The sequence below is a fragment of the Ihubacter massiliensis genome (genome assembly GCF_024125305.1).
Classification (GTDB): Bacteria; Bacillota; Clostridia; order Peptostreptococcales; family Anaerovoracaceae; genus Hominibacterium; species Hominibacterium faecale.
The window spans coordinates 1210321-1267991 of sequence record NZ_JAMXVH010000001.1; the positions used below are offsets into that span (position 1 = coordinate 1210321).

The 57671-nt window shown below is 47.8% G+C and carries 55 protein-coding genes, 1 pseudogene and 1 riboswitch (2 of these 57 only partly in view); of the genes and pseudogenes, 7 read left to right on the forward strand and 49 right to left on the reverse strand.

The window, feature by feature from the left end; all coding sequences use genetic code 11:
- Positions 1-62, reverse strand: partial view of a TRAP transporter substrate-binding protein gene (locus NIA71_RS05600; protein WP_148396546.1) — the beginning only. Its footprint begins 952 nt before the window's first position; the window shows 62 of its 1014 coding nt (coding positions 1-62); it begins with the start codon at positions 60-62; the stop codon falls past the left edge of the window.
- A gap of 484 nt (positions 63-546) precedes the next feature.
- On the opposite strand from NIA71_RS05600, the gene NIA71_RS05605 reads away from it, so the two are divergent.
- Positions 547-1449 (forward strand): 3-hydroxyacyl-CoA dehydrogenase family protein, encoded by a 903-nt coding sequence (locus NIA71_RS05605; RefSeq protein WP_148396544.1) that lies wholly within the window; start codon positions 547-549, stop codon positions 1447-1449.
- Between the two features lie 8 nt (positions 1450-1457).
- Entirely contained in the window at positions 1458-2402 is a 945-nt protein-coding gene (locus tag NIA71_RS05610; RefSeq protein WP_148396542.1) for a 3-hydroxyacyl-CoA dehydrogenase NAD-binding domain-containing protein, read from the forward strand.
- Positions 2403-2472: 70 nt separating this feature from the next.
- Here NIA71_RS05610 and NIA71_RS05615 read toward each other — a convergent pair whose 3' ends face one another.
- The 8 genes and pseudogenes from NIA71_RS05615 to NIA71_RS05645 form a co-directional block, all read right to left on the reverse strand.
- Positions 2473-2895, reverse strand: a complete 423-nt coding sequence (locus NIA71_RS05615) for a hypothetical protein (RefSeq protein WP_253019867.1) — start codon at positions 2893-2895, stop codon at positions 2473-2475.
- A gap of 70 nt (positions 2896-2965) precedes the next feature.
- Entirely contained in the window at positions 2966-4162 is a 1197-nt protein-coding gene (locus tag NIA71_RS05620) for an MFS transporter (protein WP_148396538.1), read from the reverse strand.
- A 92-nt stretch (positions 4163-4254) separates the two neighbouring features.
- Positions 4255-4362: riboswitch (FMN riboswitch) on the reverse strand.
- A gap of 147 nt (positions 4363-4509) precedes the next feature.
- On the reverse strand, positions 4510-5277 hold the full coding sequence (locus tag NIA71_RS05625; RefSeq protein ID WP_253019868.1) for a Uma2 family endonuclease: 768 nt from the start codon (positions 5275-5277) through the stop codon (positions 4510-4512).
- 70 nt (positions 5278-5347) lie between these two features.
- Positions 5348-6100 carry a GNAT family N-acetyltransferase gene (locus NIA71_RS05630; RefSeq protein WP_148396535.1) on the reverse strand — a complete coding sequence of 251 codons (753 nt, stop codon included), beginning with the start codon at positions 6098-6100 and terminating at the stop codon, positions 5348-5350.
- Positions 6100-6702: a GyrI-like domain-containing protein gene (locus NIA71_RS05635; protein ID WP_253021277.1), complete on the reverse strand. Its 603-nt coding sequence runs from the start codon at positions 6700-6702 to the stop codon at positions 6100-6102. Before NIA71_RS05635 ends, NIA71_RS05630 begins: the two co-directional genes overlap by 1 nt.
- 180 nt (positions 6703-6882) lie before the next feature.
- A pseudogene (locus tag NIA71_RS19890) lies at positions 6883-7041 on the reverse strand (TfoX/Sxy family protein); the annotation flags it as partial.
- A gap of 55 nt (positions 7042-7096) precedes the next feature.
- A complete protein-coding gene (locus NIA71_RS05640) occupies positions 7097-8011 on the reverse strand; it encodes a helix-turn-helix transcriptional regulator (RefSeq protein ID WP_253019869.1) in 915 nt (304 codons plus the stop codon).
- Positions 8012-8475: 464 nt separating this feature from the next.
- Positions 8476-9174, reverse strand: coding sequence for a metallophosphoesterase family protein (locus NIA71_RS05645; protein ID WP_253019870.1), 699 nt, complete (start codon positions 9172-9174; stop codon positions 8476-8478).
- An 88-nt stretch (positions 9175-9262) separates the two neighbouring features.
- On the opposite strand from NIA71_RS05645, the gene NIA71_RS05650 reads away from it, so the two are divergent.
- Positions 9263-9646 carry a BlaI/MecI/CopY family transcriptional regulator gene (locus tag NIA71_RS05650; RefSeq protein ID WP_253019871.1) on the forward strand — a complete coding sequence of 128 codons (384 nt, stop codon included), beginning with the start codon at positions 9263-9265 and terminating at the stop codon, positions 9644-9646.
- Entirely contained in the window at positions 9639-11366 is a 1728-nt protein-coding gene (locus NIA71_RS05655) for a BlaR1 family beta-lactam sensor/signal transducer (protein ID WP_253019872.1), read from the forward strand. Before NIA71_RS05650 ends, NIA71_RS05655 begins: the two co-directional genes overlap by 8 nt.
- A 10-nt stretch (positions 11367-11376) precedes the next feature.
- Here NIA71_RS05655 and NIA71_RS05660 read toward each other — a convergent pair whose 3' ends face one another.
- The 4 genes from NIA71_RS05660 to NIA71_RS05675 all read right to left on the reverse strand — a co-directional run bounded on the left by NIA71_RS05660 (position 11377) and on the right by NIA71_RS05675 (position 18187).
- Positions 11377-12900 (reverse strand): BCCT family transporter, encoded by a 1524-nt coding sequence (locus NIA71_RS05660; RefSeq protein WP_253019873.1) that lies wholly within the window; start codon positions 12898-12900, stop codon positions 11377-11379.
- 1 nt (position 12901) lies between these two features.
- On the reverse strand, positions 12902-14488 hold the full coding sequence (locus tag NIA71_RS05665) for a hypothetical protein (RefSeq protein ID WP_253019874.1): 1587 nt from the start codon (positions 14486-14488) through the stop codon (positions 12902-12904).
- A 216-nt stretch (positions 14489-14704) separates the two neighbouring features.
- The gene (locus tag NIA71_RS05670; RefSeq protein ID WP_148396521.1) at positions 14705-16108 is read right to left on the reverse strand and encodes a sigma-54 interaction domain-containing protein; all 1404 of its coding nucleotides are present in this window, start codon (positions 16106-16108) and stop codon (positions 14705-14707) included.
- A 21-nt stretch (positions 16109-16129) separates the two neighbouring features.
- Positions 16130-18187, reverse strand: coding sequence for a penicillin-binding transpeptidase domain-containing protein (locus tag NIA71_RS05675; protein WP_253019875.1), 2058 nt, complete (start codon positions 18185-18187; stop codon positions 16130-16132).
- A 246-nt stretch (positions 18188-18433) separates the two neighbouring features.
- On the opposite strand from NIA71_RS05675, the gene NIA71_RS05680 reads away from it, so the two are divergent.
- Positions 18434-18985, forward strand: coding sequence for a PD-(D/E)XK nuclease family transposase (locus NIA71_RS05680; RefSeq protein ID WP_253019876.1), 552 nt, complete (start codon positions 18434-18436; stop codon positions 18983-18985).
- An 82-nt stretch (positions 18986-19067) separates the two neighbouring features.
- Here the strand turns inward: NIA71_RS05680 and NIA71_RS05685 are convergent, their stop codons facing one another.
- The 14 genes from NIA71_RS05685 to NIA71_RS05750 form a co-directional block, all read right to left on the reverse strand.
- On the reverse strand, positions 19068-19613 hold the full coding sequence (locus NIA71_RS05685) for a nitroreductase family protein (protein WP_148396515.1): 546 nt from the start codon (positions 19611-19613) through the stop codon (positions 19068-19070).
- Between the two features lie 105 nt (positions 19614-19718).
- Complete coding sequence (locus NIA71_RS05690; protein WP_148396514.1) at positions 19719-20630, reverse strand: DUF445 domain-containing protein; 912 nt, start codon at positions 20628-20630, stop codon at positions 19719-19721.
- A 20-nt stretch (positions 20631-20650) separates the two neighbouring features.
- On the reverse strand, positions 20651-22057 hold the full coding sequence (locus NIA71_RS05695; RefSeq protein ID WP_148396512.1) for a deoxyguanosinetriphosphate triphosphohydrolase: 1407 nt from the start codon (positions 22055-22057) through the stop codon (positions 20651-20653).
- Between the two features lie 50 nt (positions 22058-22107).
- Complete coding sequence (locus NIA71_RS05700) at positions 22108-22893, reverse strand: arylamine N-acetyltransferase family protein (RefSeq protein WP_148396510.1); 786 nt, start codon at positions 22891-22893, stop codon at positions 22108-22110.
- Positions 22894-22985: 92 nt separating this feature from the next.
- A complete protein-coding gene (locus NIA71_RS05705; RefSeq protein WP_253019877.1) occupies positions 22986-23909 on the reverse strand; it encodes a DUF1848 domain-containing protein in 924 nt (307 codons plus the stop codon).
- Between the two features lie 378 nt (positions 23910-24287).
- Positions 24288-25541: an MFS transporter gene (locus NIA71_RS05710; RefSeq protein WP_253019878.1), complete on the reverse strand. Its 1254-nt coding sequence runs from the start codon at positions 25539-25541 to the stop codon at positions 24288-24290.
- 72 nt (positions 25542-25613) lie between these two features.
- Entirely contained in the window at positions 25614-26549 is a 936-nt protein-coding gene (locus tag NIA71_RS05715; RefSeq protein WP_148396504.1) for an amidohydrolase family protein, read from the reverse strand.
- Entirely contained in the window at positions 26549-27808 is a 1260-nt protein-coding gene (locus NIA71_RS05720) for an MFS transporter (RefSeq protein WP_253019879.1), read from the reverse strand. Before NIA71_RS05720 ends, NIA71_RS05715 begins: the two co-directional genes overlap by 1 nt.
- 28 nt (positions 27809-27836) lie before the next feature.
- Positions 27837-28775, reverse strand: coding sequence for an amidohydrolase family protein (locus NIA71_RS05725; protein ID WP_148396500.1), 939 nt, complete (start codon positions 28773-28775; stop codon positions 27837-27839).
- A 244-nt stretch (positions 28776-29019) separates the two neighbouring features.
- Complete coding sequence (locus NIA71_RS05730; RefSeq protein WP_253019880.1) at positions 29020-30537, reverse strand: PucR family transcriptional regulator; 1518 nt, start codon at positions 30535-30537, stop codon at positions 29020-29022.
- 10 nt (positions 30538-30547) lie between these two features.
- Positions 30548-31627, reverse strand: coding sequence for an MFS transporter (locus NIA71_RS05735; protein ID WP_367177874.1), 1080 nt, complete (start codon positions 31625-31627; stop codon positions 30548-30550).
- A 110-nt stretch (positions 31628-31737) separates the two neighbouring features.
- On the reverse strand, positions 31738-32817 hold the full coding sequence (gene buk, locus NIA71_RS05740) for a butyrate kinase (protein WP_148396494.1): 1080 nt from the start codon (positions 32815-32817) through the stop codon (positions 31738-31740).
- Between the two features lie 13 nt (positions 32818-32830).
- Positions 32831-33739 (reverse strand): phosphate acyltransferase, encoded by a 909-nt coding sequence (locus tag NIA71_RS05745; RefSeq protein ID WP_148396492.1) that lies wholly within the window; start codon positions 33737-33739, stop codon positions 32831-32833.
- Positions 33740-33765: 26 nt separating this feature from the next.
- Positions 33766-35145 carry an aldehyde dehydrogenase family protein gene (locus tag NIA71_RS05750; RefSeq protein ID WP_148396490.1) on the reverse strand — a complete coding sequence of 460 codons (1380 nt, stop codon included), beginning with the start codon at positions 35143-35145 and terminating at the stop codon, positions 33766-33768.
- Positions 35146-35424: 279 nt separating this feature from the next.
- On the opposite strand from NIA71_RS05750, the gene NIA71_RS05755 reads away from it, so the two are divergent.
- Entirely contained in the window at positions 35425-36771 is a 1347-nt protein-coding gene (locus NIA71_RS05755) for an MATE family efflux transporter (protein ID WP_148396488.1), read from the forward strand.
- On the opposite strand, the gene NIA71_RS05760 is transcribed toward NIA71_RS05755, so the two are convergent.
- Entirely contained in the window at positions 36768-37685 is a 918-nt protein-coding gene (locus NIA71_RS05760) for a cation diffusion facilitator family transporter (protein WP_415270812.1), read from the reverse strand. The genes NIA71_RS05755 and NIA71_RS05760 overlap by 4 nt on opposite strands.
- A gap of 140 nt (positions 37686-37825) precedes the next feature.
- On the opposite strand from NIA71_RS05760, the gene NIA71_RS05765 reads away from it, so the two are divergent.
- Positions 37826-38350: a DUF6512 family protein gene (locus tag NIA71_RS05765; protein ID WP_148396484.1), complete on the forward strand. Its 525-nt coding sequence runs from the start codon at positions 37826-37828 to the stop codon at positions 38348-38350.
- A 64-nt stretch (positions 38351-38414) separates the two neighbouring features.
- On the opposite strand, the gene NIA71_RS05770 is transcribed toward NIA71_RS05765, so the two are convergent.
- From NIA71_RS05770 to NIA71_RS05870, 21 genes are all read right to left on the reverse strand, one after another.
- On the reverse strand, positions 38415-39785 hold the full coding sequence (locus tag NIA71_RS05770; protein ID WP_253019882.1) for an FAD-dependent oxidoreductase: 1371 nt from the start codon (positions 39783-39785) through the stop codon (positions 38415-38417).
- 12 nt (positions 39786-39797) lie between these two features.
- Positions 39798-40211: an RrF2 family transcriptional regulator gene (locus NIA71_RS05775; protein WP_148396480.1), complete on the reverse strand. Its 414-nt coding sequence runs from the start codon at positions 40209-40211 to the stop codon at positions 39798-39800.
- A 154-nt stretch (positions 40212-40365) separates the two neighbouring features.
- The gene (locus tag NIA71_RS05780; protein WP_148396478.1) at positions 40366-40587 is read right to left on the reverse strand and encodes a hypothetical protein; all 222 of its coding nucleotides are present in this window, start codon (positions 40585-40587) and stop codon (positions 40366-40368) included.
- 10 nt (positions 40588-40597) lie between these two features.
- Positions 40598-41251, reverse strand: a complete 654-nt coding sequence (locus NIA71_RS05785; RefSeq protein WP_148396476.1) for a hypothetical protein — start codon at positions 41249-41251, stop codon at positions 40598-40600.
- A 102-nt stretch (positions 41252-41353) separates the two neighbouring features.
- On the reverse strand, positions 41354-42430 hold the full coding sequence (locus NIA71_RS05790; RefSeq protein ID WP_148396474.1) for an FUSC family protein: 1077 nt from the start codon (positions 42428-42430) through the stop codon (positions 41354-41356).
- Between the two features lie 9 nt (positions 42431-42439).
- On the reverse strand, positions 42440-42871 hold the full coding sequence (locus NIA71_RS05795) for a MarR family winged helix-turn-helix transcriptional regulator (RefSeq protein ID WP_148396472.1): 432 nt from the start codon (positions 42869-42871) through the stop codon (positions 42440-42442).
- 103 nt (positions 42872-42974) lie between these two features.
- The gene (locus NIA71_RS05800) at positions 42975-44612 is read right to left on the reverse strand and encodes an ABC transporter ATP-binding protein (RefSeq protein WP_253019883.1); all 1638 of its coding nucleotides are present in this window, start codon (positions 44610-44612) and stop codon (positions 42975-42977) included.
- Positions 44613-44873: 261 nt separating this feature from the next.
- A complete protein-coding gene (locus NIA71_RS05805) occupies positions 44874-45908 on the reverse strand; it encodes an ArsR/SmtB family transcription factor (RefSeq protein WP_253019884.1) in 1035 nt (344 codons plus the stop codon).
- Positions 45905-46576 (reverse strand): endonuclease III domain-containing protein, encoded by a 672-nt coding sequence (locus NIA71_RS05810; protein WP_253019885.1) that lies wholly within the window; start codon positions 46574-46576, stop codon positions 45905-45907. The genes NIA71_RS05805 and NIA71_RS05810 overlap by 4 nt, the downstream gene beginning before the upstream one ends.
- 53 nt (positions 46577-46629) lie before the next feature.
- Positions 46630-47073 carry a chemotaxis protein CheW gene (locus NIA71_RS05815; RefSeq protein ID WP_253019886.1) on the reverse strand — a complete coding sequence of 148 codons (444 nt, stop codon included), beginning with the start codon at positions 47071-47073 and terminating at the stop codon, positions 46630-46632.
- Positions 47060-49066 (reverse strand): chemotaxis protein CheA, encoded by a 2007-nt coding sequence (locus NIA71_RS05820; RefSeq protein ID WP_253019887.1) that lies wholly within the window; start codon positions 49064-49066, stop codon positions 47060-47062. The genes NIA71_RS05815 and NIA71_RS05820 overlap by 14 nt, the downstream gene beginning before the upstream one ends.
- Positions 49067-49078: 12 nt before the next feature.
- Positions 49079-50020, reverse strand: coding sequence for a diguanylate cyclase (locus NIA71_RS05825; protein WP_148396461.1), 942 nt, complete (start codon positions 50018-50020; stop codon positions 49079-49081).
- Between the two features lie 21 nt (positions 50021-50041).
- A complete protein-coding gene (locus tag NIA71_RS05830) occupies positions 50042-50518 on the reverse strand; it encodes a chemotaxis protein CheD (protein WP_148396459.1) in 477 nt (158 codons plus the stop codon).
- Positions 50519-50523: 5 nt separating this feature from the next.
- The gene (locus tag NIA71_RS05835; RefSeq protein ID WP_148396457.1) at positions 50524-51135 is read right to left on the reverse strand and encodes a chemotaxis protein CheC; all 612 of its coding nucleotides are present in this window, start codon (positions 51133-51135) and stop codon (positions 50524-50526) included.
- A gap of 21 nt (positions 51136-51156) precedes the next feature.
- The gene (locus tag NIA71_RS05840) at positions 51157-52833 is read right to left on the reverse strand and encodes a methyl-accepting chemotaxis protein (protein ID WP_148396455.1); all 1677 of its coding nucleotides are present in this window, start codon (positions 52831-52833) and stop codon (positions 51157-51159) included.
- A 27-nt stretch (positions 52834-52860) separates the two neighbouring features.
- Positions 52861-53220, reverse strand: coding sequence for a response regulator (locus NIA71_RS05845; RefSeq protein WP_148396453.1), 360 nt, complete (start codon positions 53218-53220; stop codon positions 52861-52863).
- Positions 53217-54050: a CheR family methyltransferase gene (locus NIA71_RS05850; protein ID WP_253019888.1), complete on the reverse strand. Its 834-nt coding sequence runs from the start codon at positions 54048-54050 to the stop codon at positions 53217-53219. The genes NIA71_RS05845 and NIA71_RS05850 overlap by 4 nt, the downstream gene beginning before the upstream one ends.
- Positions 54043-54363 (reverse strand): hypothetical protein, encoded by a 321-nt coding sequence (locus NIA71_RS05855; RefSeq protein WP_253019889.1) that lies wholly within the window; start codon positions 54361-54363, stop codon positions 54043-54045. The genes NIA71_RS05850 and NIA71_RS05855 overlap by 8 nt, the downstream gene beginning before the upstream one ends.
- Positions 54364-54368: 5 nt before the next feature.
- Positions 54369-54791, reverse strand: a complete 423-nt coding sequence (locus tag NIA71_RS05860; RefSeq protein WP_253019890.1) for a hypothetical protein — start codon at positions 54789-54791, stop codon at positions 54369-54371.
- A gap of 62 nt (positions 54792-54853) precedes the next feature.
- Positions 54854-57460 (reverse strand): translation factor GTPase family protein, encoded by a 2607-nt coding sequence (locus tag NIA71_RS05865; RefSeq protein ID WP_253019891.1) that lies wholly within the window; start codon positions 57458-57460, stop codon positions 54854-54856.
- 46 nt (positions 57461-57506) lie between these two features.
- Positions 57507-57671: the 3' end of a hybrid sensor histidine kinase/response regulator gene (locus NIA71_RS05870; RefSeq protein WP_253019892.1), read on the reverse strand. 2664 nt of this gene lie beyond the right edge of the window; only the last 165 of its 2829 coding nucleotides appear in the window; the start codon falls outside the window, past its right edge; its stop codon occupies positions 57507-57509.

A 57671-nucleotide genomic window follows, 5' to 3' on the forward strand; every position in this document is an offset into this window, starting at 1 on the left:
CAGCCTGTCATCAGCCCAAGACATAATATGAGACATAACATTGCAATTAAAACTTTTTTCATTTTATCCTCCTCTCGTAAATTAAATAATTAACACCAGGATAAAAAGCAATATTTATGCCATTTACCGTTTTATGGCATAAAGGGCTGCCTGGCCGCACACCTTCTTTCCTGAAAATTCAACAAAGAGAACAGGCAGAATTCCTGCAGAAAGAATCTGACTTCCTTTGAAAAAGCACCTGCTTTTCCTGCCTGGCGCCCTCCATTTCTAATCAAATCTGACTAATTCGCCCAGCTGTCACCCCGGCCCGCTTTTTTTCAAGGGCTGGTGCTTCTAATCACTTTTAACTAAATAGCGAAAAATGATTAAACCCTGCGATTCCGCTCTCCTTTTACGTGGAAGGCTTTCCTTGACCAGCCTGAAATTGCTTTTGTTTGCCCGCCTTCTTTCTTTAGTCCGACTCCGGTCTTTCTGGCATTGTTTTTGCATCTTTAATTAATTGGTTATAAAACGCTATTAATCAAATTTTACTAAGGAGGATTGAATATGTCGAAATTACCGCAAAATGTCACCATCGTCGGTTCCGGAACCCAAGGCTCCATGCTTGCATTTCGCAGCGCCGCCTTTGGAAGAAAGGTTTGTCTTTATGATTTATCGGAAGAACAGCTCTCAAATGCAATGGCAAAGATCAAGGGCTGGTTTGGAGACTGGGTGGATGAAGAACGGCTGTCGCCGGACATGGCTGCCACAGCTTTCAGCAGTATGCGCACAACTTCCAATCTCGAGGAAGCGCTCAGGGACTGCGACATTATCATAGAAAACGTCCCAGAAGTTTTGTCCTTAAAGCAGAAGGTATGGAAGGAACTGGACCAGGCCGCACCTGCCGCAACGCTCCTGACCACCAACAGCTCCTCTCTCAAAGCGTCTGATATCGGCTCCTTTGTCGCCCGCAAGGACAAGACCTTTAATATCAATTTTATGACGCCTACCACGGATGATCTGGTGGAAGTTATGTGGAATGACAATACTTCCGAAGAAACCAGGGAAGCGGCCATTGCTTTTCTCACCGCCCAGGAGAATGTTCCCATCATTACCAAGAAGGAGATCAAAGGCTTTTCCCTCAACCGGGTCTGGAGGGCCATCAAAAAAGAGAGCCTGAAGCTTTGGTCTGAAGGATATATCACACCTGAAGATTTTGACAGGGCCTGGATGCTGGAATGGGGCACGCCCCACGGACCTTTCGGCCTCATGGATAAGGTGGGACTTGACATCGTGGAACAGATCGAGCTAACATATTATGACGAAAGTAAAGATCCCGACGATCTGCCGCCCCGCGCTCTCCGTGAGATGATCGAGCAGGGAAGGCTCGGCGAAAAGACAGGCAGAGGATTTTATGAATATCCGGATCCGGCATACAGCCGTCCCGGATGGTTAAAAGGAACAAAATGAGGTGAAGTATGAAGAAAAAAACATTTAAAAAGGTGGCTGTCATCGGCTGCGGATTTATCGGCTACAGCTGGGGTGTGGTATTTGCCAGAAATGGCTTGGAAACTTATATGTACAACCGCAAATCCCCTACTCTGGACAGCGTAAAAGAACGAATGGGCCAAGCGCTGAAATTCCTTGCAGATGAAGGTATGATCGAAGAACGGGAGATTGAAGAATCCCTCAATCGGATCCACACCACCGATTCGCTGGAAGAGGCAGTCGCTTCCGCAGACTATATTCAGGAATGCATGTGGGAGGACCTTCCCTTAAAGCAGGATATCTTTGTCAAACTGACCGAGCTGGCCCCTGCCGATGTGGCCATCGGTTCCAGCTGTTCGGGTCTGAAAATATCCGACATCGCCGCCAATGTGAAAAACCACAAAGAGCGGTGCATCGTCGCCCATCCCACCAATCCGCCTCACCTGATTCCTTTTATGGAAATCTCCGGCGATGCGGCTTCTCAGGAGATCAAAGATCAGGTCTTTGCTTTCATGGAGTCCATCGGCCAAAAGCCGATTCAATGTAAAGAAGTTTACGGTTATGTGCTCAACCGCATCCAGCTGTCCCTGATTCAGGAAGCTTTATATCTGGTAAAAGAAGATATCTGCAATGTGGAAGCTGTTGAACGTGCTCTGACGGACGGCTTGGGCCTGCGGTGGGCGTTCACCGGTCCTTATGGGGTGGAAGAATTGAATTCGGCCAATTTGCGGGAAGGCCTGGAAAAGTATAAAGACTATATGATCCATTTCTTTACCGAAGAGCAGGAGAAAGTCTGCGATTACGATCAAGCGTTCATCGACAAGTGCGTCTCCGGCTTTACTCCGATTATGGAAGGAAAGAGCCACGAAGAGTACCTCAAGTGGCGCGACCAGATGGTAACCAGAACCAGACTGCTGAAAGAGAAAAGCAAATAGACAGCTGTAGTCATCATGCGGGCTGTCCGGCGCCCTTGAACAAGGATTGCCGGCAGCCCGCAGAGTTTTCTCACCGTTCCCGCTCATACTGTGCCTTGCACAAAACCTTTTTGCAGGATGGACACTGAGCGACCAGTTTCACATTGATTCCCCGGTTGCTGCCCAGTTCCAGCCCGTTTCCACAGTGGGGGCAGCGCCAGATGGATTGAATGATGATTTTGGGAATCAACATCATAATAATTACCAAAAGCAGCATGAGAAGCGTGATTGGCACCGACCTCTCCGATGCTGCCGCGGCAGCGATAAACGCTCCGCACATGACGATCACTCCTATGAGATTGACCGTTTTTACTTTGCAGAACAAATTCCAGTATTCCCGTTCCTGCTCCTGGTTTAAGCTCCGCATTCCTTTCACAAACGCTTTCACCGTCAAAACGATCACTACGCAGGACAGTAGACTGGAAAAGAGAAGAACGAATATCTGCTGATTCATAATGGATGCACCTGCCTTTCATTGTTTGTTTACAAAATATATTACGCAAGAAGCATGCCATCCAGTGAATTCAGCAGGCCCTTTCCTCAGATTTGGATGATCCCGGCTTTCGGGCATATTTTCCCGCCACCGGCAGAATACACGCAGCAATAACTAGAGCCAGCAGTCCTGCCACCAGGAACAATTTGCTGCCGGCAACTGCCGACACCAGCAGCGCAGACAGGAACTGTCCCAAAAACATGGCCATGGTGCAGAAGCTGATGTTGGTACCTTTCTTTTCCGGCGTGCTTTTGTTCACTACCAGACTATTGAACAACGGTGTGGAAAAACCGAATCCCATTCCGGCAAAAAAGACGGCGATCCAAAGAACCACAGCTGTCCCCGAAAGGAAATACAAAAGGAAGGCGATTCCGTAAAAGCAGAACGCTGCAAACAGGCATCCTTTGGGCTGAAAGCGGCTGACAATTTTAGGCATGAATCCGGCTGCCAGTACGGCTACCAGGTCCAAAGCGGCCAGATAATAGCCTGTAAAGGAGGGACTGTAACCCAGGTTTGTCTGCAAATGGATAGGCAGCGAGACCATGGCCGTAAAAAACATCAGCATGCCGAGAAAAGCAATCAAAAGCACCAGTCCCAGAGGAACGCCCTGCTTTTCGCAAGCGCCTGCTTCTTCCTGGGCATCGCTGTCTGCTGCCGCCTGGCCGCCTTTGGGAATAAAGAGCAGCAGCATGAGCAGGGCCAGAAAACCCAAGCCATAAATGAAAAACGGGCTGCGCCAGGAAACGTCCGCCAGAACGCCGCTGATGCTGAGAAAGATCACGCCGCCGAACTCCATGGACATACCTTGCATGGCAATCATCTTCAGCTGTTTTTCCCCCTGGAAAAAGGCGGCGATCAGCGCTACGCTGGCGTTCATGATCGCTGCCGTAGCCGCGCCCAGAAGAAAGCGGTCGATGAAAATGGCAAGAGCGGTGGGCATAAAAGCGCCGCCTACACCAAAGAGGCCGTAAAATAAAAGCCCCATCAACGCCACCCAATAAGGTCCTATTTTATCGATCAGCTTACCAAAAACAATGGCCGTGGCCACTACTCCCAGAGCAGGTGCTGTAACCAGCCAGGACGCATAATTTCCCAGGCCGTAGACGCTGCCCAATTCCGGCAGAGCCGGTGTAATGGCGTTTCCGACCATTACCGTCAGGCTGCTGATAAGCATGATGGCTGCGATTCCCGGGATTCCTACTTTTCTTTGTAATGATTCTTGTGTCATAAAATCCTCCTTACACAACAAAAAAAGACATCTCTTCGATGCCTTCTCCTATATTTCTTCGATATTTGAGTACTAAAAGAAAGCATCTTTTCTGCTTTCTTCTCTCATCCAGACTTTACTGTCGGCTTCGGGATTTAACCGAATTGGCTTGCGCTCGCGGGCTGTACCGCCGGTAGAGATCACTCTTCTAGAAGAAATCCAATCCTAGTTTTAATTTCGTCCTTATCATAGCAAATAGGGTTTGCACTTGTCAATATGATTTTTAATCGCAGCCGTGCCACGCTGCCCGAAGCCGCCAATACCAACGGTATATTCACCATACTTGCGATGGGATAAGCAGAAGACGATTACACTTCCTCCCTTGCCCACTTTGCGATTCGCTGAAAATGCAGTACCAGCTTTCCATCATAAAGCTTCACAGGAATATCGGCATCAATGGGATAAATAATCGGCAAATTCTCATCCTGGAAAAAGTAAACCATGATCCTTCCCTGGTACGGGTCTACGATCCAGTATTCCCGCACGCCCGCGCTTTCATATTTAGAAAGCTTGGTGATATAATCCCGCCGCTTGGTCCCCGGGGAAACAACCTCCAGTACAAAGTCCGGCGCGCCCATAATGTTTCGCCTTACGATCTTGTCACGGTCGCACACAATTACCACATCCGGCTGGATCATGGTCTTTTCATCATTATCCAGCTGCACATCCACCGGTGAAATGAACGGTATGCAGTCTCCGTCTTCATCAAGGATAAAGTTGGAAATCTGCCGATACAGTTCTCCCGCCATCAGCTGGTGAAAGGTCGTCGGCGCAGCCATGTCATAAAAATATCCGTCGATCAGTTCCACCCGCTGATCCTCCGGCAGCGCCCGGTAATCATCGACCGTATACTCGCCCGGCTTTCGATTCACCTGATACGCAACAGAGGATTCCATCACCACCATCTGTTCCTTAAAGACACGTTCTAAAGCCTGGAGCGTATCATATCTGGGGTTTTTCGTTTCCCCGCCGAAGATTTTCTGTACCGTACCAAGGGGAACACCCGATAATTCTGCAATCTGCGCGTACGTATATCCCCGCTCCTTCTTTTTCTCAATCATTTCCTGGATTCTCATATGGCACTTCCTCATACCCTTTTACTAAATGCATTATACCATATAATATCCATAATATAACCGTTTTTTATTAAAAATCGGTTAAAAGCTTTTCAAATTTCTTTTCCGACAAAATTTCATTCGTAACAAAAACTCCATCGTGGAACATGCTGTAGGTCGTAAAAGGAGCGGGCGCATTCTGTGCCTGCTGCCGATCCTGGATTTTAATCAGCTTGAAAGGAACTCCCGCAGCATCTGCCTGCTGGGCAATCAGCGGCGCGTATTTTTCCGTATGAGGGCATTGATTGGTATAATAAAGCACCCAACCCTTTTCCTCAATTCTCCCGTCCTTGGCGCAATCCCGAAATCTGGGAGCCTCACCGCCCTCTTCAAAGGGCAGGTAAAGCAGTTCAAAATACGGCTCAGCCTTGTCCGCCACTTGAAATCCCTTGTATTTCAAATACTTGGGGTCGGATAAAAAGGGCATTTTCTTCTTGGATGAAAGGGCGCACAATCCTTTCATTCCTTTTTTTCGGCTGTCCTCTATGCACTGTTCCAAAAGCTGGTCGCCATAGCCCTGCCCTTTATATTTCCCCGACACCCACAGGCAATCGATGTACATATATCCATCGCCGGTGATCGGTACCCAGGCATATTCCAGCGGCAGGTATTCGATAAAAACCTTTCCCCTCACATCCAGTTTATTGAAAACCAGCCCTTCCTCAATACGGTCCTTCAGCCAGGCCTTCTTGGAGGAAACACAGTTCTCCCCTTTTTTGTCAGAAATCGCACAACAAATGTGCTCTTGTTCCAAATTGTCCAGTGTCAGTGTTTTAAATTCCATTATACATTCCTCCTGATTGGATGACGGATCACAGTTTTCAGATTCTTTGCCGCCGCCTTTCTAGGGTCGGAAAGATAAATTTCATGATGCCAGCGTTCATGGGAAATATCGGATGCATAGCCGGAGTCTTCGATGAACTGTTCCAGTTTCTCGATGGTTGCCGGCTCATCATCATAGGAACCCTTGTGCATCACCTGGGCGCACAGACCTTCCTCCCAGATGGTATAGCGGGCCGCTGACAAATCCAGCTGCGGCTTCTTTTTCGCCAGCGCCGCTTTTGCCTCTTCAAAGACGTCCTCCGTAATAAACTCCGGCTGCCGGATCATGGAGGTCCATTGAAATTCATCCTTGTTTCCAATCGCTTTTCCGTCAAAGTATCCCTTGTCCAGCCACCACAAGCCTTCCAGCGGCGGCACCACATATTCAAAGTAGCCCTCCGGCGCATTGCCGCCCATTTTGCTCATCTTGATGGAATAAGAGAGCCCGTAAAGGATTTCGATCGCGTTCTTGTACTCCGCGCTGGTATTGGGATCCCCCTTGCCGTCCACCATGATAAAGATCATCTCTGGCACCTGTATAACGGCAGGCTTTGTTTTCGGCATATATAAATCTTTGTATTCTTTTTTGTAATCCAGTTTTTTCGGCTTGTCCGGCAGTTCCCCGCAGGTTTTTAACGTCAATTCGGTCAGAAATTCCCGATCATCCAGATCTTCGATCAGATAAGCCCGGGCGCCCTCATGGGGCTCAGCGATCACTGGGTCGGGCATCAGCGCTTCCCCTGCTTTGGTCATTTTTACATAAAGCTGATCATCCTCCACAGTGGCAAAAAATTTGCCGTCACAATAGAGTCCGTATTCACCGAACATCTTCTTATATGTGATGGTCCCTGCTCCTGCCAGCTGTTCGCAGACATATTCGACATAATCCAAATTCGAAGCCATTTTTCTATTTCTCCTTTATCCTGTTTACCCCATCTTATCATGATAAACATGACATCTATATGTCATCATTCCGATATTGGCAGGCCATTTTCTCAAGGAGCAGGCCCAGTTCCTCCCGCAGGTAATCCGGTTTTCGCAGCTGTGCCTGGCCGCTGAAGCTGAGAAGCCAGCTGAATAGATTCTCCCGATCCGCAAATCCAAATCGAAATAGCAGGTTGCCGTCGTCTGTCCGGATAAAGCTCTCCGGCCCAAACTCTTCTATCAGCCTCCATTTGGCGGAAGGGTCAAAGAGGACCTCTACATCGATTTTGGGCGGATACGCTTCTTCTGGCGCTACCTGATAAGGCGGCCTCTCCCTGGGTTCAAACTGCTTTTCCGATCCCTTTGGACTGAGCATGCGATTTAGCTTGAAAAGCCGGAAGTCCTGGCGTTTGAGGCAGTAGCCCCATACATACCAGGAAGTCCATTGGAATACCAGCAGATAAGGTTCAATTTCCCGTCGGCTCTCTCCCTTTGCCGAATAGTAGGTGAAGGTGATTAGCCTGTGTTCCTCAATCGCCTTTTGAATCAGCTCGATTTTGGGCGCAAGGGAGGATTTGTAGTAGGAGGATAGATCGATGACAATATTTCCGTCCGCCGAGCAGACGTTGTTTCCGGCCGAAAGCTTATCCATCAGCTGTTGATAACGGTTGGTTCCTGAAATGCTGTCCAGGCTGCGCAGGCCAGTAAGAATGGACTGCATTTCTTTAGATGTGAGCAGCGTCCGATCCACCTTATATCCTTCCATGATGGAGATGCCGCCGTTTTTTCCCTGGGAAGTCGTCACCGGAATCCCCGCTTTGCAGAGCGCCTCAATATCCCGATTGATGGTCCTGCGGGACACCTCGAATTTATCCGCCAGATACGGTGCTGTCACCCGATCCTGCTGCAGCAGGATCGATAGAATTCCGATCAGCCGGTCGATTTTCATCGCTGCCTTCCTTTCTGTTCAATCAGTAAGCGGTCCCCAGTCTTGCCATGGTCTCCGATCCGGCCGAAAACTATCGCTCCAGTCCCCAAATCAGCGGCTCATTGAGCGCTATCCCAAACCTGCGGCCCGGTTCGAACCCGCATTTGCCGGAGTCCGCTTTCGGTGTAATATCAAACTTTCATCTAAAACCATCGGACTTTGATACTTTTTACTCTCATAAACGCCTGGGCCGAGTCGGACGGCAGCAAAAGTATCAAAATCAACTACAAAGATTCCTAAACCTTACATTTCCACCAAAAAAGTATCAGTAAGAGAACGTTTTTAACGTCTGCTTCCGATATTTCTTTGCCGCAGACACTCCCGCATCAAGTCAAAAGGCCGTCAAACTATCAGAAGCCACTGCTGAAAATGCTTTTGCTGATACTTTCCTGCCGACAGCCGCCGCAGCCGCAAACCCGCAGCACCTACGAAATGGTATACTTAACCACTTCAAACCCATTATCCCCAATTTCCAGCACTGCCATCGTCACTGGCAGGGAAAAGCGCCGTCTGCCGCAGCTGCCGGGATTGAGCCACAAGACGTCGTCCTTTGTTTCACAGAAATATTGATGAGAGTGTCCAAAGACAACCACATCCGTATCATGGAGATCTTTGGGAACGAATCGTTTTTCGTGGACAACGAAAAATCGAATTCCTCCCAGCTCGACACAGATGCGTTCATCCAGTTCCTTTGCCCAGTCTTCTCGATCATTGTTTCCCCGCACAGCATAAAGAGGCGCGCAGGCCCCCAGTTCCCGCAGAATTTCCTCCCGTCCAATATCTCCGGCGTGAATCACCGCATCGCAATTAGCAAGGATTCTAAGTACTTCCTGTCTGAGCAGTCCGTGAGTATCAGACAGGATGCCGATCTTTCGCACCATTGGCTTGGCCTCCTTCTTACTGGGTTCTATTGTTTCCACATTGGAAAGTTTTATGAGCAGCAGGCCGATCACAAAGGTGATCATAGGCACCAAAAAAAAGCCTGCCAGTGTCAGATCCGGCCCGTGAACCGTCAGGATTCGAAGAAGATATAGGAATAATGCCAGGGACGCGGCGCACACCACAATTCCCGTCCCTCTTGTGACCAGGTAATACAAATCCCTGTCCGTTTTCTTTCTATTCATACTGGCATTATACCACAGAGTCCCTTGACAGGCCCCTTTTTCTTTTCTATAATCTTTATATTACATTTGTAAGTCAAAGGAGATGCCAATGAAAAAACTGCCTCAGATTTCCGAAGCGGAATACGAAGTCATGAAAGTGGTATGGGCCCACGCTCCCATCAGCACCAGCCAGGTGGTAGAAAAGCTGGCGGCCGTTAGCAGCTGGAGCCCGAAAACAATCCAGACCATGCTGCTGCGTCTGGTGAAAAAAGGAGCCTTGTCCAATGAAAAACAAGGCCGTGTTTTTATTTACATACCGCTGGTCATGGAAGATGAATACCGCGCCGGCGCCAGCCGCAAATTTCTGGATCGGTTTTACGGAGGCGATCTCAATTCCATGGTGCTCAATTTTGTAAAAGAGGATCAGCTGTCGCCAGCAGAAATTGAAGAGCTGAAAGCGATCCTCGATGGAAAGGGAAAAACCAATGACTGAATGGTTCTTCTATGGATTGATCTATTCCTTAATCCTGGCCTTGCTGCTGGCCTCCCTTCTGCTGGTAAAGCGCCTGTTTTCCAAGCAGCTCTCACCCCGGGGACAATATCGACTTTGGCTGGTCCTGCCGGCCGTCTGCACGGCGCCGTTTCTCCCCTTCAGCGCAGGGGATTTGCTGCCGCAAAGAACCGGCCTTGCATCAGCTGCAGGTTCGATCAGCATCGATCCTTCAGTGGCACCATCCTCCGGGATGGAAACGGTCCGGGATTTGGCCGTCGATATCCATCAAGGGGTGCCGCAGATGTTGATCCTGCTGCTGCTTCTTGTTTGGGCAGCGGGCGCGCTTTTTATGTTCAGTAAGATCGTTTACCAACTCTGGCTCAGTCGAAGGTTTTTACACTCTGCCGCTGCTGTTCAGGATGCTTCCCAGCTGGCCCTTTTTTATGAGTGCAAAAAACAGGCGGGGATCAGGCGTACTGTAACGCTTTCCAGTTCGCCGTTATGCCGGACTCCGTCCGCACTGGGTATTTTACGGCCTCATGTCATGCTTCCCAATGATTATGGCTGCCGCGAACTGAAATATGTGCTGCTCCATGAACTGGCCCACCACCGTTACCGGGACCCCCTTACCAACCTGCTGGTGACTTGTTTTAAGGCTGTCTTTTGGTTTAACCCCATGGTACATCTGTCCTTTCAGCGAATCGCCTTGGACCGGGAAATGGCCTGTGATGACCTGGTCTTGGAACTGCTGGAACAACATGAGGCGGTCCTCTACGGGCGGGCCATCTTAAATTGTGCCCACAAAAGCCATCCCGCTGCCCTGGCATTGGCAGAAAGCGGCAGTATCCGCCGCCGAATCCTGCAGATTGCAGATCACCGTCAGGAATCAGCAGCCGGTAAGCGGATCAGCCGTATTTTACTTGGCCTATTTTTGTGTCTTACGGTCTTTTGTGTTCCGTCGGTATGGGCATTGGCGGATTCGACTTACCATCCGGACCAAAAGCTGCCCATTTCCCACGAAGATTTATCCCCATATTTTCAGAACATGGAAGGCTCTTTTGTCCTCTTCGATCAATCTGACAACCGGTATACGATTTATAACGAAAAGGCTGCCCGCACCCGGGTATCTCCCGACTCCACTTACAAGATCTACAGCGGCCTTCTGGCTCTGGAATCGGGTGCTATCACCAGAGATCGGTCGGAATTGAAATGGGACGGAACGGACTACCCCTTTGAAGAATGGAATCGGGATCAGACTTTGGACAGCGCCATGAAAAGTTCCGTCAACTGGTATTTCCAGCGGCTGGACCGGATGGCCGGAAAGGAAAACTTGCAGAAATTTATCAGCTCCATCTCCTATGGCAATGAAGATCTGTCATCTGGCATTGAAGATAGCTGGCTGGAAGCCTCCCTCGCCGTCTCGCCCTTGGAACAAGTCCAGCTGCTGCAAGCGTTATACGAAAACAAATGGAACTTTGATCCTCAGAATATTTCCGCCGTCAAAAATGCCCTTCACATCTCTGATAATGTCTTTGGTAAGACCGGCACCGGAAGCGTGAATGGCCGCCTGGTCAACGGCTGGTTCGTCGGCTGGCTGGACAGCGGACAAACCGCGTACTTCTTTGCAGCTAACGTTCAGGCGAAAGACGGCGCTTCCGGTAGTCATGCCATGGAAATCACCAGGCAGATCCTGCAGGATAAGGGGCTGCTGGGAAAATAAACGGCCGGTTTTAGTCCTCTTTTCGGTCCAACAGACGGGCTTCCGCTTTAAACCATTTTAAAGATTTGACGGCAAAGAGAATGATCACGAAAGCAAAGGGGATGGCGGTAGCCAGGCATACCGTCTGTATGGCTGACAGCGGCGCGCCTGCAAACATCAGCGCCAATGGGATCAATGCCAGTAACACGCACCAGAACAGACGGAAGGCCGGTTTTGGGCTGTCTCCTTCTTTCAGGTTGGTAGTGACCACGGCAGCCAGTGAAAAGGAGGCCGAATCCAGGGACGTGGCAAGAAACAGGATCAGCATCAAAGTAAAGACGCTGGCGCTGATCACTTCTGGTATAGGCAGCTGGGAGAGTATGGTTATAACCGTGCTTCCCACACCCTGGTCGTTCAAAAGGGATACCAAATCCGCTTTTCCGTTCAGCTGCATATTCATCCCGAAGCCGCCGTTGATGCCGAAGAGAACCATGCAGCCAATACTGCCTCCCAGCACTGTGCTTAAAATGGCTTCCCGGATCGTCCTGCCCTTAGATATTCTGGTGATGAACAAGGCCATCAGCGGTGCGTATGCAACCGCAAAGCAGATATAGAAAATGATCCAGGCTTCTGAGAATCCGCCGTTATTGACAGGGTCGGTCCAAAATAGAATGTGAAGATAATTCTGTACCGCAAGCGCTGCGCCGTTGGTCGTATATTTGAGAATAAAAATCGTCGGCCCGGCGATCAAAAGGAATACCACAAAGGCGATGGCAATGTAGATATTAAAGTCGCTGATTTTTTTCATTCCCTTTTCCAGTCCAATATAGGAGCTGAGGGAGAAAATGACAGCGATTACAATCACGATGATCACTTGCAGGGCAAAGGAATCAGAAACGCCGAAAATGAACGATATAAAGGATGCGATCAGCGGAACGCCCAGTCCCAGGGTCACACTCATGCCGCCAAGAGTGGTAATGACAAAGAGGATATCGATGATTTTGCCGATCAACGATTTTTCTTTCAGACCGAACAAATCCTCACAAACCACGCTGAATCTAAGTCCGGAATTTTTTCTCTTATAAAAGGATATGGCTACCGGCAGTGCGGCCAGGACAAACGGCGGCCAGCTGATCAGGCCCCAATAGGTGAAGCTGTAGGCCGGCGCCCATTCAGCCGCTTCTGTGGACATGGGGTCTAGTCCCAGGGCAGGCGCGGAGTAAAAGTAAATCCATTCGATAAACGAAAAATAAATGCTGGCCGAAGCCAGTCCGGCGCAAATCATCATACCGATATAACTGAACAGTGAAAAATCCGGATTATCGTCCCCCAGCTTGATGCGGCCCGTTTTACTGAAAGCCAGATAAGCACAAAGTATTGTGGCAGCCAGAGAAAACCAAAGCAGCGGCGTACCGAAAGCTTTGGAAACAAAGCCAAATAGAGAATCGATCGCCTTCAGGCTTCCCTGGGGGTTAAAGATCAGCGAGGCCGCGATGGCGGCCACGATGATCACACTGATTACGACAACTTCAATGTTGATATTTTTCTCCTTCATTTTATTTATCTCCTTCTGCAGGAATCCACCACTGATTTTCTCCTCTCGGCGTTGTTACATACTCCGGCCATCTGAAATCAATCGGCGGCTTATAATCACATAAACACGGAATCCATTTGCTGCCTCCCACGCCTCCGCCTGTCCGCTGCCGGAACTCTTCCTGAGCAGCTTCCAGTTTTTCCGGCTTTGTCAGAAGATCGACTACAGTCATGCCGATAGTCTGGGACGCAGTCATAAAGGTAGGATCGATGCATTCCGGAATTCCTCCCATGGCATTCATAACCCATGCAGGATAAGCTCTTCCCGGCTGGGGCGGCTTTAGAGCCGGACGGCCGATGTAGAGCCTTACGGTCGGCGCGTGCCAGCAGAATTCCGTATAATCGTCCGAAGTGAAATTCTCCTGCCATTCAGGCAGAACTTTTCTCAATTTTTCTTCGCATTCTTGAGGCGTAATCAAATTCTGTATTTCGTCGATAAAGGGATCTTCCATAGGTTCATAGCCCAGATTTTTTTGGATTTCCCTCGCCTTTTCCCTGGCAGCCTCGCTATAGGCCGGCGGTCCGACCAGTTCCAAATTCTTGTAAGTCAGATCGGCCATAACATGATTGGGCAGACCTGGCCTGGATTTGGCGATCCAATCTTTTTCCCACGTGCAGTGGGTGGCCAGAGCCGCCGCCTGGGCGTTCTGATCCAGGATGCGAACCACGGTCTCCGCCATATCCACGTCCGGCACGCGGATGAAGAAGTGAATTTGTCCGATCTGTGCCGGAATATTATCTGCAGTAGCCTGGCCCAGCGTAGTGATGGTTTCGTTCATGGACCAGCCCACATTGTTGGATATCATGTGCTCTTTGAACATTTTGGACATGGTATACATCTGCAGAACCGCATCGGTGGCGCCGGGACATCTGGTGGCCGAATGGGACGCCGGTATGGGTGAATCATCCGGCGAAGAGATCCAAGTTTCCGGTTCATCGCAGCGGAAGGTGTACATCACTCCATATCCCACGCCGCAATGGGTGTTCCATCTGGTGGTATTGCATAAAGGCAGCATATAGAACGGATGGAAGCTGATGGCCGCATCCAGATCGTCGTAATATCCTGCCGCCGCGTGAATCGGCTTGGATGCCCGCAGCTTTTCCGCCGGTTCGCCGAAGAATTTCAGCTTGCCTGGAATATGAAAGGCTTCCATGGCTGCTTTGGCTGCCAGAAATCCGCCCAGACTGCTCATCCCCAGTACGGAATGGGGATCTGTGTGACCGCCGGCATAAGGACTCAGCCCATCTCGCGGCCGTTTTACGGTATCCGCGGCCTGGCAGTTTCCCGGTATTCCGTCGTATTCGGCATAGCCGCCGATGACCGGTCCTTCGCCGTTATCCCAGGCTGCGCAGAATGCGGTGGGCATGCCTCCGCTTCCCTCTTCCACCTCAAATCCTTCTTTTCGTAAAAGCTCCGCATACCATTTAGCCGACCGGTATTCGCGAAAGGCAGTCTCACCATAATTCCAAATCTCCGAATGCCATTCTGAAAAGGTATCCTTTCTCTCTTTGATCCAATCCATTACAAATTGTTTGTTTTTCTCGATCATGCTCTTATCTCCTTTCAAATCGATGTTGCGTTACTCTTGATAAATGCAATTCCCGTGCCAACGAAACAATCCCTGAAATTTCAACGTTTTTATCTTACCTGGAGGTAACGCTCAAAAAAAGAGGGCCAGAATTGGTCCTCTTTTTTGCGGCATTTTCAGTTTTTTCTGTAAACTACAGGGCGTCAGCCTTTCTTTATTTTTGGTCCATTTTTGGCCCTATGGCTCATTTTTGGTCCTATCTTTCGCCCTGAGCCCATATTTTCTCAGTTTTCTTTTGAGGGTACTGGCAGAAAGTCCGGTTTTTTGCGCCAGCTCTCCATTGGTTTTACAGACTTGGATCATACGTTTCAGGTAATAATGTTCAAACTCCCCGAAAGCCTCATCATAGCACTTTTCTTCATCATCATCTGTCCGTATTACTTCTTCGCCCCGGCAGCCGATGACCGTTTCCACATCGCCGGCATCGATGGCAGCTTTCGGTACAACTACCAGCAAACGCTCCATCACGTTGGACAGCTCCCGGATATTGCCCGGCCAGTTGTAATCACAGAGTCTGCTGATAGCCTTGTTTTGTATTTTCTTGTGAAATCCGTATTTTTTATTATATTTTTGAAGAAAGTATTCGATCAGGTAAAAGAGATCTTCTTTCCGTTCCCGCAAGGGCGGCAGTTTGACCGGCACCACATTCAGCCGATAATACAAATCCTCGCGAAAGGTCCCTTCTTCGATCATCTCTTTCAAATTGCGATTGGTAGCGGCGATAATACGAATATCCACCGTTTTTTCTTCCACACTGCCCACCGGGACGAATACTTTGTCTTGAATCAGCCGCAGCAGCTTGACTTGCAGTCCCAGAGGCACTTCTCCAATCTCATCCAGAAACAGCGTACCGCCGTCGGCCGCCTCCACAAGACCTTTTTTGCCAGTTGTACTGGCGCCAGTAAATGCACCCTTCGTATATCCGAAAAGCTCGGACTCCAGCAAGGTTTCCGACAAGGCGCCGCAGTCGATCTTTACAAAGGGCTTTTCCTTTCTCAGGCTATGTCTGTGAATCCATCTCGCATGGACGTCTTTTCCCGTACCCGATTCCCCTTCGATCAGAACCAGAATATCTGTAGGTGCGATTCGTTCCAGCAGTGCAGCCGTCTTTTCCATAGCCTTGCTTCCTGCAATCATTTCTGATTTTGCCTCTTCCCGAACCTGCAGTTCTTCCAGCTGCCGCTTGTATTTTTCAGCGATGGCTTTCACTTCCTCGCTGTCACGTTTAATCTTGTTCAGCTCCGTAACATCTCGCTCATTGATGTAAACCCATTTGATTTCTTCATCCTCGAAGATGGGTATGCCCGTAATTACCAGCTGTTTGCCGCCTTTATACTGCATGAGGCTGACTGGTTTTCTCTCTCTGAGAGTTTTTACTGTTACAGAGACTTCATAAATTCCTTCTTCCTCCAAGTCTCGGGCCAGCCTGCCTACAATATAGTCTTTATCCACCTCTTCCAAACGTTCGCTGGCCGGATTGATATATACGATGCGTCCCTCTCCGTCAGCGATAATGATTCCATCATAACTGACTTCAAAGAACTTGATCCATTCATCGCTGATCCAGCTGAGACCTCCCATAGCCGCACCTCCTGACGATTATTAGAAGAATTTCTCCAGAATATCTTTGCTCTTTTGTACCACGTAGCCGCTTCCGCCTCTGTCCTTCACATCCTCCACCATGGTTACCATCAGAAGGGAATTGTCTTTGGTTTTATCCGGCGAAAAGACGCAGAACCATCCCAGCTCCGTTCCAGAGGTATCCTCTTTTGACGCTTTGATCTCTGCGGTCCCGGTCTTGCCCACCAGTTTTATCTTTGAAAGCTGAGCGCCGTGCCCGGTGCCGTTTGGATCGCTGATCACCTTTTCCAGGTCCTGCTGAATCAGATCTGCTGCCTTGCTGTCAAAGGCGTTTTCAATCCAGTAAGCGGTCTCCTCCTTCTGCTCCAGATGGGGCTTTATCATGCTGCCCTGGTTGGAGAAGGCTGAGTACATGGATGCCAGATGGAGGGGGTTGACCAGCACCTGTCCTTGACCGTAGCCGCTGTCCGCCAGCTGAATCTCATCCTCAATGGGTTTCTGATCGTTGCTGTACTGGGAAGGTGTCATGTCCAGCGCAAAGGGAATCTCCTGTCCGAACCCTGCCTGCGCTAGTTGTTTGGTCAACGTATCGGCTCCAATCTTCAAAGCTGCTTTGGCAAAATATATGTTATCCGAATAGATGAGTGCGTTTTCCAGGTTGGCAGGCCCGCTGTATTCATGAAGGGTCGTCACCTTATATCCGCCCCAGGAGCTGTCTTTCTGCCAGCTCTTGCCGCTGTGTCCCAAATCTCCATTGGGGTCCAATTTGCCCGTCCCCACGCCGATGGCTCCCACGACAGGCTTCAGCGCCGATCCCGGACTCCAAATCTGTTTATATCGATTGTACATGGGCGTATTCGGATCTTCATTGAGCTGCTTCCAGCGTTTTTCTGACATGCCCACTACAAAATCGTTGCTGTCGTATGACGGGGTGCTGACCAGGGCCATCACCTCGCCGCTCTTGGGATTGAGCACCACGGAGCAGCTTTTATCCGCTTGATAAGTATCGTAAAGCTGGGCCTGAAGCCTGGAGTCGATGGTCAGCTTTATATCCTCGCCGTCTTTCTTGGGCCGCTGGCCCACCACTGCTTTTTCACTGCCATTCTTGTTATAGATGGCGATCCGTTCTCCGTCCTGGCCGTGAAGCCGCTTTTCATACAGTCTTTCAAGGCCGCTCTTGCCGATTACGCTGTATTGGTCGTAGCCCTGGTCCTTGCGGCTTTCCAGCTCTTCGGCGCTGATTCCCTGAACATAGCCGATCAGATGGGCGGTCTTTTCACCCAGCGGGTAAACCCGGCTCTCCTCATCGCCGATGGTCACGCCGGGAATCTTGAGCAGTTCTTCTTGTATGCGCGCATTTTCCAAATCCACCGTGCTGGACGATGCTTCGTTGATTTTTTTCAGTTTTTTGATCGGTACCAGCAGATCAGGCTTAACCCATTTTGCATTGAGCTTCTTTTCAATATCCGCCGGCGCCATGTCCAAAAGGCCTGCCATTTTTTCCAGGTCAGCCGTTTTGTCTTTGCTCATTTTCCCAGGGATCAAACCCACTGCGGCTACGGTCCCTTTGCCGGCCAGTACATTTCCGCTTCGGTCGTAAATAGTCCCTCGGTCGGCTTTCTCTGCCTGAACCCTTACTTTATCTTCGCTGCCAAGCTGGGGAAAAATCAGGCCGTCGTTCCATGTGATGCGGTATCTTCCCTGTTCTTTATGTACAACCGCTTCATTGGGGAAACGAATCTTTCCCGCAGAAGAATCCATCACGGTCTTATATTGGACCGCGTCCTTTTTTTCCTGTCCTTCAATGATGGTGATTTCGATGTTCTTTGCCCCGATGCCTTCATATATATTTTGATTTCGGGTAATGAAGGCTTTTTTTGTGACTTTGTCCTGGCTCTCCTGGTCCAGCATTTCGTACATGCCTTCGTAGTCCTGCTCTTCAATGCAAGCCATATATTGTTTTATGATCTTCTCCGGACTTTTCAGAACTGCCAGCTTATATGCCAGCAGGACTGCTGCCATCGCCAAAATTACTGCTAGAATCAGAAAAACGATTTTATGCTTTTTTATCAGGTTCATCTAGTGCCTCCATCTTATAACTTACACTTGTAATTTTTTATATCTTACATCTGTAAGTGTCAAAAGTCAAGACTTAAAAAATTAAGGGGCAATGGTCCCCCTGTACTATGTCAGTATACCACAGCAAACCGGCGATTGTATCAATGTTTTTGACCAAGGCAAATTCTCCTGTTTTCATTGACCAATTAGGAAATATATGTAATTTGCTCAATGCATATAGAATGGGTATAATAAAGGGGAATAGCAATGACATTAAAAAAGAATTTGAAGGATTTAAACTTGCTGGATCGGTTTTTGTTCGCGGAGGCCATGGAGGATCCGGAAATCGCAGCCTGCATCCTGGAGATCATCCTTGGAAAAGAGGTCGTTTTAAAGCATTTGCCGCAGACGGAAAAGGAAAACCGCAGGGCGGCTTGGAGCCGGCACATTCGGATGGATGTGTGGGCCATGGATGAAGAGGATACGGTGTACAAAACGGAAGTGCAAAAGCAAAACACCCGCAACCTGCCGCGGCGAAGCCGTCTGTATCAAGGGATGATCGACAGCAAACTTCTGGAGCCGGGGGTGATCGACTACAACAAGCTGAATGATGTATATGTCATCATGATCATGCCCTTTGACCTCTTTGGAAAAGGGCTGTACCGATACACGTTCCGCATGAGGGGAGAAGAAGCGCCGGATCTGGTGCTGGCGGATGGAGCGCAAGTGAAACGGATCTATCAATATATGGAAGAGCATCCCCAGATGGACACGGAAGGGATTTACAAAAAGCTGCTGGCAGGCGAAAAAAAAGCGTAAACTTCAAAAGAAATTTACGCTTTATACCTGGAAATCCTTTCCAGTCAGGCCCGTGATCTCTGGGCCCCTAAGTCAGAAGCGCTTAGTCCACATAAGTAACCAGCTCTTCCACACTTTTGCGCCTTGGCGCTTTCGGGTCCTCATCGGCATAACCAATGGCGATGAGCGCGGCTACCTTCTGACCTTCCGGAACCGGAATTACCTGGCTGACTTTATATTCATCGAAGATGCCCATGATAACCGAACCGATTCCTTTGTCATGGGCTGCTAAACAGAACGTCTGAGCAGCAGCGCCGGTATCGAACACGCCCCAATCGGCGCCTTTGGGCGTTGTTGCAGTACCGTCCTTTTCCAGACCGGAACGGCCCTCGATCATAGTAAGGATTACCAGGGCAGGCGCGTTTCTCAGCGTATCGATGTTGTATTCAAACCCCATCACGCAGCTGTCTGCGATCTTGTTCATTTTCTCCTGATCTTCCGTAACCATATATCTGGTGACCTGGGTATTTTTCCAGGAAGGTGCAAAAGCCGCCGCCTCAACAATTTCATCGATCACTTCGCGAGGCACCTTTTTGTCCTGAAACTTACGGATACTTCTTCTTTCTTTAATACATTTGATTGTTTCCATCTTTTATAGCTCCATTCCCAGACCTTTCGTCTGTAAGTAAAATAGTTGTTTCCATTAGAGATTCTACCACCAAAAAAATTCAAATTCAAGGTGGAAATCCGTTTCTTAACCCAACATATTGATCAACAGGTTGAGCAGGCCGATAACCAGGCCGATCAAGGCGCCCAGGTTGACGATGGCGTTGAGTTCCTTTTTCATAACCGATAGAATAAGCGCCTCCAGTTTGGCCACATCCATATCGCGCACCTTCTCCTCCACGATGGCCGCCACATCGATCTTTTCCACCATTTCTTCCATGGCATCCTCCACGCAGGCAGAATAAAGTCCGTCAACGATCTTCTTCATATGGGGCTGCTCCAGTGACAGCTGCTGCGTTAGACTGCCGATGGTCTCCTCACCAACCCTGTTCAATTCTTTTTGAACGACAGGGCGAATCTTATCTTCTCCGTTTTCGCTGATATAGTTCTCAATTTCCTCGCCGATTGGAGCTGCTACCGATTGGATCACCTGATCGTTGACCATCATCGCAAGCATGGTGCCCTGAACCTTCTCCCGGATGGCCCGGCTTCCTTCTGTTACCACAATATTGCTGATGTCCAGCTCCTCGATACCGCTCATTACCCGCTCTGTGATCACATCTTCAAGCTTGAATCGGATCTCTTCAAGGCGTTCTTCCGAAAGATATCCGCGGGCGGCTTCCCCGATAGAGACCTGACTTTCTTTTACGCCCAGATATGCTTCCCACAGCCCGCCTGTGATGGACTCCTTTATATGCTCCGCGGGCAGCGCTTCCGCCAAATCCTTTTTCGTCAGCAGCACCTCCCCGATGGCAGAACCGATGGCCCCGGCCAGTTCATCCTTGCGTTTGGGGATCAGCCCCGGCGTAAAGGGCAGCCTGCGCTTTCCGATCATGATCGGGCGGTGAGGTTTAAAAAGCATTTTTACTGCGATAAAATTGGTGCAATAACCGATCAGCGCTCCAATCAAGGGGCCTGCGATCAGCTTAAGTATCAACATAATTACGATTCCTGCCTTTCTTAAATGATTCCATTCAATTCCTGGTAAAGCGTCTTTGCATAGCTGTCCGTCATGCCGCAGATAAAATCCGTCACCAGCAGCAGCCGCAGATACAGCTTCTCTATCGGCTCCTTGCCCTTGGCATAAATATGATAAATTCCTTTATAATTATCGGAAATCAGCGCGATCAGCTTTTTCTGCACATCGCTTTGCGGTTCCTGCGTATCGTACGAGATGGCCGCATCCACAAACTTGTCCAACAAAAAGTTAAAGATGGTCTGGGCAGCGATTTCCAGTTTGAGAATCGGCTCCGTGTTGAACGCATAATCAAAAGCAATATCGCCGAGAATTTTCATGATCTGTTCGCCGTAAGTTCCCGCAAACAAATCCTTTTGGTAGCTGCCTTCCATGATCCTTCGATAATTGCTGGTAAATCCGTAAGTCGCGCAGGCGATCAAACGTCCCTGCAGGTGGACGATCCAGTTCTGGACTCCATTGAGCTCCGGCGAAGAGATGCCTCGTTCCACAGCTCTTTGATAGCGCCTTTTGAGCGCATCCACCAGTTTCTGATACTCGTCATCATCAGACGGCCCCCGCTGCTCCAGTTCCCAAACCAGCCGCTCATAGCTGATGCACCCTTTTTTACAGGCATCCTCGATATCCGCTGTCTTATAAGCGATATCGTCCGCCGCTTCAAGGACAAAGGTCAGCGGATGGCGCTTGCCTTCCGTACCCAGGCTTTGCTGCAAATCTTCGAAGATCTGGCGTTCCGCATAATAATAGCCCATTTTTTTATCCTTGATATCGCCGCTATGCTTATTTATTTTCAGGGAAGATACCGGATATTTGATAATCGCCCCTAAAAGAGCCTTGGTCAGATTCATGCCGTGCTCATCCACCAAAAAATGCAGCTTGGTCACCAGCCGCAGCGCCTGGGTATTTCCTTCGAAGTTATAGAAATCCTCCCGCATCTGGGGAGAAAGAAGCTTGCTCACAGGCATTCCCTGAAACTGCAGCCTGGGCAGGTTGTCCCGGAACCACTGGCGGATAGCCGTTTCACCAAAATGGCCGAAGGGGGGATTGCCAATGTCGTGAAGCAGCCCGGCGCACTGGAGAATATCGCAGACATCGGCCTTAAAGGAGGGCTGAAAAGTCTCATCACCTATGGTCCTCAGAATCTTTTCCGAAATATTCTGCCCCAGGGATTTGCCAAAGGAGGATACCTCCAGAGAATGGGTCAGTCTGGTACGAATAAAGTCGCTTTTATCCAGCGGAAAGACTTGTGTTTTGTCCTGCAGCCGTCTGAAGGAAGCGCTGTTGATAATGCGGTGATAATCTTTTTCAAACTCTGTTCTAAGATCGCCCGATCCCGCCGCGCTTCGATAGCTGCGGATCCGGTCCGGACACAATAGCTTATTCCAATCCATCTTATATATCCTTTCTCGTCTTGGATCGCATAGCAAAGCCGGCCCATCTGCTACAGCGTAATGTCGAATTCCTGGGATAACAGGGTCAAATACTGGTTTTCATCCGTAATCATTGTTTCTTGGCGGACGCCGCTTTCAATGCGGGTAAAAAGATCACCTTCAATGGATACGCTTCCGCCGGGAATGCGTCTGCTGATCACCCTCTCGCCCGTAGAAAAAAAGGAATCGGGATGGGTAAAGCAAAAATGACTCAAAGGAACAAAATCCACTTCTTCCTCGGGCATCATGGTAAACTGCATGGTTTCCTCCGGTCCCTCTTTTGACAAGTAAATCAAGGTCCACCAATATTCATCGTTCCTGCGGATTATGAAGGTCTGTCCGGCGCAGGTTCTGGTACTGCCGTCTTCCACTTTAATGCCGCAGGCCGGCTGAGGTCCGCCATAGCCCACATCGCAAAAATAGATGCTCCCTTCCATCCGCACCAACGCAGCCCGATGAGAGGACGGCGGAAAAAAGTCCTTTCCCCGCAGTACCCTGCACCGGCAGGCCCAGGCGTCAAAGCCCAAAGCGCAGAGCAATTTGAGAAACAGCGCGTTGAGTTCAAAACAGCAGCCGCCCCGCTTCCTGGTGACGATCTTATCAAAGATCGCCTCTGTCTCCAAAGAAATGGTTAAGTTTTTATCGCTGGTATCGATGTTTTCGAAAGGCACCTGATACTGATGGGCCAGCACCAGCTGATCCAGATAATCTACAGAAAGCTGCTGAGGCGCCGGCATTCCGATCCGGTCCAGGTATGCCTGAATGTCGGGTAATTCCCGGTACAATCCTTGGTACATGTTTCTACTCCCTTATTCACAATAACATTTATTATTACACTCCCTTCATTCTCTGTCAAGCGTTGGAGAATGATGCGGGTGTCCTTAGAAAATCAAAAGATCGTCATCTGTTCTTTTTTCAGGGAAGCTTGTTTTCGCAGTGAAACGGTCTCTCCTGCCCCGATCTGTCCCTGCAGCAGCGGAGAATGGACATCGCAGGAATCGTCGGCTTTTTTTCTCTGCCCAGCATAACAATACCTGCACCCCATGCTGCAAGTATCATATATGCCTGCGTCAACGCTTTCCAGGCAGCCGCATTGAGAGCGCTGATTTTTATCCTTATTCCCTTCCAGCTGGCAGCCGCATAGTTCCTCAATGAGCCTTTTGTCCACACACGCGCCGGCGGAAACTCCCCCAGGGGTTAAATCCAGCTTTTCGGCGCAGGAGAAGATCTCCATCCCATTGGCTGCGGCAATCTCTTTGAGCCCGGATGCCAATTCCACAACCTCTGCCCGGCAAACCGGCTCAATCCCCAATTCTCTCATGGCTTTCTCATTTTTGCGGTAAAGATCGAGAAAACTGATCATCACCCGATTTGTAAATCCCTTCAAACTGCGGGCGATCTGACCAAAGGCGTGGAAATGGTAAGCCGCCGAATATTTATCATTGATCAAAATCGGGTCATACCTCCAGATCACGTGCTGGGCAGAAAAGCGGGACGCTAGCTCCTGAAAGGCTGGAATCACCACCTTCTTTTTGTCCGGCACCCCCGGTTCCAGATCGCTTCCATAGCCAGTGATGGTGACCTGGGCATACCAGACATACTCCTTCAGCCTGTCTGCCGATGCCGCCAGATTCATAGGATTTTTGGTCCAAAAGACCATGCAATCCACCAGCCGCGGATCCAGGTCGATCCTGCTGATCTGCCGTGGATTGAAAGGATTGCGCACGCAAAGAAAACCGGCATCCAGCCGATTTAAAAACCACTGCCAATGACAGGCGGGAATATCGGTTCTTCTGCTGACACTGAGAATCATCGCTTTGCTCCTACTTTTCATTTGTTAGAGTAAACTTTTAAATTTTCAGGGGCCGTATTGCTGGAATCGGATTCCGGAAAATTTTCATAAAAGTTCGCGCTTTTTACGCCAAGTTGTGGGTCTGCCAGGCCTGATCTTGGCAGAAAACGAAGATTTGCTCCACAAGCCGAATTTGAGAGGGCTCAATCGTTGAAAACAGTGTAAAATTCGTGCATTTTTTCCGCTTTTTTCCCTTGCACTCACATTCCATGAAAACCCGATACCTTGCAGCAACGCCGTACAATAGTATACTATATTTCCACACCACTGACAAACCCGGCAAAAACTTTGCCGGGTTTGTCTTTAAGTATAAAGCAAATCCTTTTAATCACGGTATGATCAGGATTCCGATTTGTTCTTTCCTTTTGTTTCTTTTAGAAATAGGCCAAGTACCGCTGCTGCGGCAAAGGCAACACCCGCTACAAAAATGACGGCTGGGTAGCCATTGTTTCCGGCAATAATTCCGGCAATAGCCGGCCATGCGGATCCGCCGACGATTTCCGCGACGCCGACGATGAGGCCGCTGGCTGTTCCCAGCATATAGTTGGGAAGCGATTCTCCCGGGATAATCGTCTGAAAGAACAGGAAGGCAGCGCCCGGAATTCCTCCGGTGAGCGCATAAATAACGATCGCAGCTGTAGATGAAGGTGTTCCGAACATCACAAAGGGCATGACTGCGCAAAGCGCAAACCACAGAACAACAGCGGGCTTACGGCCGATAAAGTCAGAGACTTTTGGCACAATAATCGGCGAAAAGATAGCCAGAACACCCATTAAGCTGACAATGGCGCCCGCGGAGGTAATGTCCCGTCCGCCAACCGTTGAGAAAAACAACGTCGCATAAAGCATTAGCGTCCAGTAACCGCACATGCACAAAACACCAAGAATGAAGCTAAGCACAACGTTGCGGTTCTTCATCAATTTTCCAATCATGCTCCACATCGATTCTTTCTTTTCTTTTTCAGCTGCTTCCTGAGAAAATGGGACTTCGCGGAGGACCTTAGTCAGGACAAGGAAAACAAGAATGGATGCGACGCCTGCCACCAGAAAACCCATACGCCAATTGCTGACCGCGGCGATCTGCGTAACCATTACCGGCCCCAGTGAAAGGGAAATAAAATTTGTCCCGCTGGCGACAAGGCCGGTATTGAGCGCTACTTTGGCGGGAGATGACTCTTTAATCAGCATTGCGAACATCAGCGGAGCAACCGGACCTTCAAAGAAGCCTACCGCCGCTCTTGTAGCAAGAAGCTGCCAGACGTTTTGTGTAGCTGCGCTGAGGCAGGCGAATACTCCCGCGCCCAGACAAAGCAGGACAAGCCATTTTTTACGTTTACCGGTTGACTCCAAAATCGGTGACAATACGATTGCAGCTATGGCGTAACAACCTGTCGTAAATGTGTTAATAAGGCCGAACTGCGGGTCCGTAATGCCCAGATCCTCCATAACCAGCGGCGCCAGAAAGGACATCACCAGCCTGTCAAGAAATATGAAGCCCCAAACAAATGCAAACAAAATCAGCAATGAAAGCTCATATCGTCCCCAACCAAAAATCTTCTTTTCGTTGTTGGAATTTGTATTTAATGTGTTCATTAACATACCTCCTTGCAGAACACCGCCGGCTGAGCCGGCGGCTATGCTTCTATCTTAAATGTTTAAATCCTTCTAGAGGTACAGCAATTTTGCTGCGTTTCGATACAGGACTTTCTCCTGCAGCTCAGGATCGTGCTTCGTCGCCTCTAAGACGCATTCCAGTGAATAATAGTACGGGGTGGAAGGATTATCGGTTCCGAACATTACTTTGTCCTCTCCAAAGAGATCGATCATCTTTTCGATATCCTCACGACCGCGCATGGAGGTTTCCACATAAACATTTTTCCAACCATGGGTCTTAACGGCATTGGATAACTCGTCCATTTCTCCGCCGCTGAAACCGCCGCAATGAGCAGGAATAAAAATGAAGTCGGGATATTTTTCAATCCATTCCAATACATAATAAAGGGCGCCGTATTCTTTGTTGGTTTTCTTAAAATGAGGTGAATCCTTCTTGTAATAATCGTTGATGCCGCAGTGGGATGTAATCGGCAGTCCCAGATCGCCGAACACCTCCATCGCCGCGTGCAAACGCTCATCCCGAGGGGAAATATTGTTTATGATGGGATGGAGCTTGAGTCCCTTTGCTCCGCGTACAATATCCTTTTTCAATTTCTTCACCATTTCTTCAACCGGAAGTTCAAAATCCGGACAGGTGAAGCAGAGAATATTGGGGTATAACTTCGTGATTGCCAGCGCGTCTTCAAAACCGTGTCCCGGCAGAATGGGCAGATTGACAGCATAAGTGATGCCGCTGTATTCCATAGCACTGATGGCAGCCTGCAGGCCTCCCCGTTCCCAGTCGTGATTCTGCGCCGCATCGATCAACTGATTATGCCGCTTCTCATCGGGCACGACCAGCGGCTTGCTGTATCCGATTTCCCCCAGATCCTCGAACACATCCGGGTAAGGCCGATAATCATATTGGAAGGGCTTTTTGAACACAACGTTTAGATTTTCATGGTAAATATCTCCCATGTGCATATGAGTATCAATAATTCTTCTCATTATTTTTCCTCCTCGCTATTTTGATCCAATTTATTTTTTCCTTTTGTTTCTTTCAGAAGCAGAGAAAGCACCGCTCCGGCGGTAAACGCAATACCCGCGATTAAAATGACGGTTGGGTAGCCGCTCTTTCCAGCAATGATCCCTGCAATGGCCGGCCACGCGGCTCCGCCGACGATCTCGGAAACGCCGATGATAAGGCCGCTGGCTGTTCCCAGCATATAGTTGGGAAGCGATTCGCCCGGTATAATCGCTTGGAAGAAGGGTATGACGGCTCCCGGGATTCCTCCGACAAGGGCATAAACGATAACCGCCCCCATTGATGAAGGCGCCCCGAACATCACAAAGGGCATGACCGCACAAAGCGCAAACCACATAACCAGGGCGTGCTTGCGGCCCATGAAGTCAGAAACTTTGGGCACGAAAATCGTCCAAACGACAGCCAGAACGCCCATAAAGCTGACAATGGCGCCTGCGGAGGTGATGTCTCGTCCGCCAACCGTTGAAAAGAACAGGGTTGCGTAGAGCATAAGCGTCCAATAACCGCACATGCACAGGATCCCCAAAATGAAGCTGAGAATGACGTTGCGGTTCTTCATCAACTTGCCAATGATGCTCCACATTGATTCTTTCTTTTCTCCTCCGGCCGCATCTTGAGAAAAGGGGACTTCGCGGAGAACTTTGATCAAGGCCAGCGCAACAATGAGGGAAGCGATCCCTGCCACCAGAAAGCTCATCCGCCAATTGCTGGCCGCGGCAACCCGGGTAACCACTGCCGGTCCCATGGAAACCGCGATGACGTTCACGCCGCTGGCGACGATGCCCGTGTTGAGGGCCACTTTGCTGGGGGATGATTCTTTGATCAGCATTGCGAACATCAGCGGAGCAATCGGTCCTTCAAAGAACCCTACGGCCGCTCTTGTAACAAGGAGCTGCCAGACCTCTTGCGTAGCGGCGCTGAGACAGGCGAAAATACCCGTACCCAAGCAAAGCAGGATCATCCATTTTTTTCGTTTTCCGGTTGATTCCAAAATCGGGGACAACACGATTGAGGCTATCGCGTAACAACCTGTTGAAAATGTGTTAATCAGGCCGTATTGAGGATCAGTAATCCCCAAATCTTCCATGACCAGCGGCGCCAGAAAGGACATCACCAGCCTGTCAAGAAATACGAATCCCCAGATCAGGAACAGCGAGATGACCACTGTAAGCTCATACCTGCCCCAGCCGAGAATCTTTTTTTCCTTGTTTAATGTGTTCATAAACGTGCCTCCTTAATTAAACATTGGCTTATTCATATAAGCGGGTTAAGGCTACTGCATTTTGATACAAAACCTTTTCCAGGGCTTCATCATCTTCTGCGAATGCCTTTTCACATTCTTTGAGGGCATAGGACACGTCGCAGAATGGGAAATCCGATCCAAACAAAACATGGTCAGCGCCAAAGCAACCTGCCAGTTTTTTAATGGTCTCGGCGCATTTATAACTGGTGACCACATAAACGTTTTCCCATCCGTTCTTCTTAGCGCAGTCCATCAGAACATCTAAATCCTCGTCAGTGGTCAGGGCCGAATGGGTCAGCACAAAGCGGCAATTGGGATATTTGGATATGATCTCCGCGGTCCAGGAGAGCGCGCCATACTCACCGGGCGCTTTTTTTGCGGATTCGCTGCCCTGACGGTAATAACAATCATCCTCACCGAAGTGCAGAACAACCGGAAGCCCTGCTTTGTCAAATGCCTCGATGGCGGCTCTGGCTCTACCGTTGACAACCTTGATTCCCTGAAGCTGAGGGTGAATGTACAGCCCTTTGGCGCCATTGGCAATATCCCGTTCCATCACATCGCGGATATCCCATGGTTCCGTGCCGAAATCCGCGCTTGTAAAGGGGATGATCCTGTATTCCATTTTTGAAGCGGCTCGTGTTTCATCAAAACTGGTGTTGGGATAATTGTTTAGAGAAACAAAATAGGTAATGTTGTTTTTGTCCATTTCCTCGGAAGCCTTTTCCAGGCTGCCTTTCTCAAGTACGCGGTTTTGCATAGCGTCCGCCAGCTGATCCTTTGCCTGCAGGCTGCTGGTGTCAATGGGTTCTCGGAATCCCGACTTTGCGAATTCCGACAGAGGATCCGTATAAGGCTCCAAAATCACGGGCTTTTTGAAAACGATGTCCTTATTGCGATCAAAGCAATCTCCCAGGTGCGTATGAAAATCGATTATTCTTTTCATATTGTTTTCTCCTTTCTATGAACCTTAGAATAACGATGTATTACGAGAATTATAGCACCCGGCTTTTCACACCAACCAGAGTCCAATTGTTCTATTTTCTTGCAGAAAAACAGTCTATTTTGTCCGAAATAAAAAGGGGCGTTTAAAGAATTTTTTGAATTTACCCTCAATTTGTACAAAGGCTCCAATATTGGAAGCTGTTTTCATGGATAAATGAAATACGGAGAGGTCCTTTGCCCCTCCGTTACTCCTCTCGGTCCATCAGCTGAAAAGCCATCAGCAGATGGATCTTCGTCTTATTGTCTTTAAAATCTGTCCCCAGCAATGCTTCAATCCGTTCCATTCGATATAAAAAGGTGCTTCTCTGGACATACAGCGCTCTCATAGTCTGAGCCGCTTTCAAATCGTTTTCCAGAAAAGCTCTTAAGGTTTCTACATAGCTTGTTGATTTTTTTTGGTCATGTTCGATCAGCTTGTTCAACATGGGAGGGTAAAGCATATTGGGTTTCAGCTCCTTCGTACAGCAGTCCAGCATGTACGAAAAACAGTAGTCCTCGAATCGATGAATCTGTTCGGCCTTGTTTTCTTTTGTTCCATATTTAAGAGCGATTTCAGCCTGTTTGCAGTAATAAGGCAATTCGCGAAAATCGGTCAGCGGCATACTGATTCCCACAGCATATTCCAGTTTTTTCAGCACCCTTTTTATCCGTCTCAGAGTATCGGATGCGCCGTCGATATGAACTAAACCGATTATTTCCTTCTGATATGGGAATGCGATACAATCACCTAATTCAAGTTCAATAACCTCACAGGTATTGACCATCGTATTCAGCATCAGATCGATTTTTTCCATTTGCAGTTTGATACAAAAATAAGTGTCGCAGATGTCCCATTCATATTGCTTCAATTCCTCTTCGAGGCGATTCCTATCAACGTTGTATCCCTCCAGCATTTCGATCAGGTTTTTTTCCAGTAATCTATATTTCATTTCCGGGAATAGATTTCTCTTTGTCAAAATTTTTTCTATCATTTTTCTGAGGATTTGTATGATCGCATAGTCCCCTTTGTCGAAGGGTTTGACCGACTCGTCGATAAAAAGTCTCCCCCAGTATTCGCCGTGATACCAAATGTTATCATATATGTAGTTGACATCACCTTTATCGATATAGAAAGTAGGCTTTGTAGTCTTAAATGTATTTTCAAAGAAAGGGGTGTCCTTCAGCTGGTCAAGCAAATCTCTTGGAAATCTTCCATTGCATTTGTTGATTTGGTAGGGATCTTTTTGGGTGGACATATTGGGAGGCTCGGCAAATCCGATAAAATGATATGCTTTGTCATGGAGGTAAATCGGGTTGCCCAGGATGGGCAGAGTCAAATCGATCAGCTTCTGTATTCCTTGTTCATTTATGACTGCCTCTTTCATGTCCAGAAACCAGCGGTTATATTTGTTAAAGATATCTTGAATGCTGTTTACCACCTGAGCCAGCGATAAGCCGGCCTCCAATTCAATGTAATCACAGTCAGAGTCAATAAAAGAATGGCTGCTTTTTCCAATACTGACAATGGCGCAAAAATCTTCAAAAAAAGGCTTCTGGGGAAGTTGGCCGCCTTCAGCGACATAGACTCTGGCCGGCAGAAAACTGACTTCATCCGTATAGATCACAACCTGCTCAAACGTCAGCTCCTTATGTTTAACTTCAATCTGAATCAATTCGTAGTTTTTCCTAAGCGAATCTGCAATGATATCGATATTTAAATTCATTTCTCTCCTTTCATCTGGATTTTCTATTCAGCAAATGCCAGCAGATACCTGCCAGCAATGCCAGAATTAGTATCATCATGAAGGTACTGTTATAATTTCCTCCGGACTTTTCGATGAGGACGCTGGAAACCATAGGTCCTATAATTGCCGCCGGAATAAGTGAGAATGTTCCGATACTGAAATTTACAGGAAAATATTTTGACCCGAATTCACTGTGAATAAAGGCAGATGTCAATGCGGGGCCGCCTCCGTAGCCGATGCCTGTCACCAGCAGACCGAAAAGAATAAGCGGTGTCCGGCCGGTAACGCTGCCTGCCGTCAGACTGAGTCCTGCGATAAAAATAAACATGCAGTCAGCCAAAATGGTTCTTTTCTGTCTAAACTTATCGTACATCGTGCCCAGTATGACTCTGCCCAATCCGTTGCATACCGATACCAGCAGCCCCAGAAGCGCGGGCGCTCCAAATGCAAGGGCGATATTCGCGGCATTTCCAATCACAAGCAAGCCTGTGGAGTTGATGAGGACCGCCCATAATATGAAAATCCAAAACCTTGCATCTGTAAGCATCTCCTTTGTGGTGCAGCTTTTCAACTCAGCTTTTTTCTCGATTTTATTTGCGGAGACAGATTCAGGCGGTTTCATAAAAAAGGAACCTATGACCAGTATAACTGCTCCCATTACCGCCAGCGTCCTGAATGCTGAGAACAGCCCTGCCATATGGATGAGAATTTTGACGACGCCGCCAAATACCAGACCTCCACAGCCAAAGCCCATCATCAGAAGGCCGGAGGAAAACCCAGTTCTGTCAGGAAACCACTGATTCACCGTACTGATTACACAGTTGTAGCCGATACCGACCCCGGTTCCGCAAAACACGCCGTAACAAAGATAGAGCAAATACAAACTGGAATGGCTGTCCTGCCCGTTGATCAGTGAAACACCGAAAAATCCGATAAAAAGAAGCAGCGCCGATATCCAAATAATGATCATGGCCTTGATTTTCTTATATAGCAAGCCTCCCCAGAATCCTCCCAAACAGAAAAAATCATCGATATGGTGAAGGTCAACGTCAGTTGGGGAATACTCCATTGCGGATATATCTCAGAAAACGGCGCCTTAAAGATTGACCATGCATAAATGAGCCCCAAGAAGAGGAGCAAAGCCATTCCTGTAAATAGATATACCCATCGATTGTTCATCTACTTCTCTCCTTCTACGAGGATCTTGGCTTCCTCTTCTCCTCTCAGCACGCGAAGAACACCATTGGCAAGGGACTGAACTTCGTTTTCACCTGCAATGATTGTGACAGGGGCTAAAAATTCTACGGATTTAATGATCTGTCCGGTAAATCGTTTGGAGTGGGCTAAACCTCCGGTCAGGACGATATGGTGAATTTTGCCTTGTACGCATGGGGATATTTTGGCAATATTCTTTGCCGTAGAAAGCGCCATTGCATCGAAAACCGTCTTGGCATATTCATCCCCCTCATCGATCATTTTTTCCACCGCCCGTATATCCAGCACTCCAAAATGAGACAGAAGACCGCCTTTCCTCTGCAATTGCCTCATAAGCTCATCTTCTGTATATTTCCCGCTAAACGCCATTTTCACGATGGAATAAACAGGCATGCCTCCGGCTCTTTCCGGAGAGAAGGGACCTTCCTCATCCATGATGATATCGATGATTTTTCCGCCGCTGTGCAGATTGATGGTTATTCCGCCGCCCAGATGGGCCACGATAATGTTGGTATCTTTATACTCGATATTTTTTTCCTCGCACAGCTTGAGGGCAGCGGCTCGTGTATTTAGGTTATGTCCTCTCGCAGGCCGCCGGATCCCCGCAAGTCCGGTAATTTTATTGACTTCCAGCATTTCATCCACAGTGAGGGCATCATAAATATAGGCATTAATTCCTGCTTCATTTGCCAGTTTTAAAGCGATCCCGGCGCCTACATTGGCAGCGTGTTCGTCCAGGGGTCTGTACTGGAGGCATTCGACCATGTAGTCGGTAATCTTATAGGGTCCGGCCTTTACGGCAGGCATATTGCCGCCTCTTGAAGCGATGGCGCTGAATGCGGCAATGTCCTCATGATGATTTTCAAGCAGCTGCTTGATCAATCCAAATCTCATATCCAATTGATCGTACACTTTTTTGAATTTTTTCAACTCGTCTGGGGAATGATTGATGCTCTCGACCCATTTGGCCGTTTCTCCTTCAAAAACAGCCACTTTTGTAGAAGTAGAGCCCGGATTAATGACGAGAATTTTTTCAGTTATCATATTCGTTATCCTTTCAGCTAATCAGACATGCTAACATCAGAGAATTAAACTTTTCCTCAAAAGAAGAGGCTCTTGAAGTCAGTACGATGGGGCAGGATGCTCCCAAAACCAGGCCGGCCATCTTCGCTCCCGCCATTTCAACCAGGCTTTTTCCCAGAATATTTCCGGCGTGAACGTTGGGCAGCACCAAGATATCCGCATCTCCGGCACACGGACTTTCGTACCTCTTCTCTTCCGCCCGCTTCTTAACCAGCGCCAGATCCAATGAAATAGGTCCTTCTATTATGCAGCCCGTTATTTCATGCCCGCGGTTCATCTCTTTTAAGGCATTTGCATCGGTCGTTTCAAGCATTTTTGGATTTACGTGTTCGGTTGACGCCAAAATGCAAACCTTGGGCTCATCATAACCAAGTCTGTTCATCATGCAGACTGCATTTTCTATGATCCCCTTCTTCTGCTCCAGGCTGGGATATGGGAGCATGCCGCCGTCTGTCGTTAGAAGCAGTTTGTGATAGGAGGGGATTTCATTTACTGCCACGTGGCTCATCACGCCCCCTGCTGCCAGACCCTTTTCTTTATTGACGACTGCTTTCAAAAGCTCCGGCGTTTCCAAACGTCCCTTCATCAAAAAATCCACCGAACCGTTCTTAACCGCGGCTACAGCTTTACCTGCCGCATCGCCAGGGCCTTCCGCGGATATGACCTCAATTTCATCCATAGAGATGTCCTCCTGCCGTTCTTTAAGGAGATTTTGGATCTGCTCTTCATTTCCGAAAAGAACCGGTATGATCAAGCCTTCTTTCCATACCTCAAGTACAGCTTTCAGTGCATTGGGATCTTCTGCACAGACTAATCCAAGTTTTTTTACCGTCTCCTTATTCTTCACGGTTGACAATATATCGTTGAAATTTCTATAAATCATCTCTGCACCTTTCCATATCTTTTCCTTTATTCCTCCCAAATCTGTTTTGGCGTGGGGATAGCCTCCTCATCTTTGGTCCACCCGATTCTTGAAATATTGATCAAGTGCTCGAATGTGAGATTTTCCGAAATGGAGTTGTTACCCCAGGAGCCGCAGCCCAATGTGCTGGTCGGCCGAAAACCATTGGCCAGCGCGGGATTGGCCGCAAAGATGCCAGGCTGGTTCACCAGCAGACGCGATACGGGAAGCGTTGTCCCGCAGTATTCCGCATGAGCGGCATCATCCGTATGAACGACCGACGAATGTCCCGCACCCTGGTAATTCAGGTTTGTTTTTGCTATATCCACCGCTTCTTCAAAACTGTCATAAGTGATCGAAATCGCTACCGGACACATCTTTTCCCCGCACAGCGGATCCTTCTGCCCTGCATCCTTTTTATTAATTTTAAGGACTGCGATCCGCATATGTTCCGGTATTTCCAAACCGATCATGTTCCCGATTTTTTGAAGGCTCTGCCCCACGACTTTGGGATTGATATGCTTTCCATCGGGGAAGATCAGTTCTCTGAAGGCGTTGATCGTCTCTTGGTCGCTAACATAGTAAACGTTTTCCTTTTCCATGATTTGAATCAGAGATTCCTCCATCTCTTCAGGAATGATAAAGGATTGATTACATGCGCAAATCAATCCGTTATCGTACCTGCGGCCCAATACGGTTTGGCTGACAGCCTTCTCATAATCGCTATAGTTCCGGTCGAAGATGGTCTGTACATTTCCCGGTCCTACGCCAAAGGCAGGGTGCCCGCTGGAATAGGCGGACTGAACCATGGCGGAACCGCCCGTGGCAATAATGGCATTGCTGTTCTTCATAAGCTCCTGTGTCATTTCAATAGACGGCGATTCAATGCACTGCAGAAGATGGTCGGGCGCGCCTGCTTCTTTCAATGCCTCGTTTAAGATCTCGCAGGTTCTCAGGGATGTTTTTATGGCACGTGGATGGGGCGCGACTATGAGTACATTCCGTCCTTTAATCGCATAAGCTCCGTTGAACATAATTGTCACATTGGGATTGGTCGTAGGCGCTACCGAAGCTAATATTCCTTTCGGCGATGCGACATATTTGAGCCTCAGCTCCGGATCTTCACCGATAATGCCTACCGATTTTTTATCTTTCAGATCGTACCAGATTCCGTCGGGTGCGCCTGTGTTCTTTTCTATTTTCGCCTCCAAGTCCCCAAGTCCGGTCTCTTCAATGGTAAGCTCCGCCAATTCCCTGGCATGCTCCTTGAATGCCAGGCACATGGCTTTTACATATTTATCAACGTCTTCCTGTGCGGCCGCTTCAAATTCTTTCAAAGCTGTTTTTGCATGATCGAGCAATACATCCAACCTATCTTTCTTTTCCATGAAAGCCTCCTTTTCAAATCTTAACTTGCTAAACGAAGTCGTTCAGACACATCTAACGGATTAGTTATCATAGATTTTAGCATTCTGTTTTCAGCAATCCAATGTACAAAACGATCCAAATATCAGAGCCAAGTCGTACCTTTTGTATTCATTTTTGCCTCATAGAAATAAAAGAAAATCGAAAAATCGTATATTTTGTTCAAAAGGGCTATTCGCTTTGACCTGCCGCTGAAAAGATGTTAACATTCATATAGCAGAACAAAATGAAAGGAGCTTGATATGCAAATCAATCTAACGGAAGGCAAAGTGACAAAATCAATCCTTATATTTGCCCTGCCCCTTATTCTGGGCAATCTGCTCCAGCAGCTGTACAACATCGTGGACACACTCATCGTCGGGCGGATTCTGGGCCCGGACGCGCTGGCTGCAGTGGGTTCTTCCTTTGCGCTCATGGTCTTTCTCACGTCGATCATACTGGGTCTGTGCATGGGAAGCGGCGTGACCTTTTCCATGTGCTACGGCGCAAAAAAAGAAAATGCTTTCCGTTCCTCACTCTCCTTCTCCTTTTTTTTCATCGGACTTTTAACCATCGGCATCACTTGCGCAGTCTTTCTTTTTCTTAATCCCATTATGTCCGTGCTGCAGATTCCTGATGAAATATACGATGAAACCAAAGTTTACCTGCGAATTGTCTTTATTGGAATTCTCTTCACCTTTATTTTTAACTATTTTGCCGCTGTGCTTCGTTCCATCGGCAATTCGGTGATACCGCTTATTTTTCTCGGCGTTTCCTCACTGATGAACATTGGTCTGGACCTGCTCTTCATCCTCTGCTTTAAAATGGGGATCGCAGGCGCTGCCTGGGCTACGGTTATCGCACAGCTGGCAGCAGCAGCCGGGATCGCCCTTTACTGTTTTCTTCGCCTTCCCATCCTGCGGATTCAGAAGAAACATATGCGCCCGCCCAAATCCATCTGCTGGAGCATTATTCGTCTCTCCCTTCTGACCAGCATGCAGCAGTCCATCATGAACTTTGGGATCCTTCTGATCCAGGGCTTGGTCAACAGCTTCGGAGTGGCTGTCATGGCCGCATTCGCCGCGGCTGTAAAGATCGACGCATTCGCCTATATGCCGGTTCAGGATTTCGGCAATGCTTTTTCCACCTATATCGCGCAGAATTTCGGAGCAGAAAAAAAAGACCGTATCCGGCAGGGGATCCGGTCCGCGGTCTTGTGCGTGTTTCTTTTTTGTTTAGTTATTTCAGCGCTGGTTTGCCTATTCGCCCAGCCGCTGATGGAAATTTTCATCCGCTCCTCCGAGACGGAAATCATCGCCATCGGTGTTCAATATCTCAGGATTGAAGGCGCGTTTTATTGCGGCATCGGCATTCTCTTTCTGCTGTACGGCTTTTACCGCGGTATCGGCCGGGCAGGGATATCGGTCATTCTTACCGTCATTTCTCTGGGCACACGGGTAATCCTGGCATACGCCCTGGCACCCACCGCAGCGGGACTTTTGGGCATCTGGTGGGCAATCCCTATTGGCTGGTTTCTGGCCGATTTGGCGGGAATATGCTATTATTTGCGCTTGAAAAAACGTCAGAAGATGTCCGAGTGGATGCATTAGCGATTTGAAGCCTGGGGATTGACATGGACCATGCAGTGCTTTACCTGTGGGAACGCCTGCTCCACTGCCAGATGGACTTCTTCTGCGATGCAGTGGGCTTCCTTTAAAGATAGGTCTTCATCGACGGCAATCTCCATGTCCACATAAGAGCGGGCGCCGAACATTCTGGTCCGCATCTCATCTACTTGTTTTACCTTGGGGTTGCTCAAGGCCAGAAAAATCATGCGGTCCACAGTCTCCGAATCACAGGCTTTATCCACCATTTTATCCATAGCATCGCGAAATATATCGATGGAAGCCTTGGCGATAAAAATGCAGATGATTACACTGGCTAAAGGATCCATGATCGGCAGTCCCATACGTGCTCCCAAAATCCCAATAAAAGCTCCTACAGAAGAAAGGGCATCCGACCTGTGATGCCATGCATCTGCCATCAATGCTCCCGAATGAATCTTTTTAGCTGCTTTTCTCGTGTACCAATACATTCCTTCCTTAACTACAATGGAAATGATCGCCGCGATCAAGGCCAGTTTTCCCGGTATGGCAATGGTCTGACTGCTTCCATTTAACAGTTTTTCTATAGCCGCAAATCCGATTCCAATTCCTGTTGCCAGCAAAAAAATCGCCAGCAGAATCGACGCCACACATTCCATCCGTTCGTGGCCGTATGGGTGCTCCCGGTCGGATTTTTTTCCGGAAATGGATATCCCGGCCATCACGATCAAGGTACTGAACACATCGGATGCTGAGTGAACAGCATCCGAGATCATTGCTCCTGAGCGGGCGATGAGGCCAGCGGCCAGTTTAAACGCGGACAGCAGCAAATTCACCGCTATGCTGACAATCGATACCTGCATGGCGGTCTTTTTATGCCTGCTCTGCAGATCATCTTCATGCTCCTGCTTCACATACATTACCTCCCTTGCTATTACGAATACCTTCGCATTGCTTTATAGTATGTAAAAATGAATGATATGTCAATGGTTTCGCAAAGTTTACGGATCGAGTAACATTTTTCTGCCGTCTGCATAGACTATTACGGGAGGTATTTTCCATGAACACAAAGCGCTGGCATATCGCCGGAATTCTTTTTACCATTATCCTTGGAACTTTGACCCATTTTTTCTACCATTGGTCCGGGGAGAATCCTTTGATCGCTTCTTTTTCTGCGGTTAATGAAAGCACATGGGAGCATTTAAAGCTCCTGGCGACGCCTATGTTTCTTTTCGCGGTCATCGAATATTTTGCCTATGGAAACCGGCGGCGTGGATTTGTCGCAATTCGGCTGGTATCCATCCTGTTGGGAATGATCGTCATTGTCGCATCCTTTTACGGTTATACGGCCCTGCTGGGTACGAATTATCTGCCCCTGGACATCGGAACCTTTATCCTCGGAGTTCTGGCTTCATATCTGTCCAGCTACCTGTTGCTGCAAAAGGGTTGTCTTTCGTCCCACCGGGCTGACTTACTGGCTGGAATTGGATCGGCACTTCTGATCGTTTGTTTTATCTTTTTTACCATTGATCCTCCGCATGTCTTTCTTTTTGAGGATCCAATCACCGGTTCCTTCGGCCTATAATCGGGACATAGAAAAGACGTGATTCGCTTCATGGGGCCGCCGAAGCAAATCACGTCTTTTTGTATTATTTAACTGCTGAGAACAGATCGTTGAGCGATTCGCTCATGGTTGGATGGGTGAAAATTTGGTTTGCCAGAACCTTATAGGATGCTCCCAGGTCCATGGCCAGCTTGATCTGGTTGATCATCTCATGGGATTCGCTGCAAAACAGGGTCGCCCCCAGGATCTGCTCCGTATCGCCGTCTATGACTGCTTTCAGAAGGCCTGTAGGCTGCTGCAGCACCTGTGCCTTTGGAATGGCCGGGGCAGGCAGGGAAACGCTTTTAACATTCTGGTATCCCTTTTCCTTTGCTTCATCTGCTGTCAGCCCAACTCTGGAGAGGGGCGGATCGATGAAAACGCTGTAAGGAATATTTCGATTTTCCGCCGTATAACTGCCTCCGCTGAGAGCTGACTTGACAACCCGGTAATCATCTAAAGAAACATAAGTAAACTGCAGACCTCCTGCCACGTCGCCCATGGCAAAGATATGGCTCTTGCTGCTCCGCCTGTTTTCATCAGTCTTGACTGCGCCGTTTTTCAGTGTCTCTACGCCTGCCTGATCCAGTTGGAGGTCCTTTGTATTGGGCCTGCGGCCGGTCGCCACCAAAAGGGCGTCGCCTTGGACGAATGCTGCTCTGCCTCCGGCTTCATATTCCACCTTTACCATGTCCGAATCTCCCGTGATCTCTTTGGTTGCCGCACTCATGATGAAGGTGATTCCCTTCTTTTCCAGAGCGGCTTTGACCACATCTGCGATTTCCCGGTCCTCCCGGCCGATGAATAAGTCTTCCATCTGAATGACCGTTACCTTGGAGCCGAAGGATGCATAGAAAGACGCAAACTCCAGTCCGATGTAGCCGCCGCCCAGGATCACCAGATGTCTGGGCAGTTCTTTCAAGTCCAGCAGAGTCTGGCTGGTGTACGCCCGCTCTGCCTGAGCAAGACCTGGAATCGGCGGAACGAACGCCTCGGATCCAGTATTGATAAAAATTTGTTCGCCGTATAGAATCTCTTCTCCCTCCTGGGACTTGACCTTTACTTCATGGTCTGAAACAAAACTTCCCAATCCATCGTAGATATCCGCATTTTCACTGGCGTTGACCTTATCATAGTTTTTCTGACGCAGCATCTCTACCAGCCTTTGTTTCTCTTCCATCGAGGCCCGGTAGAACTCCGCCTTTTTCTCAAAGGAGTCAAAGTGAAAGGCCTCCGCCAGCTCCGCGCTGTGAACCAGCGACTTGGTGGGAATACAGCCCACATTAATACAGGTGCCTCCGTACATGTTCCTGGATTTTTCAATCAGGGCAACTCGTTTTCCCTGACCTGCCAGATCGCCGGCCAGCGTTTTTCCGCCTTTGCCGAAACCAATAATAATCGCATCATATTTTTTCATAATTCTTTCCTCTCATTCGCCAAATACCTTTCGGTCTATATCCGCAACACTGATTTCCTCCAGCCGCTTGACACATAGCTGGTTCAGTCCTTCGTAAATCTCATCCATGATTGCAGCCATACCGGAAGCAATTTGACACTTCATATCGGGGTCGCCGGTTTTTTTCGATACTGAAACTGGTATTTCCTCCACTGCCCGGCATATTTTTGCCAAGGTGGCATCCGCAGCATCTCCCTGAAAATAATATCCTCCCCCGTTTCCTTCTTTTGTCCTCACCAGCTCTGCTTTTCGAAGCTTTGCCAGAATCTTTCGGATTCTGGCCGGATTGGTACAAACGTTTTCCGCTATTTTTTCGCTGCTTTGACAATCGCCTTTATGATTTAAAAACACCAGCGTATGCACGGCTATTGCAAATTCGCTCGTCACCTTTATCACCTTCTCTTTTAGTTTCCCTCTTTTGTAACTGTAATTATATTTCTTACAGTTAAGTTTGTCAAGCACTTTTCCACTTTTCTTTTTTTGAGCCCAAGAAAAAACTACCGCTGCGGCATTTATTAAACGCCGATCCGGTAGTTTTAATTCAGTCCTGCGCCCACTGGAGCAGAGTTTGTGCTTCTTCACTTGTCAGCTTCATAGCATTGCACAGCCGTTCAATTTCCGTCCTAGGCAGTACATAAGACTGATCTGTGCATAGTTTCGTAAAATCTTCTTTTTTCATACCTGTCTGGGAAAAGGTTATTTCCCCGCTGGTGATTTTTCGATCATAAATTCGAAAAAACGCGGCAGCAAAAGATTTTATCATAATACACCTCCTACAACTTTTTTAAAAAACCTCGATCAACGATTTCCTTCTTGTAATAGTACTCACCCTTTTTGTCGTAGCCCTCAGTGGTACGAACGATCAAAACCTCGCCGCTGTCCCCGTCCAGAGCAAAATGCTCTTTACTGATGGGGACGTGCCAGTAATTTTTTATCTGCTCATTCTGCTGACGGTACAATTTATCAGCGGTTTCGATACTTTCATTGAGAATTTTTTCTGCATATTTATTCGGAAACATCTTTCGAATTGAGGATGCATAAGCAAGGCTGTCTTCCGGGAACTGTATATCATTAATCCGAAGTTTCATTCCCTCCGCCTCCGCAGTTACAATGAGCGGATAGCACCCGCCGGCCACTTCATAGGCCGCATCCTTATATTTCACATAGCTTCCGGATACATCCCACATATACAGTTTGATCTGGGTATCTTCCTTTTCTGCACCGTATAGCTTTATAGAATTGATTGTTTTTACTTCTGTAAACTGATTTTCGTATCCTTCATACTGATCCATTTCATTGAGTTGGCTCACCAAACTTTTCATCTGGTCAGAGGTCAGGCGAAAATTGCCTTCCTTCTTTTCCGCACAGCCGAAACAAACCAGAGACAGCATCAGAGCAATGGTTAATACACACAAATAGTTTTTCATTCTTTTCCTTTTTCAGTTTAAATCCATAAATTGAGCGCTCACATAAACGGCGCAGTATAATCATAACTGAGAGTCAGGAAAAAGGCAACCATTTTCCTCCGATTACGTTCGATCTGCGGCAGCCTTTTCATTTGTACGCAGAAGCCCGCTTCCGCCTTCATATAATTTATGAAAACAAAAGCTATAAAGAATGCCTAAGAAGTTGTTGATCATGCGCAGTGCAATGGCACCGGCAATCCCAAAGACGCCTACGGCCATGGATAAGGCTCCAAGGCAGTTGAACACAGTCTGCCAGCCGTAAGTTCCGGAAAAACCCACAGCCAGACCGCCCAAAATACCGATATAGGTCCCCGGATCACCGGGAAGAACTTGATACAGCAAGGCGAACAAGGCACATCCTCCAACAACGCCGATCAATCTTTGCTTGATTCGAGCCGGTACAGTGGACTGCACCGGAGGGAGAAGCGACATGCAGGCAAAACCCATCCACATCATGCGGGGAATGCCCAGCAGACTTGCCAGAAGCATGCCTGTGGAGAGGCCCAGGGCCATTTTAATCTGCCACCGCATCCGTTCATCGCCTGAGAAGAAATCTCGAAGAAGTCCTCCAATGCCCCAGGAAAATTCTTTTTTTCTATGATTGATATAAAAAACAGCACTGACCAGAACCGCTCCCGCCATCAGTGCCAGAATGCGCCGAATGTACGCTTCGCCTGAAACATCATAGCCCATCAATAGCAGATATCCCAAGACGAATGTAGCATGATTGTACAGGTAAATATTATGGCAGCTCAATACTAAAATTAAAAGAAGGCTGACCAGATTAATACCAAAGGCAGCCGCCGGCCCTGCAAGTCCGGCCAGATGAGGTCCTGCCGCAAGGATGGCAAACAAGATTGGAATAACAAAAAGGCCGTGTCTGGGGTTCATATCGAAATCCGCCTTTCGCATTGCCAGGATCGCAATCAGCACCACCACGCCCGGAATACTGTTTTCTTCTCCGAATAAAACAGTAAAGGATACGACCACTGTCATACAAAATAAAATACATAGGACATTCTTTACCACAAAGGCCAGCTGGTACATCCGTTTTTCTTTTTTTACTGGCGTCTCCCGCAGCAGCTGCTTGGTATCTGCTGCAGAAAGCTGCATTACATCGTAAAAATTCATCTCTTCCATCGCCCCCTCTTACTCCTGTGACGCACGATTTGCCAGATTGATCAGCTTCATCAATTCCCCAAACTGCGCTTCCCCAAGATGGCGCCAGATTTTATAGACTGGCTCTAAATAATACTGGTAAGTATTATTTAGCTCTTTTTTGCCTTCTTCCGTCAAAATTAAAAAATAGCTTCTTTTATCTTTTGGATCCTGTTCTTTATTTAGAAAACCCTTTCCGTTCAACTCTTCGATCAGCTTACTCATCATCGGTTTGGTTAATCCGGTCTGTTTGCAGAGTATGAGAGGCGTCAGAGGTTCCCTTGCCAGCGCCACTCTGGAGAGCAAATCCAGAGACTCTGCGGAAAAATGCTCGGATTGCCGTTTTCTTCTCACATTCAGCCGGGCAAAGAGGCGTATACTCTGCATTTGTTCCATCATTTCGATCCAGTCTTTTTCTGCCATAAATCCTCCAATAAACTAATATAGTTCACTTTGTGAACTATATTAGTTTATTGTTTTTTTCATCCATTGTCAAGCCTGGTAATTGAAAATCTTTCTTTTCCGATCATTCACAATCCGGTGTGCAGATCACTCCCTTATCCATATAAAAAATCCGGTCGTACTGATTTTTCAACTCGATCTGCATATGGTGCGTAATGGTAATCAGGGTCAGTTCCTTCTCTTTGAGCAGTTCCCGTTCGATGGCGCAGGCTGTTTTCTGATCCACCGCCGAGGTCCCCTCATCCAGAACCAAAATCGGCGTTTTCCGGATCAAGGCTCTTGCTACTGCAATCCGCTGCCTCTGTCCTCCTGACAGCCGGCTGCCGTTTTCACCGACCTTTGTATGTATTCCTTCCTCCATTTGACTCAAAAAACCGGCCACGCCGCTCTTTTGTAAGGCCAGATTTAGGTCTTCCTCAGAAAATTTTTCCTCCAGGCAGATATTCTGATAAATGTCTGTGTCAAAGAGATATACATTTTGATGGATCACGGCGATTTGCTGACTAAGCTCGCGCTGGTTCATTTGCCGAACTTCTTTTCCATCATAGCAGATGTGGCCTTGATACCGGTCTGAATATCCGGTCAGAAGCCGAATGACTGTTGTTTTACCACAGCCGCTATCTCCCAGCATAGCATATTTTTTGTTCGGTTCTATTTCAAGGTTGATTCCCTTGAGAATAGCGTGGTCATCCTCGTATCCGAATTTTACGCAATCAAAGGAAATACCTTTTTGAAAACGGACGGATGCTGCTGCATTTGCAACGCTGCTCTTATTCTCTTGTGTGCACAATGCTTCAACCTTATTCAGAATTGGTTTCATACCCGCCATCTTAGGAAAACTTTGCATGATTACCAGCACCGGTGTGCTGAAGGTTCCGCTCAACTGGATCAGCGCTAGCAAGGTCCCGGCTGTTATGTTTCCCCGGAGCACCATATAGGCTGCCACAAATACAACGACCACAACACTCAGCGTTGACAACATATCGGCTAAGCTCTCGTTGACTGCTACCAAACGGTCTGCACGGAACTTGGCATTCACCGTATTGCTATTTTCTTTGTGATATTTGCTTAAAATATGACCGCCTATGGAAAAACTTCTTATAACCTCATAGCCGCTGAGAAAATCCTTTGCTTTGGCAGTAAAACGAGCCAACTCTTCCGAATAAAAGTTTTGACGCTTTTGCAGAGCTTTTCCCAATAAAGCCGGAACCAAAAACATCAGCAATAGAAAACCAATTAAAATTGCGGTAATCAATGGACTGAGATAGCACAAGATTGCCAAAGTTGCTAAGAACAAGGCGATCATCTGAATCGACAACAGCAACGGTATTAGAAAATTTTCCTCAATCAGCTTTACGTCGTTAACAATCATAGACAGATAATCTGCTGAATTACACTTATAATATTCCTCCGGTCCTTTGCTCATTACGCCTCGAAAAATCCGGTCCCGCAAATCTTTGGTCACATTTCGAAGCAAAATTTTTCCGCATAGGGCCTCGACAAACCCCATCAGACACAAGGCAGCCATATAGATCGCTATACCGGCAATCATTTTTTCAAACCCTTCAAGATCGCCATTTAGGGCTACATCCAAAATCCACTGCAAAATGATCGAGACAAATGCTGCGGCAATTGCACTAACAGCCCCCATCAAGACGGCCATCGCCAAAAATCCTTTGTTCTTTTTCAAGCATGCGTTCATAATCCCTCCAAATTCCACATCCATCAAACTTATTCGTTATTAGTAGAATATCATATCATTTTATATATATCAACTATATTTTATAATAATCGAATATAATGAGAGCAGCATTCCGATTATTTGGATTCCAGGCTGCCAGGGAAATAAAAAAATAAGTGCAGAGGATAAAGCACTGAAAGTACGCTTTATCTCTTACACTTATACGGCACTAAAAGGGTCTGGCAGCAGCTTTGCAAGTCCCTTCACTCATCATCGATTGTTTTACAGGAGCATCTGGCGCACATGATCCAGATACTCTTCCACCACTTCCTCCTGGAGATAGTAATAGACTCTTCCGTCTTTTTTCTCGATGCCTACGAAGCCGCAGGCAAAGAGCACGTTCATATGGTGGGATATGGTAGACGGCGAAAGTTTCATGGTCTCAGCAAGCTCCAAATTATATTGCCTGGATTTTTTCAGCTCGCAGAGTATATCCAGCTTGCTCCTGTCACTAAGCGCCTTCATTCTCGTGATGACCAGTTCTTTACGCTCATCCCCGCTGCTGCCTTTGGGCGTCAAAAATGACATAAACAAGCCTTGATAGCACCTTGAATAATAGATTTGCTGGGACATGCCTCCAATCAGTGTCGGATAGATGCAAGCCCCCGGAGCACAAATTTTCGCTATTTGTGAAACCTGTTTATCCGCATTATTTTCGTAGCTCCGCACAAATGGTTCCAAGGCTTTATTCATCTCCTCCAAGGCTTTTTCACATGCAGGAATGTTTGTTGCAAGCAGCTCAATTAATTTTTCCATCCAATCTTTCGGGCACCGCATAAACTCCAGCAAGTGCCATTTCAAGCTTTCCTCTGCCTGCAAATCAGATAGAAACTTAATTATTTCCTTTTCTGTATCAAGCTGGGGCCAATTCCCATCCCTCAGGGAGATGGCCTGCGCTTCATTTTCCTGGAGCAAAAAACCAGTCATACTGCGAATTTCTTCATCGCTTACAGGATCAAGAGAATCCATCCACTGGGGATTTTCTGTGATCAGCACAGTAAGCAGCAGGCAAAATTCGTCGCCATGACAGAAAAAGAATTCTTGATGACTTATTTCGCAAGGGGCCATATGTTTTTTAAAAAGCCTGATATACCGCTCCATGATTTTGTAGTACTTTTTGTAGCAACGTTCAGCGTCAAATCCCAGCTCATTGAACTGCTGAATCACTGCTTCTTTTTCCATCGGCTCGGCAATGCTGTGCAAAAGCCCTATCGTTTCAAAAACCGGGTCAAATTGATACATGATTTTATAGTTCATGGATTCCTCTCCTCATGCTGTTTCTCAACTCCTTTTTTTTCACACCAGGGAGTCAACGGGCATATCTTGCAATCCGCTTTCCTGGCGGAACAGATTGTCCGTCCATGTTCCACCAGCTGAAAATTAATTCGGTTCCAGTGAGTACGGGGCAAAACCGCTTCCAGCTCTTTCTCCACGGCCGCCGGAGTCTTTCCCCGCGCCCATCCCAGGCGTCTTGCGATGCGAAAGACATGGGTATCCACGGTGACACCGGGAATATGGTAAACATCCGCTAAGCAAAGCGTTGCCGTCTTGCGTCCTACTCCAGGCAGCCTGAGCAGTTCCTGAATGGATTGAGGAACTGCTCCTCCGAATTCCTCCTCCAGCCGGCGGCAGCAAGCAATAATATTCCTCCCTTTTGTTTTATGCAGCCCCACAGGACGGATGATCTCCATCACTTCTCCAACATCTGCTTTTCCCAGTTCAGCAGGAGTTCCATATGTTCCGAATAACTGGGGCAGCACCTGATTTACCTGCCGATCTGTCGTTTGGGCGCTGAGAATAATCCCAACCAGTTGCTGCCAGGGCTGCGGAAAGTCAAAGGTTTCTTTCTCAGTGCCGTATCTTTCATCCAATCTGCTCAGTATTTCTGTAACATACTCCTGCCTATTCTGTTTGCTTGCTTCCATGTACTCGATCCTCCCTGCGCTTTGCTTTGGAATACGGCGTCTTAGGGATGAACTCATAGCAGTAAGAGCTGTTCCGCCGATCGCTGGACATCAATCAGCGATACCAGTTCTCCGTCATACTGATACAATTCCTTTTCTTTCCATATCCCATTTTCTTCTATCGTAAAATCGCTTTCCTGTATAGCTGCGGCAGCGCCGGCAGGAATCATATCCGGTTGTACTTCTACCCAAAGACCGAACTGATGCTGTTGATATTTCAAGATTAGAACTACGGGCTGCATGTTCTTCGCCCCGGGTTGTCCGTACTCCTTTTCCAACCTGATGATCGGCAGAGTGCTTCCTTTATAATTGCCCAGCCCCAGGAAATAATTCGGCAGAGCGGGGATCTTGGACAGCTTGATGTTGAAACAAATTTCTTCCACAGAAAAAAATTCTACCGCATAGTTCTTTTCCCTGCCTGCCAGCAGAAGCATCGCGTTTTGATTACTCGGTCCCATAGACTCCCTCCTTCTCGTATTGGGTGATCAAAAGACCGATATCCAGCGATGAACATATAACACCGTCACCCATGGTACTGCATCCGGTAATTCCTGTCCTTCTGCGATAATTCATTCCCAAAAATGGAGGCAGCGGTCTGACAACGACTCTTTTCTGCTGGAACATGGAATCGATTAAAATACACCCTTCCTTTTCCATATTTTTCACATAAACAATAATCGATGAATTGGGAACCTGACCGCCAATGCGGTAAAAAGACCGCAGATCGATCAGCGGCACCATTTGTCCTTCATAAAGAATATGAAGGCGCCCGTTTGTGTTCTGGATATAGGCTTTCTTTGAACGATAATCCATAAAGCGAAAAACATATCGGGCCGGAAGGGAAAAACGATATTCCGCCACCTGAAAGCGGACACATTCGATCGTAGCCAGCGTCAAAGGAACCGTGATCAGAAATTCACTGCCCTTTCCTGGCTGGCTATGAATACGCAGATTGCCGCCGGTCTCCTCTATGGATTTCTTTACTACATCCAGTCCCACACCTCGTCCGGAGTACGCGGTCACTTCCTCATTGGTGGTAAACCCGGGCTGCAAGAGCAGCTCACATATCTCATCGAATTGGTAAGTTTCCTTAGGTCTGTTCAATCTTCCTTGTTCCTCAGCCTTTTCCAGTACCGCTTCCTCGTCGATTCCCCTGCCGTCATCGCTGATCGTTACCAACAGTTCTCCGGACAGGCCCTCGACTGTAAAACGGATTGTTCCTTTTCTGTTTTTGGCAGCTGCAAGGCGCTCTTCCGGTGCTTCGATGCCATGATCCACCGCATTGCGGATCAAATGGATGAGAGCTTCTGAAACGAGTTCTACCACACTTTTATCCGCTTCAATGTTCGCACATTCCACCACCAGATCAATTTCTTTCTGCTGTTGCTTGCTAATGTCCCTCAAGATACGCCTCAGTTTGGGGACGACCTTTTCCACAGGAACCATCCGCGTTTCCATAACGGTTCGTTCCACTTCATAAATCAGCCGATTGAGTTGGTAAGCAGCTCCTTGGCTCAGATCATGCAGTCCCAGATTATTGAGACTGTTGTCCAGGCTCTGTATTTGGATGATCATTTCTCCTGCCAAGTTCTGCAGTTTATCCAGCCGATCGGAACGCACACTGAGAAACTCGTTATCTCTGCTCTGCTGCGGAGCTGTGTATTTTATCTCCTCTTTTTTGTCCTCCGCCGCGGGGGCCTTCTGCTTTTCAGAAAGCACCTCGCATTTTTTTACAAATAATCCCTTTGAAAGAGTCTCAACCACTTCCTTTTCATGTTCAGTTTCAAAACGGATAAAAACACCATGTTTATTAATATATTCTTCGACATCGGCACCTTTATCCAAATCGGTCGGGTAGGTTTCCACGCAGGAACAAAGTCCGCTGATCTGGCGTACCAACATATACGCCCTCACATTTTCCATACGGCAGTTTTCTTCAAAAACGACCCTGGCGACATGACCGCTTTTTTCTCTCAATCCCCCGGGGATTCGTTCTTCGCTCTGTTCCTCTGAACACGCTTCGTCATCCTCTTGACCGCCAGCCAGCTTTTTTAGATACGCGTCTGCCTGCATTTCGATGTCCTTGGTACTTTCTGGCCTGTAATCCTCCCGCGCCATTTTTTCTAACTCTTCTTCCACATGATCAAGAGCGGCCAGAAGCAGGTCGAATAACTCCGGCTCTGGCTGCTGCAGCATCCCCTTTTGATCCCTATAATACGCAAAAAGGTCTTCCAGCTTATGTGCCATGGAAGACATTTCTGCAAGCCCCATCATCGCGGAGGAGCTTTTTATCGTATGCATGACCCGAAAGATACTATGAATATCTTCCTGAGTAAAGGCATTGTTTTTTTCCGCGTCAAGGAGCACCGAGCTCAGCTGTCCAGTAAGCTGCCGGGTTTCCAGCAGATAAACTTCCAGCATTTCTTCCGCATCCGAATCAAAATAACCCATCTTCCACTCCATTTATTCTTCGCATCCGTACCAGATACTGCGATTCTTCCCTGACCGCTTTCCCTGATAAAGGGCTTTATCAGCACAGTTGATACTCTCCTCGATTCCTTCCTTTTCCTTGTATGCATGCAGCCCCAGGGTTATGGTACAGGAAAATTCACCGTCATCGTGGAAAATTCTGAAATTCTCGACTTCCCTGCGTATTGCTTCGCTGACTTGATAAGCCTCTTGTGTTGTTACATTGAAGAGAACGATTAAAAATTCCTCTCCGCCCCAGCGAACAACTTTGTGTCCACGGCAATTTGCTTCCAGTATATTGGCAATGCAGACAAGCGCCATATCACCGGCATCATGGCCGTAGGTATCGTTTATGACCTTAAAGTCGTCGATGTCTGCCAGGATCAGCACGTTTTTTCGTTCTCCGCTTTCCTTTCGATGTATATCCTCCATCAAATCGCCAACCACATATCTTCGATTATAAAGGCCAGTGAGGCCGTCACGGAAAGCCATGTAATTGAGCTTTTCCATGTTTGACTTCAACTCTTTATTCTGCCGGTTCAGTTCATCCTTTTGTATTTTCATTTTCAGATGTGCACAGACTCTCGAACGGAGCTCAGCCTGGACAAAGGGTTTCTTTATGTAATCGCAGGCCCCAAGAGAAAATCCTCTGACCACATCGTCGTCCTTATCCTTCGATGTGAGGAATATGATCATCGCATCGTTTTGGTCTGCTTCTTTTAGTTTTTCAATCAGCTCATAGCCGTCCGCATCCGGCAAGACCACATCCAGCAGGATTAAATCAGGCTGGTATTGCTGAATTAATTCCACGGCTTGCTGGCCGTCATGGGCTTCACAGACAAAAACCGGCTTTTCCTTCAGCGCCGCCTGGACCTGTTTGCAAATTAGAATACTGTCGTCTACCACCAAGACGATCTGATTTGTTTCGTTATCCATATACTTTCCTCCGCCTTTATTTCACAATATCTTCAGCGGATGTTTGACTGTCTTGACTTCCAGCCTGCCGTCCTGTGCACAAAAAGATATTGTTCTTCCATAATTCTCGCCTGTATCTTCACCTGCTATTCGAATCCCCGCGTTGGCAAGGGCCTTTTTAACAGCTTGAATATTCCGTGCGCCAATCTCCCACTCCCAGCCTACTGCAGAAAACATCTTTGCTCCGCCTGCGATCTTGGCAATCAGCTGGGTTTCTGCGGCGCCATGTTTTTTCATTTCCCGTATCAGCTCGAATACGCCTTCATCTGCGAACTTGTACGGGTTTTGCCGGTTGCGCGATTCCAGTTTGCCGGGTAATATGATATGTGCCATGCCTGCTATCTGGTTAAGTCTGTCATACAGGCATACACCTATACAAGAACCCAGCGCATAAGATACCAGCCACTGATTTTTCTCTGCAATCTTACCTTCCGCCAGCCCTACGATAATCCGTTCCATGTTCATCACTCCCTGACGCTGGAAAGCATTGCTTCAAGGGATTCTTGCTCAGGCAGAAACAAAATACGGCCCATAAAGGATTGATTGCCCATGCGGAATTTATTTTCGATCAGCAGGATCTGTTCGCTGACCTTTAGAAATCGGGATAAGGGCACGCTCAGGATGGCGCCGCCCATGTCAATGCACATTTCCGGAACCGTCACATCCATATCCATATCCAGTAGTTGGGAAAGCGCACGTATGTATGATCCGCACATTATGTTCCCCAATTCACAGATCAAAGAACGGTCCATTTCATCCAAATCTGTCAGCTTGCGATTTTCCCCGCCCAGGACAGCTCGCAAGATGCTCTGAGTGAAGGTTTCGCTGAGCAGAAATAGGAACGTGCCCTTTAATTTGCCCGCTACTTGTACCATAATACCAGTTTGAAGCTCTTCGGCTTCTCCTAAGATACGATAGATATCCTGATATTTTACAATTTCTACTTTCGGTAATTCAATCTCCAGCGAATGTCCTGTCATCTGCGATAACGAGGTGACGGCATTTCCTGTCCCTACATTTCCAAGTTCCGAAAGGATATCGATTGAAATTTGATCCAGCGGTGTATAATTGTTCATTCTTTCTCCTTAATCGGCCTTTTAAACTTCGAATTTTTCTACCAGTTCTTTTAAGATTTGGGCTTGAGCAGACAGTTCCTCACTGGCCGCCGCACTTTCCTCTGCTGTAGCGGAATTACCTTGAACAATCTCTGAAATTCGTTCCACGCTCTGCCGAATCTGCATAACCGCATCGGCCTGCTGAACAGATACCTGGGAAATCGAATCGACCATCTGATTGACTTCTTTTGCTCTTTGTACAGATTCCTGCATCTTTTGGGCTGCCATATCCACAGCACCAATACTGCTGTTCACGGCTTCTGTATTCTTTTTGATCAGTTCTGCGGTCAATTTGGAAGCCTCCGATGACTTGGCCGCTAATCTGCGGACTTCATCCGCAACCACAGAAAAACCTCTGCCTGCATCGCCCGCCCTGGCTGCTTCCACAGAAGCATTTAAAGCGAGTATATTCGTTTGGAAGGCAATTTCGTCGATTTCCTCAACGATCTGATTGATTTCACTGGAATTGAGCTCCATCTGTCTCATAGAATCCGTCAGCAGATTCATTTGCTCATTGCTTTCACTGATACTGCTTCCCACTGCATCCGCTACCCGGCTGGATTTCACTGCGCTGTCGGCGTTGGCCTGCACACTGTCGGCAATTTCGTTAATGCTGCTGGCCAGTTCCTCAATGGAACTTGCCTGTTCGGACGCTCCTTGGGCTAGTGCCTGAGCTCCGCCCGATACCTGTTCGGCCCCGCCTGATACTTGTTCGGCGCTGGCTCCGATCTGCTGTATCGAATTTTTTAAGAGTCCATTAATCTCTCTGAGAACTTGACCGAGAGCGATAAAATCTCCTTTAAATTCTATGTCCGTCTGGTAATTTAATTTTCCGTTTCCAAGAGCTGTCAAATTCTTTTTAATCTCAGAAACATATAGATTCAATGCTGCCGAAGTCTCTCGAATATCATCGGCCAGCTGACCCATTTCGTCATTGGACGTATAGGCGAGATTAATGTTCAAGCGTCCGCCGGCAATCTCGTTGGCCGCCCTTTTCACTTCATTCACCGGCTGAACGATGCTCCTTGTAATGGTAACTCCAATTATTACTGTAAATACTAGAATAATCAGAGAGATCAAAAGAATCAAAATTACAATCCTTTTATCCGAGCTTTGTCCTTTGTCCATACTGTCCTCAGCATCTTTAATGGAAAGCTGTACGGCTTCCGACAGAGTACCCCTTACCTTCTCTGCCAGCGGCGAATAATCATTCATATATGCCTGTAGTGCTTCTTGATCTTTTCCTGCGTCCAGTAAGGCAAGCACCCGATCTCTGCTCAGCACTAATTCCGGAAATTGTTCTTTCAGCTCCTTGACCTTATCTTCGCCGCTCACATATCCGGATGTCAATTCTTCGATCTTCGTGTCTACTGATTGCGCCAGCTGTTTTGCGTTTTCCAGATAGGCCGCCTCATCGACCTGATTATTCGTTGCTGTCAGAACAGCCAGCGTTCTGCCTATAGCCTGCATATCAGAGATAGCCAGCAGGGAGGACTGAACATTGGCAAAGGGACCTTTATACAACGTGTCCACCCGATCGGACATACTCTTAATATTAACCAAAGTAATAGCTACAGTAGCAATATATAGAAGAATGATGATCGCAAAAGTAAGGATCAGCTTTCTTCCAATCTTTAAATTTTTAAAATACTCTCTCATATGATCGTTCCTTTTCCTGCGGGACTCTTACTGCATATAGTTAGTTATGACTCTTATCAATTCTTCACTTTTAAATGGCTTTACAATGAAATCTGCCGCACCTGTTTCAATGGCCTGCCGAATCATCATCTCCTGCCCCACTGCAGAACACATAACTACCTTTGCCTCAGGATTCATACGGATGATTTCTTCCAGTACCTGCAGTCCTGATTTTCCCGGCATGGTAATATCTAAGAGGGTCAAGTCGGGACTTTCAGCTTCAAAAAACTCCAGTGCCCGATCACCATCCTCAGCTTCAATGATCTCGGTATAGCCGCAGTCTTCCAGATTTTTTCGTATGACTTTTCTCATAAACATTGCATCATCCACGATCATAATTTTTTTCATAAATTCTCCTTATCTTCCCGCTCTTTTTTCAAGTATACCGCCGGATGCATCGATTCCAGACAGGTCTCATCTCTGGCAAGCAGCTCCGCATGTCCAATCAGCAGGTAACCGCCCGCATTCAAGCTGTTTTCCAGTTTCCGGACCAGTTTTTTTCTCGATGTTCGATCAAAATAAATCATCACATTCCGGCATAGAATCAAATCATATTTTTCTGCTGCTGAAGGTTCCATCAGGTTTTGTCTTTTGAAGCGGATATACTCTTTCAATTTTTCATCGATTTGAAAGTTTTTATGATCCGCCTCCACATGACAATATCGGGGCCGCAGACTTTGAGGAATGCTATCAATCTCACGAATGGGATAGACGCCCCTTTGTGCCCGGCTTATCACGTCTTCCGATATGTCCGTACCCAGTATGCGGACAAGAGAACACGTTCCAGATTGGAGCATGTATTCCTGCAAGGTCATGGCCAGTGTGTAACATTCTTCTCCGGTGGAACATCCCGCACACCAGATATTCAGAGGTCCGTACCGTTTTTGTTGAAACAGTTTTGGAAAGATTTCACTGGTGAGGATTTGAAAATGACTAACCTCTCTGAAAAAATAAGTATAATTGGTAGTCAGACGGTTAATCAGTTCAGCCGCTATCTTTTCAGTCCTATCTTTTTTCAGCAGCTCCATATAGCTGCCGAAGGAGGATAGGCCTTGTTTTTCCAAAGTTTTGGACATTCTACATTCGATCAAAATCTTCTTTTTTTCGAGATTGATACCATAATGCATGCGCATGTATTCAACAATATCAGTAAATTCATTTTCTTTCAGCCTAATCACTATTTATCTCCCATACTCCCGGCATTACAAGCGAAAGATCGTCAGGCTCCATACTCTCCTGTGAAGGATAATCGGCTATGATGCCAGTCAAGCTTTCACCGCCTGTTTTTACAATAATACCGCACATTCTTTCAGTTCTGCAGACTCCCAGTTGATGATAGACCACTAGCTGTCCGTTGTAAAGGGAAATTCCTCCAATTTTTTCATCTGCGGCCGGCACCCTTTGTATCTGCGGCTCTGAAAGGATCGCCGCAACTTTTTCTTTTTCAATATACAGGGTCTTGTTTTTACCCACTGCCGTGATAAATTTCATATGCTTTATTCCTCTGACGCCGCCCATTCGTTTGCGGTCATTTGATACAGGATTTGTGGATTGAGTAGATAGGCCAATTCTTGTCCACCCCCGTCACCTTGCTCCAGGGGGACTGCATCCGACAAATATCGGTTGCCGCTGTTTCGCACACAGTCAGGCAATCTGATCCGCATCCGTTCTGTAACCGTATATAAGCCGCCTATTTTTTGTACGGCCAGATCAAAGGCTTTGCCTTCATGGGAAAGGGATAGGATATATGCGCTTTTGCTTATTTCTTCCTGTACCCGAACCAGCCGGGCCAGATCGATCATGGGAAGGTCCTCTCTCTGTCCGTGATTACCTTTGATATTGTCAATCCAAAAAACAGGAATGAGAAAAGGAAGCCCTTCTGAAAATATTATAATATATAATTCGTCCAGTGTTTCCATCCTTTTTCCACCTTTCTTGTAAAATCCTGTTACATCCATAATACTCGGTTTCGACTAAAAACTCAAGATCCGTTTTGACCCATATATTCACTGCGAATTCGTTGGTTAACTGCTTCAATTTCTTCTTTCAACCCTCTGGCCGAAATCCGCATCGCTCCCTCTCCCCATATGATCATCTGTACCATATTGTCCGAAGTAGCGACTGTCACATCGTAGGTTCTGCCAATCTGATTTACGGTCCGCTCGATATATTGGTCAGCGGATTCGGCTTCTTTTGTGTAAATCACATAAATACCACCGTGTTTTTCAACAGAACCCTTTCCCCCTTCTACCTTATAGGCATCAAAGACCACAATCAGGGTGCCGCCTTGATACCCCTGATAATTACATAAAATTTCGATCAGCCTGTCCCTGGCGCTGTCCAGATTCACTTGGGCCAGCTCTTTCAACTCTTCCCAGGCAAAAATGATATTATATCCGTCAACTAGCAGAAACCGCTGTCTCTGTTCGTCTGTTTCCGTCTCCCCACGACGCTTTTTAACCGCTGTCAAGGATTTTTCCGCCGGATCAAGGGGGCTTTGAAAACGCGCTCTTTCCCGCTTAGATTCTCCGTAAGTACGAGTAAAGATTTCCTCCAGCTCCTGATCGCTGGCGACTCTTTGTCCTCTCTGGGGGAGGGGCGCACGGACCTTCGAAGCCTTCCTGATTTCCGGACGCCATCCGCTGTCGACATGCATATACGTTTCAACCTGATCCCAGCTGACTGTAAATCCTGCTCCGTGGGCACAAAAGACCGATCCGGTTGGATTCTGCGCATCCCGTTCCGAATCGTAACCTCTGACTTCTATGACTTCCCGCTCATTGCGGCACGTCCCATAACCTTTAAAGGCGCACGCCAGCCTCCCTCTGCCTTTGGTATATGTGAGCACATCGTTTTGGTATTGGGCCATGGATGCTGCTGGTGCGGTTCCGATAATTACTGCCGTATCTCCCTGTGTTTCCGGCGGAGAAAAACTTCCCTCCATTCTCTGAATATCGGCCATCGCCCTTCCAACCATCTCCTGGGGCACCTCTAGACAAAACTCATACCAGGGTTCCAAAAGAATACTTTTTGCCTTTTTTAAACCCTGTCGCACCGCGCGATAAGCCGCCTGCCTGAAATCGCCGCCTTCCGTATGTTTTAGATGGCCTTTGCCGGCAATCAGTGTAATCTTCATATCTGTGATTTCCGAACCTGTAAGAACGCCTAAATGCGGCTTTTCTTCCAAATGTGCAAGAATCAGACGCTGCCAGCTGCGGTCCAATTGTTCTTCACTGCAATCTGCGGCAAAGACAAGGCCGCTGCCCCGCTTGCCCGGCTCCAACAACAGGTGCACCTCCGCATAATGGCGAAGGGGTTCGAAATGGCCTACACCTTCCACCGGCTCTACGATTGTTTCCTTATATACAATACTGCCTGGACCGAATTCCACTTCGATTCCAAAGCGGTCCAATATTTGTTTTTGCAGAACCTCCATCGCCACTTTCCCCATCAACTGTGCGTGGATTTCACCCGACCACTCGTCCCAGACAACTCGCAGCAAAGGGTCTTCTTCCTCCAACTGACGCAGGTTTGCCAGCATCGTATGGGTATCACAGTTTTCCGGAAGCAGGATCCGATATGTCAACACCGGCTCCAAAACAGGAGCAAGAGCAGAATCTTCCGTCCCCAGGCCTTCACCGGCACATGTGTTTTCCAGGCCCGTGACTGCACAGATCGTACCGGCGTCCGCCTGTTTTTCCAGTTTAAACTGACTTCCGGAATAAAGACGAATTTGATCTATCTTATCCTCCCATCCATTCCGGCCCTTCAGTATATCTTTCACCCGCAGCGTTCCTCCTAGGATTTTCATATGGGTCAGCCGGCGTCCGGCTGAGTCTCTAGAAATCTTATATACCCTGGCTGCGAATTCATCCGCATAGGTTTGGGGGCGGCAATAGATTTCCAGTCCGTCCAGGAACGCCTCTACGCCTTCCATCTTCAGCGCCGATCCAAAATAGCACGGGAACACTTGCCTGTTTTGAACCGCTTCTGCGATATGACTGCGAGACATGGAGCCGGCCTGCAGATACGTCTCCATTAGCGGCTCACAGCACATGGCCAGTTCTTCAAAAAACAGGGTCTCGTCAGCTGCGGCAAAATCGATACATCCATCGTTAAGCCGCTTCTTCACTTCATCCATCAGTCTTCCTGGGTCAGTTCCCGGCTGATCCATTTTATTAATAAAGAGAAACACCGGAATCCCATAGTGTTCCAGCAGTTTCCACAAAGTCAGCGTATGGTTTTGGACGCCGTCAGCCCCATTGATAACCAGGATCGCATAGTCAAGCACTTGCAGCGTTCGCTCCATTTCAGCAGAAAAGTCTACATGTCCCGGCGTATCCATCAAAGTAATCTGCTTGTCGCCCAGCACAAACCGCGCCTGCTTGGAAAAGATCGTGATCCCCCTTTTTTTCTCCAGCTGGTCCGTATCTAAATAAGCGTCCCCATGATCCACTCTCCCCAGTTTCCTCAGGTTTCCGCTGCTATAAAGTATTGCTTCTGATAACGTTGTTTTTCCTGCATCTACATGAGCAAGTATGCCGATGCAGATTCGTTTTTGAGGGTTTTTCTCTAAAGTATCACCCATTATCGTTCCCCTTCTTTATTCTTCTTGTTCTGTAAAGCATGTACTCTTAGCCCAAATGAATTCCCCGATCCAAGATTGCAATTAGAGTCTCGTAATCAATGGGCTTGGAAACGTGGTCGGTCATTCCTGCCGCAAGAGATTTGGCGATATCTTCAGCAAAAGCATTGGCAGTCAGAGCAATGATAGGAATGCTCCCGGCCTGGGGATGTCC

Coding starts and splice junctions, on each gene's coding strand:
- NIA71_RS05605 (WP_148396544.1), top strand. CDS start 547: ATGTCGAAATTACCGCAAAATGTCACCATCGTCGGTTCCGGAACCCAA.
- NIA71_RS05610 (WP_148396542.1), top strand. CDS start 1,458: ATGAAGAAAAAAACATTTAAAAAGGTGGCTGTCATCGGCTGCGGATTT.
- NIA71_RS05615 (WP_253019867.1), bottom strand. CDS start 2,895: ATGAATCAGCAGATATTCGTTCTTCTCTTTTCCAGTCTACTGTCCTGC.
- NIA71_RS05620 (WP_148396538.1), bottom strand. CDS start 4,162: ATGACACAAGAATCATTACAAAGAAAAGTAGGAATCCCGGGAATCGCA.
- NIA71_RS05625 (WP_253019868.1), bottom strand. CDS start 5,277: ATGAGAATCCAGGAAATGATTGAGAAAAAGAAGGAGCGGGGATATACG.
- NIA71_RS05630 (WP_148396535.1), bottom strand. CDS start 6,100: ATGGAATTTAAAACACTGACACTGGACAATTTGGAACAAGAGCACATT.
- NIA71_RS05635 (WP_253021277.1), bottom strand. CDS start 6,702: ATGCCGAAAACAAAGCCTGCCGTTATACAGGTGCCAGAGATGATCTTT.
- NIA71_RS05640 (WP_253019869.1), bottom strand. CDS start 8,011: ATGAAAATCGACCGGCTGATCGGAATTCTATCGATCCTGCTGCAGCAG.
- NIA71_RS05645 (WP_253019870.1), bottom strand. CDS start 9,174: ATGAATAGAAAGAAAACGGACAGGGATTTGTATTACCTGGTCACAAGA.
- NIA71_RS05650 (WP_253019871.1), top strand. CDS start 9,263: ATGAAAAAACTGCCTCAGATTTCCGAAGCGGAATACGAAGTCATGAAA.
- NIA71_RS05655 (WP_253019872.1), top strand. CDS start 9,639: ATGACTGAATGGTTCTTCTATGGATTGATCTATTCCTTAATCCTGGCC.
- NIA71_RS05660 (WP_253019873.1), bottom strand. CDS start 12,900: ATGAAGGAGAAAAATATCAACATTGAAGTTGTCGTAATCAGTGTGATC.
- NIA71_RS05665 (WP_253019874.1), bottom strand. CDS start 14,488: ATGATCGAGAAAAACAAACAATTTGTAATGGATTGGATCAAAGAGAGA.
- NIA71_RS05670 (WP_148396521.1), bottom strand. CDS start 16,108: ATGGGAGGTCTCAGCTGGATCAGCGATGAATGGATCAAGTTCTTTGAA.
- NIA71_RS05675 (WP_253019875.1), bottom strand. CDS start 18,187: ATGAACCTGATAAAAAAGCATAAAATCGTTTTTCTGATTCTAGCAGTA.
- NIA71_RS05680 (WP_253019876.1), top strand. CDS start 18,434: ATGACATTAAAAAAGAATTTGAAGGATTTAAACTTGCTGGATCGGTTT.
- NIA71_RS05685 (WP_148396515.1), bottom strand. CDS start 19,613: ATGGAAACAATCAAATGTATTAAAGAAAGAAGAAGTATCCGTAAGTTT.
- NIA71_RS05690 (WP_148396514.1), bottom strand. CDS start 20,630: ATGTTGATACTTAAGCTGATCGCAGGCCCCTTGATTGGAGCGCTGATC.
- NIA71_RS05695 (WP_148396512.1), bottom strand. CDS start 22,057: ATGGATTGGAATAAGCTATTGTGTCCGGACCGGATCCGCAGCTATCGA.
- NIA71_RS05700 (WP_148396510.1), bottom strand. CDS start 22,893: ATGTACCAAGGATTGTACCGGGAATTACCCGACATTCAGGCATACCTG.
- NIA71_RS05705 (WP_253019877.1), bottom strand. CDS start 23,909: ATGATTCTCAGTGTCAGCAGAAGAACCGATATTCCCGCCTGTCATTGG.
- NIA71_RS05710 (WP_253019878.1), bottom strand. CDS start 25,541: ATGAACACATTAAATACAAATTCCAACAACGAAAAGAAGATTTTTGGT.
- NIA71_RS05715 (WP_148396504.1), bottom strand. CDS start 26,549: ATGAGAAGAATTATTGATACTCATATGCACATGGGAGATATTTACCAT.
- NIA71_RS05720 (WP_253019879.1), bottom strand. CDS start 27,808: ATGAACACATTAAACAAGGAAAAAAAGATTCTCGGCTGGGGCAGGTAT.
- NIA71_RS05725 (WP_148396500.1), bottom strand. CDS start 28,775: ATGAAAAGAATAATCGATTTTCATACGCACCTGGGAGATTGCTTTGAT.
- NIA71_RS05730 (WP_253019880.1), bottom strand. CDS start 30,537: ATGAATTTAAATATCGATATCATTGCAGATTCGCTTAGGAAAAACTAC.
- NIA71_RS05735 (WP_367177874.1), bottom strand. CDS start 31,627: ATGGAGTATTCCCCAACTGACGTTGACCTTCACCATATCGATGATTTT.
- buk (WP_148396494.1), bottom strand. CDS start 32,817: ATGATAACTGAAAAAATTCTCGTCATTAATCCGGGCTCTACTTCTACA.
- NIA71_RS05745 (WP_148396492.1), bottom strand. CDS start 33,739: ATGATTTATAGAAATTTCAACGATATATTGTCAACCGTGAAGAATAAG.
- NIA71_RS05750 (WP_148396490.1), bottom strand. CDS start 35,145: ATGGAAAAGAAAGATAGGTTGGATGTATTGCTCGATCATGCAAAAACA.
- NIA71_RS05755 (WP_148396488.1), top strand. CDS start 35,425: ATGCAAATCAATCTAACGGAAGGCAAAGTGACAAAATCAATCCTTATA.
- NIA71_RS05760 (WP_415270812.1), bottom strand. CDS start 37,685: ATGTATGTGAAGCAGGAGCATGAAGATGATCTGCAGAGCAGGCATAAA.
- NIA71_RS05765 (WP_148396484.1), top strand. CDS start 37,826: ATGAACACAAAGCGCTGGCATATCGCCGGAATTCTTTTTACCATTATC.
- NIA71_RS05770 (WP_253019882.1), bottom strand. CDS start 39,785: ATGAAAAAATATGATGCGATTATTATTGGTTTCGGCAAAGGCGGAAAA.
- NIA71_RS05780 (WP_148396478.1), bottom strand. CDS start 40,587: ATGATAAAATCTTTTGCTGCCGCGTTTTTTCGAATTTATGATCGAAAA.
- NIA71_RS05785 (WP_148396476.1), bottom strand. CDS start 41,251: ATGAAAAACTATTTGTGTGTATTAACCATTGCTCTGATGCTGTCTCTG.
- NIA71_RS05790 (WP_148396474.1), bottom strand. CDS start 42,430: ATGGAAGAGATGAATTTTTACGATGTAATGCAGCTTTCTGCAGCAGAT.
- NIA71_RS05795 (WP_148396472.1), bottom strand. CDS start 42,871: ATGGCAGAAAAAGACTGGATCGAAATGATGGAACAAATGCAGAGTATA.
- NIA71_RS05800 (WP_253019883.1), bottom strand. CDS start 44,612: ATGAACGCATGCTTGAAAAAGAACAAAGGATTTTTGGCGATGGCCGTC.
- NIA71_RS05805 (WP_253019884.1), bottom strand. CDS start 45,908: ATGAACTATAAAATCATGTATCAATTTGACCCGGTTTTTGAAACGATA.
- NIA71_RS05810 (WP_253019885.1), bottom strand. CDS start 46,576: ATGGAAGCAAGCAAACAGAATAGGCAGGAGTATGTTACAGAAATACTG.
- NIA71_RS05815 (WP_253019886.1), bottom strand. CDS start 47,073: ATGGGACCGAGTAATCAAAACGCGATGCTTCTGCTGGCAGGCAGGGAA.
- NIA71_RS05820 (WP_253019887.1), bottom strand. CDS start 49,066: ATGGGTTATTTTGATTCGGATGCGGAAGAAATGCTGGAAGTTTATCTG.
- NIA71_RS05825 (WP_148396461.1), bottom strand. CDS start 50,020: ATGGATAACGAAACAAATCAGATCGTCTTGGTGGTAGACGACAGTATT.
- NIA71_RS05830 (WP_148396459.1), bottom strand. CDS start 50,518: ATGGAACGGATTATCGTAGGGCTGGCGGAAGGTAAGATTGCAGAGAAA.
- NIA71_RS05835 (WP_148396457.1), bottom strand. CDS start 51,135: ATGAACAATTATACACCGCTGGATCAAATTTCAATCGATATCCTTTCG.
- NIA71_RS05840 (WP_148396455.1), bottom strand. CDS start 52,833: ATGAGAGAGTATTTTAAAAATTTAAAGATTGGAAGAAAGCTGATCCTT.
- NIA71_RS05845 (WP_148396453.1), bottom strand. CDS start 53,220: ATGAAAAAAATTATGATCGTGGATGATGCAATGTTTATGAGAAAAGTC.
- NIA71_RS05855 (WP_253019889.1), bottom strand. CDS start 54,363: ATGAAATTTATCACGGCAGTGGGTAAAAACAAGACCCTGTATATTGAA.
- NIA71_RS05860 (WP_253019890.1), bottom strand. CDS start 54,791: ATGGAAACACTGGACGAATTATATATTATAATATTTTCAGAAGGGCTT.
- NIA71_RS05865 (WP_253019891.1), bottom strand. CDS start 57,460: ATGGGTGATACTTTAGAGAAAAACCCTCAAAAACGAATCTGCATCGGC.